Raw genomic sequence first — 55,818 nt, forward strand, 5'->3', positions numbered from 1 at the left:
CTGCTCGACGAAGCCTTGAACTGAACCTGCCTTTGAAGGGCGCCCCGCGGTCTGCGGGGCGCAAGTACAAGTCCATCGCGTTGATTGTCCGTCCCGCATCGCTTGCTCGCCGCAAGGCGATGGCGGACGGACTTTATGACCGCACGGGTTATTGAGGATAGAGACCATGACTGAAATTCGCGTTCCGACGCTGGGTGAATCCGTCACCGAAGCCACCATCGGCCGTTGGTTCAAGAAGGCCGGCGACGCAGTTGCGGTCGACGAGCCCCTCGTCGAGCTCGAGACCGACAAGGTGACGATCGAGGTGCCTGCGCCGTCAGCCGGCACTCTGGGCGAGATCATCGCCAAGGATGGTGAGACCGTTGCCGTCGGTGCGCTGCTCGGCCAGATCACCGATGGCGCTGCCGCTGCAAAGCCGGCGGCTGCTGCACCCGCCGCGGCTTCGGCGAAGCCTGCTGCTGCTCCGGCTGCCGCTCCCGCCCCGGCCAAGGCGCTGCCCGCCGACACCCCGCAGGCGCCGTCAGTGCGCAAGCTTTCGGCCGAGAGCGGCGTCGATGCCACCACTGTGCCCGGCTCGGGCAAGGACGGCCGCGTCACCAAGGGCGACATGCTGGCCGCGATCGAGCGCGCCGCCTCGGCGCCGACTCCCGTCAATCAGCCGGCCGCTTCCGTGCAGGTCCGTGCGCCGTCCCCAGCCGATGACGCGGCGCGCGAGGAGCGCGTGAAGATGACCCGGCTGCGCCAGACCATCGCGCGGCGCCTCAAGGACGTGCAGAACACCGCGGCGATGCTGACGACCTTCAACGAGGTCGACATGACCAACGTCATGGCGCTGCGCAGCCAGTACAAGGACGTGTTCGAGAAGAAGCACGGCTCCAAGCTCGGCTTCATGGGATTCTTCACCAAGGCGGTTGTGCAGGCGCTGAAAGACATCCCGGCTGTGAACGCCGAGATCGACGGCAGCGATCTCATCTACAAGAACTACTACCACATCGGCGTCGCCGTCGGCACCGACAAGGGCCTGGTCGTGCCGGTGGTGCGCGACTGCGACCACAAGTCGATCGCCGACATCGAGAAGGGCATCGCCGATTTCGGCCGCCGCGCTCGTGACGGCCAGCTCAAGATCGACGAAATGCAGGGCGGCACCTTCACGATCACCAATGGCGGCATCTACGGCTCGCTGATGTCGACCCCGATTCTTAACGCGCCGCAGTCCGGCATTCTCGGCATGCACAAGATCCAGGAGCGGCCGGTGGTGGTCGGCGGCAAGATCGAGGTCCGCCCGATGATGTATCTGGCACTGTCCTACGATCACCGCGTCATCGACGGCAAGGAAGCCGTGACCTTCCTGGTGCGCGTCAAGGAGAGCCTGGAAGATCCCGCGCGGCTCGTGCTGGATCTCTGATCGACCTCATAACCGATGCTCACGAGGCGCGCTGAGAGGCGCGCCTCAAACCTAACGGGGGCCATCATGACCGACAGGGTTGCAGTGATCACCGGCGGCAGCCGCGGCATCGGCCGCGCCACCGCAATCGCCGCCGCATCGCGCGGCTTCAAGATCGTCGTCGGCTACGCCTCGAACGAGGCCGCGGCTCAGAGCACCGTGGCCGCGATCGAGGCCAAGAACGGCAAGGCCATCGCGGTGAAATGCGACGTCGGCCGCGAGCACGACATCCTCGCTCTGTTCAAGGCCGCCGACAAGTTCGGCACCCTCGGCGCGCTGATCAACAATGCCGGCATCGTCGGCCCGACCACCCGCGTCGACGAGATGAGCGCGGAGCGCATCGAGCGCTTGATGGCGGTCAATGTCACCGGCAGCATCCTGTGCGCACGTGAAGCCGTGAAGCGGATGTCGACGCGGCATGGCGGTCAGGGCGGGGTGATCATCAACCTGTCGTCGGTTGCCGCCAAGCTCGGCTCGCCCAACACCTATGTCGACTACGCGGCCTCGAAGGGCGCGATCGATTCCTTCACCGTCGGCCTCGGCCACGAGGTCGCCAATGAAGGCATCCGCGTTGCCGCCATCAGGCCGGGCCTGATCGACACTGAAATTCACGCCTCCGGCGGCGAGCCCGATCGCGCTCATCGCCTCGCCCCGATGGTGCCGATGAAGCGGGTCGGCACCTCCGAGGAAATCGCCAATGCCATCGTCTGGCTGCTGTCGGACGAGGCCTCCTACGTCACTTCGGCCATTCTCGACGTGTCGGGCGGACGCTGACGACCGTCATCATCTCTGACTGCAAAAGCTTACGGAACATTCGATCATGGCATCCTACGATCTCGTCGTCATCGGCACCGGTCCCGGTGGTTATGTCTGCGCCATCCGCGCAGCGCAGCTCGGCATGAAGGTGGCGGTGGTCGAGAAGAACGCCACCCTCGGCGGCACCTGCCTCAATGTCGGCTGCATGCCCTCGAAGGCGCTGCTGCACGCCTCGGAGCTGTTCGAGGAGGCCGGGCACTCCTTCGCCAAGATGGGCATCAAGGTCCCCACGCCGGAAATCGATCTGCCGGCGATGATGAACTTCAAGCAGCAGGGCATCGACGGCAACGTCAAGGGCGTCGAATACCTGATGAAGAAGAACAAGATCGACGTGATCCAGGGCAAGGGCAAGATCCTCGGCACCGGCAAGGTTCAGGTCACGGCCAATGACGGCGCGACGCAGACCGTCGAAACCAAGAACATCGTCATCGCCACAGGCTCGGACATCGCGCGTCTGAAGGGCATCGAGATCGACGAGAAGCGCATCGTCTCCTCGACCGGTGCGCTGTCGCTGGACAAGGTGCCGTCGAGCCTGCTCGTGGTCGGCGCCGGCGTGATCGGACTCGAACTCGGCTCGGTGTGGCGCCGCCTCGGCGCAAAGGTCACCGTCGTCGAGTTCCTCGACCGCATCCTGCCCGGCATGGACGGCGAGATCGCCAAGCAGTTCCAGCGCATCCTCGAGAAGCAGGGCTTTGCGTTCAAGCTCGGTGCCAAGGTCACCGGCGTCGACACGTCGAGCGCAACGCTTTCCGCGACGATCGAGCCGGCCGCCGGTGGCGCTGCCGAGAAGATCGAGGCCGACGTCGTGCTCGTCGCCATCGGCCGCGTGCCCTACACCGACGGTCTCGGCCTGCAGGAGGCGGGCGTAGTGCTCGACAACCGCGGCCGCGTTCAGATCGATCATCATTTCGCAACCAGCGTGCCCGGCGTCTACGCCATCGGCGATGTCGTCGCGGGGCCGATGCTCGCGCACAAGGCCGAGGACGAAGGTGTCGCCGTCGCCGAGATCCTTGGCGGCCAGGCTGGCCACGTGAACTACGACGTCATCCCGGGCGTAGTCTACACCACCCCCGAGGTCGCCTCCGTCGGCAAGACCGAGGACGAGCTCAAGCAGGCCGGCACAGCCTATACCGTCGGCAAGTTTCCGTTTACCGCGAACGGCCGCTCCAAGGTCAACCAGACCACTGACGGCTTCGTGAAGATCCTTGCAGATGCGAAGACCGATCGCGTGCTCGGCGCGCACATCATCGGCCGCGAGGCCGGCGAAATGATCCACGAAGCCGCCGTATTGATGGAGTTCGGTGGCTCCGCCGAGGATCTGGCACGCACCTGCCACGCCCATCCGACCCGCTCGGAGGCCGTCAAGGAAGCCGCCCTTGCAGTGGGCAAGCGTGCCATCCACATGTGACATGTGTCCGGCGGCGTGATCGGCAGGTGCGACAATACGCCTGCCGGCCACGCTGAACCAATTGGCAAGAAGCAAGGTCGCATGGTCATGGCGGCCTCGATGCTGAGGCCGGGGCCGAGATGGAGTGCCATGCTGCGCCGCCTGCTTCAGCCGTTCTGGGTTCTGCTCGCGATCATCTTTCTGATCGAAGCGTGGCTGTGGGACCATCTCGAGCCGATCGTGGCTCGCATCGTCGCGGCGATCCCGCTGCGCAGCCTCAAGCACTGGCTGGCCGCGAGGATCGAGACGCTGTCGCCGATGCTGACCCTGGTCGTCTTCCTCGTGCCGGTCGTGCTGCTGTTTCCGCTCAAGCTGCTCGGCATGTGGCTACTGATGCACCACCAGTGGAAACTGGCTCTGGTGACGATCATCTTCGGCAAGATGGCCGGCGTCGGCATCACCGCCTTCATCTTCGACGTCACGCGCGCCAAGCTGCTGCAGATGGGCTGGTTCGCCTGGCTCTATGACGCCGTGCTGACGCTGCGTCGGAAGGCGGCCGAGCTGGTCGACCCGATCAAGCAGCGCATCCGCGATGTCATCAGTGACCTGTTTCGCGGCAACACCAACGGCTGGTCGTCCCGCGTCGTCCGCCAGATCCTCCGCTTCCGCCGCAGCGTGCAGGCGCGCTGAGGTCGGTTGTCGTTGCGAGGTTCGACGGCTTCACCACCGTGGTCATTCCGGGCAATCGTCAGTGCGCGCAGCGCACTGGCGATTGAACCCGGAATCTTGAGATTGTTGAAAAAGAACGCCGCGCCACATCGAGATTCCGGGTTCAAGGCCTTTCGGCCTTGCCCCGGAATGACGGTGTTTGTGGCTAGTGCAGATGCAACAGATGTGGCTGGAACAGCCCCAGCATCGTCATCGCGATGCCGACCAGCGCGAGCGCGCCGGAGGCCCAGGCCAGCACCAGCATGCCGGTGATGATCGTCGCCGACGCCAGCACGATGCCGATCTGGAAGGCCGCCGAGGCGAGCTCGTAATGGTGATATTTCGCCGTGGCGAGGTCGCGCTCCTCCTCGGCATGCTTGGCGCGGGCGGCGAGCTGCTCGCTGCCTTCGCCGGTCTCAGGCTCCGAGCGGTAGCGCGCGGCGTTCTTCTGCCAATCGTCGATCTGCTTCTGCAAGCTTGCCTTGGTGGCCTCGTCGGGCAGCGCCGGGAGGTTCAGCTTGCCCTGTTCGGCCGCGGTCTGCACCACCGTGCGGCGGACCGTCTTGGCCTGGAAGAACGCCCAGAGATTGGACGCCTCGACGTTCTTGCTGATCGATTCGGTCTGCGCGCCCTTGCCGAGCGTCTCCGACAGCGCCAGGAACAGCGCGATCACCGAGATCAGCAGCGCGATCTTCTTGTTCGAGCCCGATGCGTGCTCGGCATGCTCCGCATGCTCCATGCTTTCATGTGCGCCCATCTGTTCCCCTCCGGATCAAGCGACGGAACGATTGCCGGAACGGCGAAGGCGGCGCAAGGGAAACGATGTGACGAAACCGTGTCAGCGCCGCGGATGCGCCGATGCGTAGACCTGCAGCAGCCGTTCGGAATCGATGCCGGTATAGATCTGCGTGGTCGAGAGCGAGGCGTGGCCGAGCAGCTCCTGGATGGCGCGCAGGTCGCCGCCGCGTGACAGCAGATGCGTTGCGAAGGAGTGGCGCAGCGCGTGCGGCGTGGCGCTGTCGGGCAGGCCGAGCGCACCGCGCAGCCGCTCCATTGCGAGCTGGATGATGCGCGGGCTCAGCGGTCCGCCCTTGGCGCCGAGAAACATGGGCCCGTCAGCGGGCAGCGGGTAGGGGCACAGCCGGGCATACTCGTCGATCAGCGCAAGCACGTTCTGCAGCACCGGCACCATGCGCGTCTTGTTGCCCTTGCCGGTGACGATCAGCACGTCGCCTTCGCCCGGCCGCGGCACCTCGCGGCGCTTCAGGCCGAGCGCCTCGGAGATGCGCAGGCCGGAGCCGTAGAGCAGCGCCATCACGGAGGCGTCGCGCGCCAGCACCCAGGTCTCGCGAGCCTCGCCGGCGCGCTCGTCGGCATCGGCGAGCCGCTTGGCCGCATCCATCGGCAGCGGCTTCGGTAGGCTCTTGGCGATCTTTGGCGCACGCACCCCGGAGAGCGCGCCGACCTTGCCCTTGCCCTCGCGCTCCAGGAAGCGGCCGAACGAGCGCAGCCCGGCCAGCGTCCGCATCAGGGAGCGTCCGGCGATGTCGCCGGCGCGGCGCATTGCCAGGAAGGCTCTGACGTCGGCGGCCTCCAGCGCGGCGAAGCGGTCCAGCGTGACCGGCTCGCCCCAATGGGTGCAGAGAAATTGCAGGCATTGCCGGAGGTCGCGGGCATAGGCCTCCACCGTCTTCGGCGACAGCCGACGTTCGCTGCGCAGATGCGCCAGCCATTGCATCATGGCCTGGACGACGCTCTCGTCGGCACCGAGGAGGTCGGTTAGCTCAGGCTCCTTCTCGGAGAGTTCTGCCGTCTTTGCCATAGCGTCGCCGATGCCCTGCCGAACGATCGTGTTGACGGTGTCGAACGCAATCGGCGGCAACCTCGGTGCACCCTCTCCCCTTGTGGGAGAGGGTGGCTGAGATGCGCAGCATCGAAGCCGGGTGAGGGGTGTGCATCCGCGGAGACAGACCCCTCACCCGGCGCGAATTTCGCTCCGCTCATTCTCGCCGCCCTCTCCCACAAGGGGAGAGGGTGCACCGCAGACGCCGAAAGTGCTCGACCTCATCTCATGATGATCTCATATATCGCACCTCCTTCGTTTACCGTTCGCTAACTTTGCCGGGCGGCTTTCGCTTCTGTCCGCGCAAGGCTATCTCCGCCCTCATGGACCGTCCGACCGATCTCTTTCCAGGTGCCACCAGCACGGCCGGCGTGGTCGACGTGCTGGTTCCGGTCGCGCTCGATCACACTTATTCCTATCGCGTGCCGCGCGGCATGGCGCTGAAGCCGGGCGACGTCGTCGGCGTGCCGTTGGGATCGCGCGAGGTGCTGGCGGTGGTGTGGGCGGAGAACGCCAATCCCGATCCGCGGCTGCACAACCGGCTCAAGGATGTCAGCGAGAAGCTCGACGTGCCGCCGCTCAAGCCGGAGCTGCGATCGCTGGTCGACTGGGTCGCCAATTACACGCTGTCGCCGCGCGGCATGGTGCTGCGGATGTGTCTGCGCATGGGCGAGCATCTTGGCCCGGAGCGGGTCCGTCTCGGCGTCCGCCTGGTCGGCGAGCCGCCGAAGCGGCTGACGCCGGCGCGCAAGAGGGTCATTGAGGCGGTGTCGGATGGGCTGCTGCACGGCAAGTCCGACCTCGTTCGAGAGATCGGCGTGTCCAGCAGCGTGATCGACGGCCTGGTCGACGAGGGGACCCTGACGGTCGAGGCGATGCCGCGTGCGCTGCCGCCGCCGGCGCCGGACCCGTTGTTCGCGCAGCCCGAGTTCTTCGACGCGCAGCTGGCCGGCGTGAAGGCGATGCGTGAGCTGGCCGCCGATGGCGGCTTCCAGGTTGCGCTGCTCGACGGGGTCACCGGCTCCGGCAAGACCGAGGTGTATTTCGAGGCGATTGCCGAGACGGTGCGCCGTGGCCGGCAGTCGCTGATCCTGATGCCTGAGATTTCGCTCACCGGGCAGTTTCTCGACCGCTTCTCGCGCCGTTTCGGCGTCCGGCCGCTGGAATGGCATTCCGAGCTGACGCCGCGCACGCGCCAACGCAATTGGGCGGCGATTGCGGCCGGCGAGGCGCCGGTCGTCGTTGGCGCGCGCTCGGCGCTGTTTTTGCCCTATGCCGATCTCGGCCTTGTCGTCGTCGATGAGGAGCACGACCAGGCCTACAAACAGGATGAAGGCGCGCATTACCACGCCCGCGACATGGCGGTGGTGCGCGGCCACATCGCCAAATTCCCGGTGGTGTTGGCCTCCGCGACGCCGTCGGTCGAGACCGAGGTCAATGCGCGCAAGGGCCGCTACCAGCGCGTGGCGCTGCCGTCGCGCTTCGGCGGCCAGCACATGCCGCATATCGAGGCGATCGACCTCCGCCGTGAGCCGCCGCCGCGCGGCCGCTACGTCTCGCCGCGGCTGGCGGGCGAGATCCGGACCGCGATCGAGCGCGGCGAGCAGGCGCTGCTGTTCCTGAACCGGCGCGGCTACGCGCCGCTGACGCTGTGCCGCGCCTGCGGCCACCGCTTTGCCTGCACGATCTGCGACGCCTGGCTGGTCGACCATCGCTTCCGCCAGCGGCTCGTCTGCCACCATTGCGGGTTCTCGATGTCCAGGCCTCCGACATGTCCGCATTGCGCGGCGGAGGAATCGCTGGTCGCCGTCGGCCCCGGGGTCGAGCGGCTGCAGGAGGAGGCGGCGGCGCTGTTTCCCGACGCGCGCAGCATGGTGCTGTCGAGCGACCTCATCACCTCGATCGAGACCATGCGCGCCGAGCTGACCGAGATCGCGGAAGGCCGCGTCGATCTCATCATCGGCACCCAGCTGGTCGCCAAGGGCCACAACTTTCCGCGCCTCAATCTCGTCGGCGTGGTCGATGCCGATCTCGGCCTCGGCAATGGCGATCCGCGCGCCGCCGAGCGCACCTGGCAGCTCCTGAATCAGGTGATCGGCCGCGCCGGCCGCGAGCAGGGCCGCGGTCGCGGCTATCTGCAGACCCATCAGCCCGAGCATCCCGTGATGAAGGCGCTGATCGCCTGCGATCGCGAGGCCTTCTACAGCAGCGAGATCGAGGCGCGCGAGCGCACCGGCTATCCGCCGTTCGGACGGCTGGCGAGCTTGATCATTTCAGCCGGCGACCGGCCGACCGCGGAGGGCTTCGCCCGCCGGCTGGTGGCGTCAGCGCCGCGGGAGGAGGGCGTGCTGCTGCTCGGCCCGGCCGAGGCGCCGCTGGCCGTCATCAAGGGCCGCTACCGCTTCCGGCTGCTGCTCAAGTCGGCGCGCAATTTCGATCTGTCGGATTACTTGCGCCACTGGCTGGCGCATGCGGAGAAGCCCAAGGGCAATCTCAAGCTCGAGGTCGACGTCGACCCGCAGAGCTTTTTGTAGCGGTCGGCGCCGCTCTCTCCACCGTCATTGCGAGGAGCGCAGCGACGAAGCAATCCAGAGTCCCGACGAGGCTCCTGGATTGCTTCGCTGCGCTCGCAATGACGCGCGGTTAAAGGTCGCTTACGACACGACCTCTGCCGTGACGCGGCCGACGCCGGAGCGGGTCAGGCCGATGGCGCGGGCTGCGCCGGTCGAGAGGTCGAGCACGCGGCCACGGATGAACGGGCCGCGATCATTGACGGTGACGATGACGCTGTTGCCGCCATGGGTGACGCGCAGCTTGGTGCCGAACGGCAGCGAGCGATGGGCGCAGGTCATGGCATTGGCGTTCATGCGCTGACCGGAGGCGGTGCGGCTGCCGGACTCGTTGCCGTAATACGACGCCATGCCCGAGAAGGTGCGGCCGGTGCCGGACGTCGGCGCGACCGACGCGTTGGAATTCATCCAGGACGAGTTGTTCGACCAGCCGTTCGAAAAGGAGTCTGCTGCGGGCTGAGCCGCCTGGCGCGCGCTGTGATGATGATGGTGGCGCGCATGATGGTGGTGATGCCTGGACCGGGCCGAGGCTTCGGTGGCGGAGCCGCCGACGATCAGCGTGACGGCGACGGCGAGCGCGGTACGCGAGCCGGCGATCTTGCCAGCCGAGAGGTTTTTAAAATTCAGCATCTAGATCAGTCCCTCGAAACAGTATTGCTGCGTTCTGCAGCCAGTGGACCCCCGTCAGGTGTTGAGGCGGCCGCCGTTTGCTGGCGCAATGAGGCACGAATGGGGCAGTAGAAATTGTTCCGTTCGTCTCGCAATATCTTCAGGCCGGTGTCATTCATCACGGAAAATTCCGTAATCCGACAGTTTAACGTTCTGTTAACGAACTAATACTTTCTATTACTGTCGAGTTAAGTCCTCGTTGAGCTTGATGGCCTCTTGACAAGTAATCCTGACCGGAGCGGGCTGTCTGTGCCCGACCCTACCCCAGCACCAGGCAAGCCCAAACGGGCATAGCGGCCATGCAGCAACAGCTGGAACAAGGTTGCTGCGAACGGTATCGGGGTCGGACGCAACGCGCTGCAGGACGGGGGACTCGAATTGACCGCTGGCGCCGGTGCATCGCGCCGCGGCAACAAGGTGCCGAATAGCGGGCCGCCGCTTGTTGCGGCTGCGCGTACGCTATGTTAGCAAAGCGCCGCTTTTCGTGATCAAGCTGCTTCCGCGGCGATCGAAAATCAAAGTCCTGCTTGAATTCCAAGGGCTTAATCGGTTTGCGCTGCAGCGGCGCGCCGGTTTCCCTCTTGTGGGTTGGGCACTTATAAAAAGAGCACGTCTGTGGCTGCTGAAGATCCCTCCGTATCCGGTGTGTCCGGTCGTTACGCGACGGCCCTGTTTGAACTGGCCCGTGACGAAAAGTCCGTCGATGCGGTCAAGGCCGATCTCGACAAGTTCAAGGCCCTTCTCGATGACAGCGCCGATCTGAAGCGCCTCGTCCGCAGCCCCGTGTTCGGCGCGGATGTGCAGCTCAAGGCGCTCAACGCCGTGCTCGACAAGGCCGGCATCTCCGGCATTGCCGCCAACATCCTGCGGGTGCTGACCACCAACCGCCGTCTGTTCGCGGTGGCGGATGTGATCCGCGCGTTCAACGCGCTGGTCGCCAAATATAAGGGTGAAGCCACGGCCGACGTCACCGTCGCCGAGCCGCTCTCGGACAAAAATCTCGACGCCCTCAAGGCCTCACTGAAGACGGTGACCGGCAAGGACGTTGCGCTCAACGTGAAAGTGGATCCAGCGATCATCGGCGGGCTCGTCGTCAAGCTCGGCAGCCGGATGATCGATAGTTCGCTTCGCACCAAACTCAACTCGATCAAGCACGCGATGAAAGAGGCAGGCTGATGGACATCCGCGCCGCGGAAATTTCCGCGATCCTCAAGGACCAGATCAAGAATTTCGGGCAGGAAGCCGAAGTCACCGAAGTCGGGCAGGTGCTGTCCGTCGGTGACGGTATCGCCCGCGTCTACGGTCTCGACAACGTCCAGGCCGGTGAAATGGTCGAGTTCGAGAACGGCACCCGCGGCATGGCGCTGAACCTCGAGACCGACAACGTCGGCGTCGTCATCTTCGGCGCCGACCGCGAGATCAAGGAAGGCCAGACCGTCAAGCGCACCCGCGCCATCGTCGACGCTCCCGTCGGCAAGGGCCTGCTCGGCCGCGTGGTCGACGCGCTCGGCAACCCGATCGACGGCAAGGGGCCGATCCAGTTCACCGAGCGCAAGCGCGTGGACGTCAAGGCGCCCGGCATCATTCCGCGCAAGTCGGTCAACGAGCCGATGGCCACGGGCCTGAAGGCGATCGACGCCCTGATCCCGGTCGGCCGCGGCCAGCGCGAGCTGATCATCGGCGACCGCCAGACCGGCAAGACCGCAATCGCGCTCGACACCATCCTGAACCAGAAGCCGCTGAACGTCGCTGGCGCTCCCGAGAGCCAGAAGCTGTACTGCGTCTACGTCGCCGTCGGCCAGAAGCGTTCGACCGTCGCCCAGTTCGTCAAGGTGCTCGAGGAGCAGGGCGCTCTGGAATACTCGATCGTCGTTGCCGCGACCGCCTCCGATCCGGCGCCGATGCAGTATCTCGCCCCGTTCACGGGTTGCACCATGGGCGAGTACTTCCGCGACAACGGCATGCACGCCGTGATCATCTATGACGATCTGTCCAAGCAGGCCGTCGCCTATCGTCAGATGTCGCTGCTGCTGCGCCGCCCGCCGGGCCGCGAAGCCTATCCGGGCGACGTGTTCTATCTGCACTCCCGCCTGCTCGAGCGCGCCGCGAAGCTCGGCAAGGATCACGGTCTGGGCTCGCTGACCGCGCTGCCGGTCATCGAGACGCAGGCCAACGACGTGTCGGCCTACATCCCGACTAACGTCATCTCGATCACCGACGGCCAGATCTTCCTGGAGACGGACCTGTTCTTCCAGGGCATCCGTCCTGCGGTGAACGTCGGTCTGTCGGTGTCGCGCGTCGGCTCCTCGGCACAGACGAAGGCGATGAAGAAGGTCGCCGGCAAGATCAAGGGCGAGCTGGCGCAGTACCGCGAAATGGCGGCGTTCGCGCAGTTCGGCTCGGACTTGGACGCCTCGACCCAGCGCCTGCTGAACCGCGGTTCGCGCCTGACCGAGCTCCTGAAGCAGCCGCAGTTCTCGCCGCTGAAGATGGAAGAGCAGGTCTGCGTGATCTGGGCCGGCACCAACGGCTATCTCGACGCGCTGCCGCTGGGCAAGGTGCGCGCTTTCGAGGACGGCCTGCTGTCGCTGCTGCGCGGCAAGAACGCCGACCTCTTGAACGCGATCCGCGACAGCAAGGACCTGTCCGACGACAGCGCCGCCAAGCTCAAGGCGGTGGTCGAAGGCTTCGCCAAGACCTTCGCCTGATCGCGAAGGCGTGGCCGGCTCCAGCCGGCCATCCACGCCTTCGGGGTGGGACAACGTGACATCTCATGCCCGGCGCCAGGCCGGGCATGACCAATCTCAGGGTTGAGCGGTCGGGTCTCCAGGGGATCGGCCGCCGGGGTGAGCTAGACGAACAATGGCGTCACTGAAAGACATGCGGGTCCGCATCGCCTCGACCAAGGCGACGCAGAAGATCACCAAGGCGATGCAGATGGTCGCCGCCTCCAAGCTGCGCCGCGCGCAGCAGGCGGCTGAGGCGGCGCGTCCCTATGCCGAGAAGATGGACGCCGTGATCTCGAACATCGCGAGCGCCACCATCGCCACTGCCGGTGGGCCGACGCTGCTCGCGGGCACCGGTCGCGACCAGGTGCATCTGCTGCTGGTCTGCACCGGCGAGCGCGGCCTGTCTGGAGCGTTCAACTCCTCGATCGTGCGTCTGGCGCGCGAGCGGGCGCTGGCCCTGATGAACCAGGGCAAGGAAGTGAAGTTCTTCTGCGTCGGCCGCAAGGGCTACGAGCAGCTGCGCCGCCAGTTCGACAAGCAGATCGTCGAGCACATGGACCTGCGCTCGGTGCGCCAGATCGGCTTCGCCAATGCGGACGACATCGCCAAGAAGGTGATCGCGCGCTTCGAGGCCGGCGAGTTCGACGTCTGCACGCTGTTCTATTCGCGCTTCCGCTCGGTGATCGCGCAGATCCCGACGGCGCAGCAGATCATTCCCCTGGTGGTCGAGGCGCGCCCTGCCAATGCAGCGCCGCTCGCTCCTTACGAATACGAGCCGGAGGAGGACGAGATCCTCGCTTCGCTGCTGCCGCGCAATCTCGCCGTGCAGATCTTCCGCGCTTTGCTGGAGAACAACGCCTCGTTCTACGGTGCGCAGATGTCGGCGATGGACAACGCCACGCGCAACGCCGGCGAGATGATCCGCAAGCAGACGCTGATCTACAACCGCACGCGTCAGGCGATGATCACCAAGGAACTGATCGAAATCATTTCGGGCGCCGAGGCGGTCTAGTCGGATCGCGCAGCGCCCGTTGAAGCGCAACTTTAGGAACACATCCCGGTCGAGCCGACCGTGGTTTCGTATACGGATCGTAAGGAGAGACACTCAATGGCTACCGCAGCCAACCAGATCGGTCGCATCACCCAGGTCATCGGCGCCGTCGTCGACGTGCAGTTCGAAGGTCACCTGCCGGCCATTCTCAATTCGCTCGAAACCAAGAACGCCGGCAACCGCCTCGTGCTCGAGGTCGCCCAGCATCTCGGCGAATCCACCGTGCGCACGATCGCGATGGACACCACCGAAGGTCTGGTGCGCGGCCAGGAGGTGACCGACACCGGTTCGCCGATCCGGGTGCCGGTCGGCGAGGGCACGCTCGGCCGCATCATGAACGTCATCGGCGAGCCGATCGACGAAGCCGGCCCGGTGAAGGCCGAAGGCCTGCGCCCGATCCACGCGGACGCACCGAGCTACACCGACCAGTCGACGGAAGCCGAGATTCTCGTCACCGGCATCAAGGTCGTCGATCTTCTTGCTCCGTATGCGAAGGGTGGCAAGATCGGCCTGTTCGGCGGCGCCGGCGTCGGCAAGACCGTGCTGATTCAGGAGCTGATCAACAACGTCGCCAAGGCGCATGGTGGTTACTCGGTGTTCGCCGGCGTCGGCGAGCGCACCCGTGAAGGCAACGACCTCTATCACGAGTTCATCGAGTCCAAGGTCAACGCCGATCCGCACAATCCGGATCCGAGCGTCAAGTCGAAGTGTGCGCTGGTGTTCGGCCAGATGAACGAGCCGCCGGGCGCCCGCGCCCGCGTCGGCCTGACCGGCCTGACCGTCGCCGAGCACTTCCGCGACCAGGGCCAGGACGTGCTGTTCTTCGTCGACAACATCTTCCGCTTCACCCAGGCCGGCTCGGAAGTGTCGGCGCTGCTCGGCCGCATCCCGTCTGCGGTGGGCTATCAGCCGACCCTCGCCACCGACATGGGCGCGCTGCAGGAGCGCATCACCACCACCAACAAGGGCTCGATCACCTCGGTGCAGGCGATCTACGTGCCGGCCGACGACTTGACCGACCCGGCGCCGGCGACGTCGTTCGCCCACTTGGACGCCACCACCGTGCTCAACCGCGCGATCTCGGAAAAGGGCATCTACCCGGCGGTGGACCCGCTCGACTCGACCTCGCGCATGCTGTCCCCGCTGGTCGTCGGCGAGGAGCACTATCAGACCGCGCGCATGGTCCAGCAGATCCTCCAGCGCTACAAGTCGCTGCAGGACATCATCGCCATCCTGGGCATGGACGAGCTCTCGGAAGAGGACAAGCTGACGGTGGCCCGCGCCCGCAAGATCGAGCGCTTCCTGTCGCAGCCGTTCCACGTCGCCGAAATCTTCACGGGCTCGCCCGGCAAGTTCGTCGACCTCGCCGACACCATCAAGGGCTTCAAGGGCCTGTGCGAAGGCAAGTACGACCACCTGCCGGAGGCCGCCTTCTACATGGTCGGCAACATCGACGAGGCGGTCGAGAAGGGCAAGAAGCTGGCCGCTGAGGCGGCGTAAGAGGCGAATAGCGAACAGGGAGTAGCGAATAGTCGTTCGCTACTCCCTTCTTCCCTACTCGCCACTCGCCACTCGCTATTCGCAGGTTTTCTCATGGCTACTTTCCATTTCGATCTCGTCTCGCCGGAAAAGATCGCCTTCTCGGGCGAGGTCGACCAGGTCGACGTCCCCGGCCAGGAGGGTGATTTCGGTGTGCTCGCAGGCCACGCGCCGTTCGTCGCCACCTTGCGGCCGGGCATCCTGACCGTGACGGCAGGCGGATCGCAGCAGAAGATCATCGTGCTCGGCGGTCTCGCCGAGATCTCGGACAAGGGTCTGACCGTTCTCGCCGACGTCGCGACGTCGCTGAAGGAGCTGGACCACACCGCCTTCGCCGCCGAGATTTCGGGCATGGAAGCCAAGCTGAACGAGAAGCAGGGCAACGAGCTCGATCGCGCGATCGAGCGTCTGGATCACTTCAAGACCATCCAGCAGCAGCTCAACACGACGGCGCTGCACTGATCGAGGTAAGTCGTCGGAACACGCGTTCATGGCCGGGCTCTGCCCGGCCATTTTTCGTTTTCGGCCTCGAACATCCCGCGCCGGCGGATGACTACTTCAGGGATGCCGGTTGCGCGGTCGCCGATCTGACTGCATGCTCCCGGCCGATCGAACGAGCGTGGTGACATGGCAGGGCAGATCGTCTTGAAGCGCAAGATCGCGGCAATCTTCGCCGCCGATATTGCCGGCTATTCCCGCCTCGTCGCCGAGGATGAAGAGGAGACGCTGCGGCGTCTGGCGGCCTATCGTGAAGTCGTCGACGACTTCATCGCGCGCGCCGGCGGCCGCATCTTCAACACCGCGGGCGATGCTGTTCTCGCCGAGTTCCCGAGCGCGGTCGAAGCGGTGCGTTGCGCGATCGACATCCAGGAAAGCCTGCGCACGCGCAACATGGCGTTTCCGCCGACCCGGCAGATGAGCTACCGCATCGGCATCACCATCGGCGACGTCGTCGAGCGCGACGGGGATCTGCTCGGTGACGGCGTCAACATCGCTGCACGCCTCGAGGGCCTTGCCGACGTCGGCGGCATCTGCATCTCCCGCGCCGTGCACGAGCAGGTCGCCAACAAGCTGTCGGTGCAGTTCGCCGATATGGGCGCGCGCGAGGTCAAGAACATCCCGACCCCTGTGCACGCCTATCGTGTCGCGATGCGCCGGGAGGACGGGACCTACGCGCCGCCGCAAGACAAGACGACAAAGTCAGGAGGCGTGCGCCGCCTGATCGTGATGGCGGCCGCATCCGTTGTTGCGCTCGTGGCGATCGCTGCGGGGACCGCATTCTATCTCGATTCCTACGGACCACAGCCGGCGCGGCGTGACGCCGCCAAGGCCGCGGCCGAGGCGCTGGCCCGGCTGTCCGGCAAGCCCGCATCGCCGTCGCCGGGCCCGACGGCCGTCGCCGCAGCAGCCACGCCCGAACCCGCGGCCTCGCCGGTTGCCGCGCAGCCCGGTCCGGCGCCATCGACATCGTTGGCGTCGGCCGAGAGGTTCACACCCGAGGCCGTGCCCTTCGTCAGCGAGCGCACCCGCATCGCGCTGGCGCGGGACTATGTGCCGGCGCCGGCGCACAAGGCATTTGCGACGACGATCAATGGCGTCAGCGCCTATGTCACCGGGCAGTCGAGCGAGGACGCCGCGAAGGCGGCGGCATTGGAGCAGTGCCAGCAGCGCGCCGAGACGTCGAACGGCCCGCGCAAATGCGAGCTCTATGCCGTTGGAGACAGCGTGGTGTACGCGCACAGCAAGCCTCCTTTGCCGCCGCAGCCGTGGGTGCGCCACGACCCGGCCACCGAGCGCGCGTTCAGCGCAGCCGAGATGCCGCTGGTGCGTGACACCGGCCGCGCCCGGCTCGAGGCGAATTATGGCTCCGCGCGGCGAACCAAGGCGATCGCGCTCGGACCCGGCGGCCAGTTCTTCTACAGCGTCGGCGGCGACCTCGTCGACGACGTGGTCCGGCGCAATCTCGAGGCCTGTGGCGCCCAGGCCGGCACGGCGTGCCTGATCGTTGCCCTGGATGATGCCTTCGTGGTGCCGGTGCCGGCGGTCATGAAGGCAACCGGTTTCTTCCACGCGGCCAGTCACACCGCGATTGCCGCAGAGGCACGCGATGAGGTCGCGCGGCGCCTGGCCGGCGCGGCGTCCGGCTGGAATGCGATCGCCGTCGGGACGGCCGGCCATCCCGGCTACGGCCTCAACGGCGATCGCGAAGAGACCGCGATCGGCGGCGCCCTGGCCGATTGCTCAACGCGCGACCAGGACTGCCGCGTCATCGCAATCGGTCCGTTCACGGTCGAGGACAATTAGCCGGACTCTCTCCGCCGTCATTCCGGGGCATCGCGCAGCGATGAGCCCGGAATCCATAGCCACGAGCGGAAGTTGTCTCGACGACAAGCGCCACATCCGTCTCGCGCCTCATAACATCCTGTGGCGATGGATTCCGGGCTCGCGCTATGCGCGCCCCGGAATGACGAGAGGAGAGAGCCCCGTTCACGGCAGTCTAAGCACCAACTGCGGGCGGCAATGGATATTAGCCGATCAAGCGCCGGCGGCCGCCAGATGCGCGAACGCCTGGGCCACCGCGCGGTAAACCTCGCGACGGAACGGCACCACCAGCTCCGGCACGCGCGCCAGACGCTCCCAGCGCCAGGCATCGAACTCGGCGGGCTGGCCGTTGCGCGGCGTCACCGGATCGATGTCGTCCTCGCGTCCGGTGAAACGCATCGCGAACCATTTCTGGCGCTGGCCGCGGAAGCCGGCGAGCCGGTGGTTGGGATCCTCGAACGGCGGAAATTCGTAGGTCAGCCAGTCCGTCTCGGCGAGCATGTCGGCGTCGCGAATGCCGGTCTCCTCCCACAACTCGCGCCGCGCGGCCGCCTGCAGGTCTTCGCCCGGATCGACGCCGCCCTGCGGCATCTGCCATTCCAGGCCGGGCAGCACGATTTCCGGACCGTCGTCGCGGAAGCGGCGCCCGAGGAAGACGAGGCCGTCGGCATTGAGCAGCGCGATGCCGACATTGGGACGATAGGGTCTGGTTTCGGTCATGGCTCGCATCCGGGGCGCGTCGTCGCCGACAGCAACGCAAAGTGACGGCGTTGTCGCGACGGTTCTGCAGAGATTTTCTGCAGTGCAAGCGTATGACACGGTTTCGCCGGCCGCGTCGTGAATGATCTGCGGGGGCTGGCTCAGCCGCCCGCCAACGTCGCGAATTCCTTCACCACGCGCTCATAAACCGGCCGCTTGAACGGCACGATCAGCGTGGGCAAGTTCTGCATCGGCTCCCAGCGCCAGGTGATGAACTCGGCCTTGTGGTGGCCGCCACCGGGACGCTCGACGTCGATCTCGGCGTCCTTTCCGGTGAAGCGCAGCGCGAACCATTTTTGGCGCTGGCCGCGATAGCGGCCCTTCCAGGCCCGCCCCGCCACCGTGCGCGGGATGTCGTAGGTCAGCCAGTCGTCGATCTCGGCGAGCTTCTCGACCGAGCGGACGCTGGTCTCCTCATACAACTCGCGCTTGGCGGCTTCCCAGGCATCTTCGCCGGGATCGACGCCGCCCTGCGGCATCTGCCACACATGGGTGTCGTCGACATGCTCGATGCCGCCGGCGCGGCGGCCGATGAACACCAGCCCTTCCGCGTTGATCAGCGTGATGCCGACGCAGGTGCGGTAGGGCAGGTCCTCGTAGCGCGTCATTCCGTCTCGGCCTTCCTGCGTTGTGCTCTGCGCCTCGTCGCGCAGACCCCGCATTGCGTTGCCGCTGAGCGGCGTACGCCCGTTCAGTTCGATTTTGATTTCAGCATCGCGGTTGTCAATGGCACCAGCAGAATGCCCTTGCGGTCGAGGCCCTTGATCCAAGTACCGATGCGGTCGATCGAGACCGGCAGCGCCGATGCCGTGCCGACCGCGACGCCGCGCTCCTTGGCGAGGCTCTCGAGCTTGGTCAGCGCGTTGTCGATCTCGACCGGCGTCGGCACCGCATCGATGGCGACGTCGCCCTTGGCGAACGGCATCGCGCGCCCGGTGGCCAGCGAGGCCGCCACGCTGCGCGGCGCAGCGCCATCGTCGAACAGCGCAAGGCCGCGCTTGGCGGCCTCGTTCACGATCGGCTGCATCGCCGCCTCGGTCGCGACGAAGCGCGCGCCCATGAAATTGCCAATGCCGACATAACCCTGCAGCCGGCTCATGTGCCAGAACAGACGGTCGATGTTCTGGTCCGGCCCCAACGTGGCGAGCAGTGTCTGCGGGCCAGGATCGTTGTCGGGATAGTCGTAGGGCTCCATCGGCACCTGCAGCAGGATCTCGTGACGCTGCGCCCGGGCGCGCTCGGCGAGCTTGGTCGGATCGGCGCCATAGGGCGTGAAGGCCAGCGTCACCGCCGGCGGCAGCTTCATGATGGCGTCCACGGTCTTGGCCGCGCCGACGCCGAGGCCGCCGATGACGATCGCGACCGCCGGCATGCGCGCAGCCTTGGCGCGGTCGGCGTCGGCCGCATAGGCGGTGAACGGCTTCACGCCGTCGGCCATCACCGGGATCATGCCGTAGCGCGATTTCTCCAGCAGGCGCGGGTCGACGCCCGGCATCTGGCTTCCCGGAGCGGCGGCGCCCGGCTCGGCGGTGTCGCTCCCGGCCGGGCCGATCGCGACCTCCTGGCGGGCACCGCTGGAGCCGTCGATGATGGTGACCGTCTTGCGCTCGCCACCCTCGGACTTGGCGGCGGGCGCCGCGCCGTGGTCCGGCTTTGCCTCGGGCTTGGTCGCGGCCGGCTTGTCGTCGGGCTTGGCGCCCTCGTTGATCGCGACCCTGGCGACCGGCTCGCCGCCGAGCGGATTGTCGCTGAACATGGCAAAGCCTGCGAACACGACCAGGAACAGGCCGAGCAGCATGGCGAGGGCCTGCAACGCCGTGAAGGGAAGCCGAATGCGGCGCCTGCGACGCTTTTCCGTCTGTCCGAGCGGGGCGCTCAGCTCGTCGGCCGTCTCTGTCATCGAAATTCCCGAATCAATCGGGTCGACGATACCACGGCAGGGATTCGGGTGCAGGCGCAGTGTCCGCAAGCCCGTAGATCGGCGGAGCCTGGACCCGGGAAACCCGCGGAAACAAAAGGGCGGCCCGGAGGCCGCCCTTCAAACCGATCTTGAGATCAGCCGGCTGCTTAGTTGGCCGCCTTGGCCGGCTTGTCGGCCGCGGCCTTCTCGGTCGGCGCCGGCGTATTGGCGCTGTTCTTGATGCCGTGGAGCAGGTCGGCGGCGAGCTTGAGCGCCTTGTCGTCCTTGGCGTCCGGCGGCACGTAGGACTGCGAGCCGGTCTTCTCGTCACCATCGTTCTTGAGATGGCCGCGCAGCGAGGCCTCGCCCTTGGTGTCGGTGCGCGACTTCAGCTCCTCCGGCACGTCCTGCAGCACCTCGATGTCAGGCACGATACCCTTGGCCTGGATCGACTTGCCCGACGGCGTGTAGTAGCGCGCGGTGGTCAGACGCAACGCGCCATTGCCGGCGCCGAGCGGAATGATGGTCTGCACCGAGCCCTTGCCGAACGAGCGTGTGCCGACCAGGGTCGCACGCTTGTGGTCCTGCAGCGCGCCGGCCACGATCTCGGATGCCGACGCCGAGCCGCCATTGACCAGCACGATGACCGGCTTGCCCTTGGTGAGGTCGCCGGCATGCGCCGAGCGGCGCTGCGTTTCCTCGGCATTGCGGCCGCGGGTCGAGACGATCTCACCGCGCTCCAGGAACGCGTCGGAGACGGTGACGGCCTCTTCGAGCAGGCCGCCCGGGTTGTTGCGCAGGTCGATGATGTAGCCCTTCAGCTTGTCGCCGATCGAGCTTTGCAGGTCGGCGATGCTCTTCTTGAGGCCTTCGGTGGTCTGCTCGTTGAAGGTGGTGATGCGGATGTAGGCGATGTCGTCGCTCTCGGTGCGCGAACGCACCGAACGGACGCGGATGTTGTCGCGGGTCAGCGTCACGTCGAGCGGATTGTCGGCGCCCTTGCGCATCACCTTCAGCTTGATCTTGGTGCCGACCGGGCCGCGCATCTTCTCGACGGCCTGGTTGAGGGTCAGGCCCTGCACGGCTTCGTCGTCGAGATTGGTGATGATGTCGTTGGCCTGGATGCCTGCTTTCGAAGCCGGCGTATCGTCGATCGGCGAGACGACCTTGATCAGGCCGTCCTCCATCGTCACCTCGATGCCGAGGCCGCCGAACTCGCCGCGGGTCTGCACCTGCATGTCGCGGAAGCTCTTCGCATCCATGTAGCTCGAATGCGGATCGAGGCCCGACAGCATGCCGCTGATCGCGGACTCGACGAGCTTGGAATCGTCGGGCTTCTCGACGTAGTCGCTGCGCACCCGCTCGAACACGTCGCCGAACAAATTGAGCTGGCGATAGGTATCGGAGGTCGCGGCGCGCGCGGTCGATCCCATCAACACCGCGCGCGGTTGCGACACGAACAACGTCAGTGCCGCACCGGTGGCCGCGCTCAGCAGAATTACCGAAGTCTTACGCATCATCCGCGTACCTTTTCGCCTTCATTTGCGGCCCACCATGGGCCTGGATCGATTGGAGTGCCATCCTTGCGGAACTCGACATAGAGCACTGGTTGACTCGCAGTGGTGGCGAGAATGGAGGCGACCTGGGAGGTAATACCCATTGTCGCGACCGGCTCTCCCGTCTGAACAAACTGCCCGATGTTGACGGAAATGCGCTCCATCCCGGCGATCAGGACATGATACCCGCCACCGGCGTTGAGGATCAAGAGTTGTCCGTAGCTGCGGAAGGGGCCGGCATACACAACCCAGCCATCACACGGGGTTGTGACCTGGGCGCCCGGACGGGCTGCCAAAGAAATGCCTTTATCAGAGCCGCCGGCGCCGTCGGGTGCGCCGAATTCGCGAATCTTGCTGCCATTGACCGGATAGGTCAGCATGCCCTTGGTCGAGGCGAACGCAATCGCCGGCGCCTTGCGGGCGGGATTGCGGAGCGCGTTCGCGTCAGGCTTGGCATTCACCGGAACGCCCTGCAGGCTTGCCGTCGATGCGGCCTTGGCCGCGCTCTTGAGGTCCAGCTCCATCGTCGTGATCAGGCTTTGCAGCGAGTCGATCTGCTGCGCCAGCGCGGTGGCGCGCAGGCTCTCCGCTTCCATGTCCTTCTCGGCAGAGGCCTGCTTGCGCTGCCGTTCCTCGACGAGGGCGGCGAGACGGGTTTGATCGGTCCGCAGCCTGTCGCGGTCGGCGGCGACCTTGTCTCGCTCCGACGCGATGGTCCTGCGGATGGCGACGAGTTCGCCGAGATCGGTCGAGAGCTTCTCGGCACGAACGCGCATTTCCGGAATGACCGAGCCCAGCAGCATGGCGGTGCGCAGCGATTGGAGCGCGTCCTCGGGCCGGACCAGCAGGGCAGGCGGTGTACGGCGGCCTGCGCGCTGCAGTGCGGCCAGCACCTCGATGATTTCGGTCCGCCGCGCCTCCAGCGAGTTGCGCAGATCCTGCTCACGGCCGTCGAGCCCGCGCAGCCGTGTTTCGGCCTCGCCGACGCGGATCTCGACGCCGCGCACCTGGGCCGCGACATCGATCAGCTGCTGATTGAGCTTGCCGCGGTCCTCGCCGAGCGCGGCGATGTCGGCCTTCAGGCGCTCCTGCGCTTCGGCGGCGGCCTTCTGGGCCGCGCGGGCAGCCTCCAGCTCCTGTTCGCGCTGCTTCAGCTGCTCGGGTGTCGCCGGCGTCGGTGAGGCGGTCGCCGGTGAGGCAGTACCGGGGATCGACGGACGAAGGCCTGTCTGCGCCATCGCGGGTCCGGTGGGAAGGGCGATCAGCAGCGCGATCAGCGACGCGTGGCGCGCCCGGCCGCGGCGGACGGGAACAGGGGAGCGAAAAAGGGGCCGCGCGGCAAACATCGAGGTCCTTATTGTGCTCCCATCGTCCCTGTTTCAAGCGCGGTGATAGGGGTGACCGGCGAGGATCGTAGCAGTACGGTAAATCTGCTCGAGCAAAAGGACGCGGACGATCTGGTGCGGCCAGGTTGCAGCTCCGAACGCGATCCCAAGCTTGGCTCTGCGCCGCAATTCGGGCGAAAGTCCGTCTGCGCCGCCAATCACGAACGCGGCGGCCGGAATGCCCTCGTCACGCCAGCGTCCGAGGTGACCCGCAAAGGTTGTGCTGTCGATGTTCTGGCCACGCTCGTCGAGGCAGACCAGTACGGACTTGTCGGGGATGGCGGCGGAGATCGCCGCAGCCTCCTCGGCCATGCGCGTCGCGGCATCGCGCGTGCGGCTTTCCGGAAGCTCATGGATGTCGAGGCCGCGAAAGCCGAGCTTGCGGCCGATATCGTCGAAACGCTCGCGGTAGCGCTCCGCGAGCTCTCGCTCGGGACCCTGCTTCAACCGGCCGATGGCGACCACGATCAGGCGCATGCGCACGGCCTAGCACGTGCACGGCACGATTCGCATCCGCCGGCAGCGTCGTGCCGCCTAGACCGTCTTCGCCGGGTTCGGCCCTTGCGTCCACAACCGTTCGAGGTTGTAGAACTCGCGGACCTCGGGCCTGAAAACGTGCACGATCACGTCGCCGGAATCGATCAGCACCCAATCGCAATTGGGCAGGCCCTCGATATGGAGCTTCTTGGTCCCGGCTTCCTTCAGGCCCTTGGCGACGTTTTCCGCGATCGATCCGACGTGCCGGTTCGAGCGGCCCGTGGTGACGACCATGTAGTCGGAATACGCCGATTTGCCGTGAAGATCGATGGTGACCGTCTCCTCCGCCTTCATGTCCTCGAGGCGGGAGAGGATCGTGCGCAGGGTCTTGTCGGCGTCGGGTTGCGCCTGCAAGGCCGCATCTTGGGTCGAAGCGTTACGCGCAGACTTGGCAGAAGCCGATTTCGAACTCGTTGCCTTCGTCTTGGGTAAGGCCGACTTGGACAATACAGATGTGGTCAGGGACCATTCCTTTCACTGTATCGCAGGCCGAATCCATCACGGCCTGCTGACCATACTAGGCATGTGGGGTGCATGGTTTCAACAATCCAGTCCCCGCCACCCCGGTCCGGCGTCTTGCCTGCCGCCCCGCCTCGGACCCCGACGGGACGGTAAGTTCCATGCACATCCGATGCCGCAGGAGGTGCATGCGTCGATCTCAGAACGACTTCCAGCTGCCGTCCGGGTTCCTCAACCCGGTCGATGACAGGCTCATTTTCAGCCCGGTGAGATAGACCCAGGCCGGCGCCGCCCGCCCCGCCAGCCGGCTGGCCTCCGCTTCAGGAATGCGATACCGCGCCAGCGCGCGCGCGGCGGGGGCGTTCAGAGCGCGAAAGCTGCGGGGCGGACGATCGACCACGGCAATCGGAACCTGAGCCGCGATGTGCTGCCACTTCTGCCAGCGATGGAACTGCGCGAGGTTGTCGGCGCCCATGATCCACACGAAGCGCAGGCGGGAGGCACGCCGGCGCAGATAATCGATGGTGTCGGCAGTGTAGCGGGTCCCGATGACGGATTCGAGACAGCTGATCTCGATGCGCGGATCGGCGGCGACCTTGCGTGCCGCAGCCGCGCGCTCGGCAAGCGCATGCAGCCCGCCATTGTCCTTGAGCGGATTGCCGGGCGTGACCAGCCACCAGACACGATCGAGTTGCAGCCGCTTCAGCGCAAACAGGCTGATCGCGCGATGCGCCTGGTGCGGCGGATTGAAGGAGCCGCCGAGCAGGCCGATGCGCATGCCGTCGCTGGAGGGCGGCAGCGCCTGGCGGATCGCAGGGCGCACGGCATCGTCGTCCGTCACGGTCGCCCCCGCTCGCTGGCCGTCCAACTCAACCACAGGATGCGACGGTCATGGCCGCGTCTGTCCAGTGCCGTGGATCCGGTACTTGAAGCTGGTCAACTGCTCGACGCCGACGGGCCCACGTGCATGGAACTTGCCGGTCGCAATGCCGATCTCGGCGCCAAAACCGAACTCGCCGCCATCCGCGAATTGCGTCGAAGCATTGTGCAGCACGATCGCGGAGTCGACCTCGTTGAGGAATCTGTCGGCCGCGGCATTGTCCGCAGTGACGATCGCATCGGTGTGGTGCGAGCCATGCTCGTGAATGTGCGCGATCGCGCCATCCACGCCATCGACGACCTTGGCGGCTATGATGGCGTCGAGATATTCGGTGTCCCAATCCTCGTCGCCGGCGGGCTTCACGCGGGCATCGGCGGCGCGGATGGCGGCATCGCCCCGCACCTCGCAGCCGGCGCCGATCAGCATGTCGACGAGCGGCTCGATCTTGTCCTGCGCCGCACGATCGATCAGCAGCGTCTCGGCCGCGCCGCACACACCGGTGCGCCGCATCTTGGCGTTCAGCACGATGGACTTCGCCATCTCCAGATCGGCGGCGCCGTCGACATAGACGTGGTTGACGCCTTCGAGATGCGCGAACACCGGCACCCGCGCCTCGGACTCGACGCGGGCGACGAGGCTTTTTCCCCCGCGCGGTACGATGACGTCGACGCCGCCGTTCAGGCCGGACAGCAGCAGGCCCACGGCCGCGCGGTCGCGCGTCGGCACCAGCGTGATCGCTGCTTCCGGCAGGTCGGCCTCGCGGAGGCCTTCGACCAGGCATTCATGAATCGCGCGGCAGGAGCGGAACGAATCCGAGCCGCCGCGCAGGATCACGGCATTGCCGGACTTCAGGCACAGCACGCCGGCATCGGCCGCGACGTTGGGGCGGCTCTCGAAGATCACGGCGATGACGCCGAGCGGCACCCGGACGCGCTCGATGGTCATGCCGTTCGGCCGCTGCCAGCTCTCGGTGACCACACCGACCGGATCGGCCACACCACGCACCACGGCAATGCCGTCGGCCATGCCGGCGACGCGCGCCGGCGTCAACGTCAGACGATCGACGAACGACGCCGCCATGCCGCCGGCCTTGGCCTCGGCGACGTCCTCGGCGTTGGCGGCGATGATCGCGTCAGCGCGGGCGCGGACCAGGCGCTCCATCGCCTCCAGCGCACGGTTCTTCTGCTCGGCTGGCGCCAGCGACAGCACGCGTGCGGCCGCACGGGCGCGCTGGGCGAGGTCGTTCATCAGGACAGGCAGATCGGCGCTGCCGTCGATGGCTTTGAGAGGCGCGGTCATGAGCGTTCAACCTTGAAGTAAGGATCTCCAGTAGCACGGAATTCCGCCGTTTGCGAACGCCGGTGCCACGGTCTCAGGCGGGGCCGACCCCCGCGGGCCCGATCACCAGATCATCGCGGTGGATCATCTCGGCACGGCCGGACATGCCGAGGATGACGGCGACATCCGGCGAGGAGCGCCCCTTGATGCGCTCGGCGTCGTCGGCGTCGTAGGCGACGAGGCCGCGGCCGATCTCGTGGGTGTCCGGGCCGCGCACGACCACGGCGTCGCCGCGGGCGAACTGGCCGTCGACCCTGATCACGCCGGCCGGCAGCAGGCTCTTGCCGGCGCGCAGCGCGGTGACGGCACCGGCGTCGATCGTCAGCGTGCCCTTCGGCTCCAGCGAGCCTGCGATCCAGCGCTTGCGCGCCGTGACGGGGTTGGCGGGCGTGAGAAACCAGGTGCAGCGGCCGCCATTGGCGATCGCCGCCAGCGGATGCTCGATCTTGCCGGAGGCGATCAGCATGTGGGTGCCGCCGGTCGTGGCGATCTTGGCGGCCTCGATCTTGGTTTTCATGCCGCCGCGGGAGAATTCCGAAGCGGCGCTGCCGGCCATGCCCTCGATGTCGGCGGTGATGCTCTCGACCACCGGGATCAGGCGCGCGTTCGGGTCCTGGGCGGGCGGAGCAGTGTAGAGACCGTCGATGTCCGACAGCAGCACCAAGAGGTCCGCGCTCGCCATGGTCGCGACCCGCGCGGCGAGGCGGTCATTGTCGCCGTAACGAATTTCAGCAGTCGCCACCGTGTCGTTCTCGTTGATCACAGGCACCGCGCGCCAATCCAGCAGCTTGGCGATGGTCGAGCGCGCATTGAGATAGCGGCGGCGCTCTTCGGTGTCCTGCAGGGTCACCAGGATCTGGCCGGCGCCGATGCCGTGCGCGCCGAGTACCTCCGACCAGATCCGCGCCAGCGCGATCTGGCCGACCGCGGCGGCGGCCTGGCTCTCCTCCAGCTTCAGCGGTCCGCGCGGCAGCTTCAGCCGGCTGCGGCCGAGCGCGATCGAGCCCGACGACACCACCAAGAGCTCGCAGCCGCGGCCATGCAGCCGCGCGATGTCGGCGGCCAGCGCCGTCAGCCAGGAGGCGCGGACCTCGCCGGCCTCGGAATCGACCAGCAGCGACGAGCCGACCTTGACGACGATGCGGTGGAAATTTTCGAGACGGGGGGCCATGGCGTGAACGGGGTCGGTTCGAGCTCTCGTCGCGTGTCGAGCGGTTGCGTGACTGGCACGCGGTCCGCGCGGGACGGGGCAAGGAGTGATTGATCGCGGCGGAGTGTCGCAAGCCAGGGCCCGCGAGGCAAGGTTGAGCTTCAGCTCAACCTTGCGGTGGCGAGGGCGCCGCCCATGGCTCTTCGGTTGCCGCGCTCTCGGTCGTGCTCTTGGCCTTGGTGGACACCGGCTGCTCGCTGATCACATCGGCGAGCTTGCGCAGGGCTTCCTTGACGCCTTCGCCGGTCGCACCGGAAATCAGCATCGGCGTCTTCTTGGCGGCGCGCTTGAGCCGATCCTTCTGCTTCTTCAGCTCATCCGGATCGACGGCGTCGATCTTGTTCAGTGCGACGATCTCCACCTTGTCGGTCAGCTCGCCGCCATAGGCCTCGAGTTCGTGCCGCACCGTCTTGTAAGCCTTGCCGGCATGCTCGCAGGTCGCGTCGACCAGGTGCAGCAACACGCGGCAGCGCTCGACATGGCCGAGGAAGCGGTCGCCGAGGCCGGCGCCCTCGTGCGCGCCTTCGATCAGGCCGGGAATGTCCGCCAGCACGAACTCGCGGCCGTCGGCGTTCACGACGCCGAGTTGCGGGTGCAGCGTGGTGAACGGATAGTCGGCGATCTTCGGCTTGGCGGCGGAGACTTTCGACAGGAAGGTCGACTTGCCGGCGTTGGGCAGCCCGACCAGGCCGGCATCGGCGATCAGCTTCATGCGCAGCCAGATCCAGCGCTCCTCGCCGGGCTGGCCGGGATTGGCATGACGCGGCGCCCGGTTGGTCGGCGATTTGAAATGCGCGTTGCCGAAGCCGCCATTGCCGCCCTGGGAGAGCACGAAGCGCTCGCCGACGGTGGTAAAGTCGTGAATCAGCGTCTCGCGGTCCTCGTCGAAGATCTGGGTGCCGACGGGAACCTTGAGTACCACGGACTTGCCGCCAGCTCCGTGGCAGTCCTTGCCGGAGCCGTTTCCGCCCCGCTGCGCCTTGAAATGCTGCTGGTAGCGGTAGTCGATCAGGGTGTTGAGGCCGTCGACGGCCTCGATCACGACGTCACCGCCGCGGCCGCCATTGCCGCCGTTCGGACCGCCGAACTCGATGAACTTCTCGCGCCGGAACGCAACGCAACCGTTGCCGCCGTCGCCGGAGCGCACATAGACCTTGGCTTCATCGAGGAATTTCATGATGCGCCTTACGTAGGCGAGGCGGGCCGCCGCGGCAACCGTGGAATGGGTTTAATTCAGCCCGGAGCCTTAATTTCGAGCGGTAAGCCAGCTCTGCGCAAGGGCTGGACAAGCGTTGCGCTGGGGTTGCGGCAGGACTGCGTCACGCTTTCAGCGGAAGGGCTGGAGCGACAGCAGCCCGCCTGATAAGGCAGCCCGATCATGAGCGTGCTGACCCGAATCTCCACCCAGACCGACGAGCGCTCGGCGCGGCTGGCCGGCATCGGCCTGATGCTGCTGTCGATTGCGATGTTCTCGTTCGGCGACGCGCTGGGCAAGTTCCTGGTGTCGACCTATGCCGTCGGCCAGTTGCTGTGGCTGCGCGCCTGCGCGGCGCTGCTGCTGCTGGCGCCGTTCATCTGGCGCAACCGGGCGGCGTTCCTGCAGCTCGAGCGGCCCTGGCTGCAGCTGGTGCGCGTCATCCTGTCGACCTTGGAGGTCGCCGCGTTCTTCCTCGCCACCGTCTATCTGCCGCTCGCCGACGTCATCACCTATTATCTCGCCGGGCCGATTTTCGTCACCGCGCTGTCGGCGCTGGTGCTGCGCGAGCATGTCGGCTGGCGGCGCTGGACCGCGATCCTGATCGGCTTCTGCGGCGTGCTGATCGCGCTCAGGCCGTCGGCGCAGACCTTCAGCCTGCCGGCGCTGATCGCACTCGGCGGCAGCCTGTCGTTCGCGGTGCTGATGCTGATCACGCGCTCGCTGCGCGCGACGCCCGACATCGTGATGGCGTCCTCGCAATTCGTCGGCACCTTCCTGCTCGGCGCTGCGATGTCCACGTTCGGCTGGGTCACGCCGACACCCGGCAGCCTGGTGTTGTTCGCCGCCGCCGGCCTCATCTCGGTGACGGCACTGTTCTGCGTCAACCGCTCGCTGAAGCTCGCGCCCGCCTCGGTGGTCGTGCCCTATCAGTACACGATGATCGTCTGGGCCGTGCTGTTCGGCTTCGTCGTGTTCGGCGACGTGCCGCATCCGGCGACGATCATCGGCGCGATCATCATCATCGGCGCCGGGCTGTACATCTACCTGCGCGAACGCAGCCTGGGGCAGGGCCAGGGTGCGGTGAATCCGCCGGTGTAGCGGCACCCCCCGCCGTCGTCCCGGCCTTGAGCCGGGACCCAGACTCCGTGCAGCCCACGTCGGAGAAGGCTGGGGCTCCAGCGTGATCCATCACCAATTTCGGTGGCTATGGGTCCCGGCTCGATGCCGGGACGACAGTGAGTTTGGAGCGGCCGCCCCGGCTAACTCCGCCGCCCCGCATTCGCCCACGCCTTCAGCGAGGCCCACACGCCGCGCGTCAGGCGGAAGGCATCGACCGGGGCCGACGAGCCGAGCACCTCGAAGCGGTGCAGCTCGACGCCCGTCCATTGGAAACCGCACTTTTCGAGGATGTTGCGTGAGGCCGGGTTGCTGACCCGCGCATGCCCGATCAGGACATTGTCCTCGCTCGTCTCGAAGAAGTCGTCGATCGCGGCCCGCGCCGCCTCGGTGCCGAAGCCGCGGCCCCAATGATCGACGCCGAGCCAGTAGCCGAGCTCGGCCCGGCCGTTCGCCGGCCGGTTGATGCCGACCATGCCGATCGGTGCATCCAGATGTTCGATGACGAACGCCGTCTCGCCGCTGTGCTCCAGTGCACGCACGAACCGGGCGGCATCGACCTCTGAATAGGGATGCGGCAGGCGGCGGGTGTTCTCGGCGATGCGCCGGTCATTCGCCAGCCGGGCAATGGCGGAGATGTCCGAGAGCAGCGGCGGACGCAGGGTCAGCCGGGGTGTCTCGAGGACGCAAGGTCTCGCCTCGCGCAAGGTGGGAGTCGTGATGTCCTGCAGCATGTCGGGCTCCATCGACGCTTCGGGATCAATCGATCAGCGAAAATGAAAAGGGGAGGCCGGTTGTCCCGCCTCCCCTGGAGCCATCTGGCGCTCCGCCGGTTTGTCAGGACCCGGCGGACGCGAATTGTTCCACCGTATGTTACTCAGCAGCTTGGGCGGCTACCGGGCGTACCGAGATGAACGTGCGGTTGGCACGGTCATGGAACTCGACGACACCCTCGATTTTGGCGAACAAAGTGTGGTCCGTGCCCATGCCGACGTTGAGGCCGGGATGCCAGGTCGTGCCGCGCTGACGCGCAATGATGTTGCCGGGAATCACGCGCTCGCCGCCGAACGCCTTGATGCCGAGGCGCTTGCCCTTGGAGTCGCGTCCGTTGCGGGATGAACCGCCTGCCTTTTTGTGAGCCATCGCTCGTCTCCGATCTCTTGCGATCACCTTTAGCGCGATTCCGCTAAGGGATCATTCACAATTGCAACCTGCGCGGACGAAAAATCCGCGCGCGATGAGGATCAAGCCAATGCGGCGCGCGCCACGCGCGCCGGCACGCTTACTCCGCGGCGTCGGCCGCGGGGGCTTCCGCCTTGGCCTTCTTCGGGCGCGGGCCCTTGGTCGGCTTGGCGTTGTCGGTCAGGATCTCCGAGACGCGGATCAGGGTCAGCTCGTCCCGGTAGCCGCGCTTGCGGCGCGAATTCTTGCGGCGGCGCTTCTTGAACGCGATGACCTTGGGGCCGCGCTTGTGGTCCAGCACCTCGACGGCCACCGACGCGCCGGCCACGGCCGGAATGCCCAGCACCGGGGTGTCGCCACCGACCACCAGCACCTCGTTCAGCTGCACGATCGTGCCGGGCTCACCGTCGATCTTGCCAATCTCGAGCACATCATCCGGGGCGACGCGGTATTGCTTGCCGCCGGTCTTGATGACTGCGAACATCGTTCTCATCCTTCGTGTTCGATCCCGGCCTCAGAGCGCGATGGCCCTGGGTCGGCTTCTTGTTCAGTCGTTATGGTTCATGTGGTCCGGCCCGATTGGAGCCGGCAGTCGCGCCCGGGGCTTTGAGGCCTCGAGAAAGGGCGCAACGACAAACGGCGCAGGAACGCCCGCGCCGGTCGATCGGGTGCTTATAGCGGCCGGGGGCGGGGAGTCAAGGACAAGGGCGAGTGACGAATAGGGAGTGGCGCAGAGGGAAGGGCGCCAGCCGAAGCCCCAATTCGCCATCCGCTCCTCGCTATTCGCTGCCTCCCCCCGAACCATCCGTTCCGTCCGCCGTTAGCGCGGGACACACGGAGCATCACATGGCCGACGACGTCATGACCAAGACCACGGGCATCGCCCGCCACGGCGCCGCCCGGCTGCCGTCGGTCGAGATCGACAGCTTCAACATCGAGCTGAAGGATGAGGACGGTTTCCTCGGTGACCGCGCCTCAAAGGGCGCCTTTCGTAAGATCCTGGAGCGCTGGCGCAAGCCGCTGCGCAAATCCGGCGAGGACCCGTTCGGCGACGAGGACAGCGAGACCATCAGCAAGAAGGCGCTGGATGAGATCCTGGTCGGCGACGACACCGAGGCCTCGGCGGTCGTCCATTCCGCGATCGAGGAGTTCGCCCAGGAACTCGCCCATGTCACCCGGCGCTTCCTGCGCACCAAGGCCTGGGCCAAGACCGAATGCATCGTGGTCGGGGGCGGCTTTCGCGATTCCCGCCTCGGCGAGTTGGCGATCGCCCGCACCGAGATCATCCTCAAGGATGAGGGCTTTGGCGTCGAGCTGGAGCCGATCCGCTACCACCCGGACGACGCCGGGCTGATCGGCGCGCTGCATCTGGCGCCGTCCTGGATCTTCGAGGCCCACGACAGCATCCTTGCCGTCGACATCGGCGGCACCAACATCCGCTGCGGCGTGGTCGAGACCTGCTGGAAGAAGACGCCGGACCTGTCGAAGGCGTCGGTGTGGAAGTCCGATCTCTGGCGCCATGCCGATGACGAGCCGACCCGCGAGGGCGCGGTGAAGCGGCTGGCCAAGATGCTCAAGGGCCTGATCGAGGAAGCCGACACCGAAGGCCTGCGGCTCGCGCCGTTCATCGGCATCGCCTGTCCCGGCGTCATCAACGAGGACGGCTCGATCGAGAAGGGCGCGCAGAACCTGCCGGGCAATTGGGAGAGCAGCAAGTTCAATCTGCCGGCCAGCCTGGTCGAGGCGATCCCGATGATCGGCGATCACGACACCGCGGTGCTGATGCACAATGACGGCGTCGTCCAGGGCCTCTCCGAGGTGCCGTTCATGCAGGAGTTCGATCGCTGGGGCGTGCTGACCATCGGCACCGGCCTGGGCAATGCCCGCTTCACCAACCGACGCAAGGAGAACGGCCGCAAGGACAAGGACGACAAGGCCAAGGAGGACAAGACCGACGACAAGAAGGCGGCCAAGAAGAAGAAGGATTGAACGGGCATCTGCCTCCGGCCGGCCGCATCGGGTGCAACATGTTGCGCAGCATGGATGCCGCCGCAGCCGCCGCGGCGGTTCATTGCGTGCGAAAAAGTACCGTGCCACCAATCGGATAGATCGGCAGCCCCGGTAACCTTGACCAGTTAGGTTAAGGACCGGTTTGCGTTGCGGTGCACGCATGGATGGCCCAGGGTCCGCCGTGTCGCTCAGGCCGGCCGGATTGACCCCCGTCTCTTCCGTCGGTTTCCCCAAGATGTAGCGGCACGGGACCGCCGGCATGTGTCAGCGTACGGCGGTCCCACCTGTCTGGGGCCGACGCCCGGCCCGCCTCGAAGCGCAGGCGCAGCGCGCGCTGCCGATTTCGGTTGGAATATCGCAAACCCCGCCTTGTCACCCCCGCCGCCGTGCCCTAGAACGGCGCCCGACCCGGGGGCACCGCCCCTGATTTGCGCCTGGAGAGGTGGCAGAGTGGTTGAATGCACCGCACTCGAAATGCGGCATAGGTGCAAGCCTATCGGGGGTTCGAATCCCTCCCTCTCCGCCAGCCCAGCGTTCGCATCTGTTCGCTGCCGTCCGCCAACCTTCTGAAAAGTCGCCGCAACTTGAGCGTCTGACGCCGTTTGGCGTCCGCGCGGGTTCGCCCCAGAATGTGGGGAAGCGCTTGCAGGATGTGAGTAGCATCGTGGGTAAGGCTGCGAGGCAAAGATGGCGCATCTGGTGGGGCGCCTGACAGCAGTGAAGGTGGCAAAGGTCAAAAAGCCAGGCATGTACGCCGACGACGCGGGCCTCTATCTGCAGGTCACAGACCCTGGATTTTCCGCTTCACCCTTCGCGGTCGCTCCCGCGAAATGGGTCTTGGCTCCTTCTCTATCTTTGGCTTGGGCGAAGCGCGGGCGAAGGCAGCCGAGTATCGACGGCAGGTCTGATCCCGGCTGCGCGGGCGAATAGAAGCGGTGCTCGATTGGGCGACGGTGCGCGCTTTCGCCAGGTGAGAAATCCAGCTCGGTGGCGGAGCCATCTCGACGAGTGGCTGCCTGCGCGTGCCACCCCGTCGACGTAGGAAACTGAGCCGCAAGTAGTCCTGCCGTCCCCATCGCGCTCCAAGACTTGCCGCCGAAGCGCGCCGGCAATTCACCAGTCTTTCAAGCCAAATAGGAGGGGCGATCCCTTCACCTGCTATCCAGCGGGCCCCTTGAAGTGGATGAAAAAGCGCACCGTCAAACGGACTGACACACAGACATATCGACCTTGTAAATATCTCAGATCAAAACGATCAATTTTACGAATACTCGGGGATCGCTCATCAATGACGTGATCGGCCGGGCGCGGGCGCGTCGCCATGAAGGTCGGTCGGGGGCAAGCTCGTTTCGTAGAAAACGCGCCGCCAAGGGGGGATTTATGACAAGAGGACTGAAGCGGTCCGCTTCCGCAGCGCTGATTTTAGCCGGGATGATCCAGGGTGCGTGTGCCGCCGAGAATGCGGCGACGAACTATCCAGCGGGCTCGCCCGGCGTGTTCATCGCGTCGTTCCCGCCGATCCCCGGCCTGTTCGCGATCAGCCAGACCAGCTACACCAGCGCAAGTGGCCTGTATGACGGGCACGGCAACAAGCTGCCGATCAACTTCAAGCTCTCCGCCGTATCGGAGACGATGCGGTTTCTCGCCAGCTATCCCGGCGACTTTTTCGGGGCTCACGTCTATTCGCAGCTCGTGGTGCCGTTCGTCCACCTCGAAAGCACCAATCCCGGCGGATCGTTCCAGGCCAATGGCCTTGCAAACATCACCTTCTCGCCGATCATCCTGAGCTGGGCGTTGTCGCCCGTGCAGACCTTCACGGTCGGCCTCGACCTCATGCCCAACACGGGCACCTATTCGGCGCGGCAGCCGCTCAATGTCGGCACGAACTACACCACGATCTCGCCCGTTCTCGCCTATCGCTATGCCGATCCGAAGGGCTTCGAATTCGCCGTCTCGCCTCGTCTGCTGCTCAATGGCACCAACAACGACTCGGTCAACGCCTTCACGCAGCTGACCCAGCAGTACCGCAGCGGCGACGCGCTGATGGTCGACTTCAACGCCGGCTACAATATCGGCGCCTGGAAGCTCGGCATCGTCGGTGGCTATACGCATCAGTATCAGGACGACAAGGTCAACGGCGTCAAGGCCTTCAATTTCGCCGGGGTGCAGGACGGCAACCGGTTGCGCTCGCTCAACGCCGGCCCGTCGCTGACCTATAATGCGGGACCTTTTCAGATCAACGTGAACTACCAGCACACGTTCTACGTCGAGAACGGCAGCCGTGGCGATACGGTCTGGGCCAACCTGGCATTCCCGCTCTGGGTACCCGCGCCGCCGGCGGGGGCCGGACCGGTCAAGCGCTGATCGGCGCAGCCCGCGCGCGAACGACGAGCGGCCGGCGTCCTGCGCCGGCCGTTTTCATGCGCACTCGCTGGCGGCGATCACGGCAGCTCGGCCACGACCTCGTGCATCAGTTTGCGCAACCACAGCAGGCCGGCATCGTTGGAGCGATAGCGGTGCCACTGCACGCGCTGGCGCAGCACCGGCAGCGCGATCGGCAGCTCGATGATGCGGATCGGCAGGCTGCGCTGCGCCGCGATGGCGAGCCGCCGGTGCACGGTGGCAAGCCGGTTCGTCCCGGCGATGAGATGCGGGATGGCAGTGAACGCGTACACCGACACGTCCTCGCTGCGGCTGGTGTTGCGCTGCTCCAGGTAATAGGTTTCGAGCGATTGCGCCGCGATCGCCGGCCGCATCACGACGTGGGAGGCGTTCGCGAACTCCTGCCGTGACAGCTTGCCCCTGCCATATTTTCCCTTGCTCCAGGCGATGACGCAGAAATCGTCCTCGAAGATGACTTCGGACGGGTGCAGCTTGGAGCTGAATTCCTCCGGAATGATCAGCAGGTCGACATCGCCGCGCTCGAGCGCGCGCTCCGGCCGCTGCACCTGCTGTATGAAGTCGAAGCGGATCCCGGGCGCAAGGGCCTCGCTGCGCGCGAGCAGCCGAGGGATCAGCGTCACCAGCGTGTAGTCCGACGCGAGGATCTTGAAGCAGCGATCGGATTGAGCCGGATCGAATTGGGCAGACGACGCGATGGCCCAATCGACCCGCACCAGAAGGTCCCTGATCGAGTCCTTCAGCACCTCCGCCCGGGGCGTCAGCTCCATCTTGCGGCCGATCTTCACCAGCAACTCGTCGTCGAAATAGGTTCGCAGACGCAGCAAGGCGTTGCTCATCGCCGACTGCGTCATGTTCATGCGCGCGGCGGCGCCGCTGACGCTGCGCAGGTGCAGCAGATGGTCGAGCGCGACCAGCAGATTGAGGTCGAACTTGTTGTTGAAGCGCATCGGCAGCCTCGCTTGAGGTATTCAAGAGATCAATGCGATCGATCTTGATAATCAATTTTTCGAAATGGTCAAACGGGACTATGCCGGACCCCGGGAAGAAACGTCGAGGGGACGCGTGGCCGGTCCGCGTGTCGTGAGTGCAATCATGTTCAAGTATTTTCCGACCAATTACGTCTGGAATCTCTCGGTCGATCTCGCGATCGAGATGGGGGCACGGATCGGCGAGATCGAGGAGATGTGCGCGCCTCTGCAGGAGGCGGCGCGGCAGCCCGATGCCAGCGGCACGCAAGCGTTTCGCGAGACCTGGGCGCGGATGGCGGACAAGCTCTGTGCGCTCGCCGCCGAGGACGAGGCGAAGGGACGGCTGCTGTCGGCCGGAGAGAAATATGGCCGCGCGGCGAGCTATCTGATCACCTGCGAACGTCTGCAGGCCCACGATGCGCCGGGACGTCTGGCGCTGTATCGCAAGTGTCTCGATGTCTTCGCCAAGGGCATCGCGCTGGCGCGAGAGAACTGCGAGCGCGTCGAGATTCCCTATGAAGGCACCCACATCGCCGGCCTCCTGGTCCGCGCGGAAGGACATGACGGGCCGGCGCCGCTGCTGGTGCAAGTCAATGGTCTGGATTCGACCAAGGAGATGAAATACCGCGTCGGCCTGCCGGCGTGGCTTGCCAAACGCGGCGTGTCGTCGCTGGTGATCGACCAGCCCGGATCGGGCGAGGCGCTGCGGCTGCAGGGGCTCACGGCACGCTACGACAGCGAGCACTGGGCCTCCCGCGTCGTCGACTGGTTGGAGACCCGCAGCGACGTCGATCCGAAGCGCATCGGTCTCGAGGGCGTCTCGCTCGGCGGCTACTACTGCCCACGCGCCGTCGCGTTCGAGCCGCGTTTTGCCTGCGGCGTCGCCTGGGGCGCCAATCACGATTGGCGCGACGTGCAGAAGAAGCGGCTGCAGAAGGAAGGCAACTTCCCCGTTCCACATTATTGGGCGCATGTGCGCTGGGTGTGGGGCGCGCGGGACCAGGGCGACTTCATGCGCATCGCCGAGCAGGTTCACCTCGACGGCATCCTCGACCGCATCAAGGTGCCGTTCCTGGTGACCCATGGCGAGAAGGACTCGCAAATCCCGCTGCATTGGGCGGAGCGCACCTATGAGCAGCTGGTCAATTCGCCCAAGCGCGAGCTGAAGATCTTCACCGCGCGTGAAGGCGGTGCCCAGCATGCGAGCTTCGACAACAGCATCAATGCCGGCCACTACATCGCGGACTGGGTCGCAGAAGTGTTGAACGGACACGTCGCCTGAAGCAGCAGGTGGAGAGGAGAGCCATGAAAATTGTCGGTCTGGAGAGCCTGATATTTGGTGTCGACGACGTCAGAGGCGCGGCGCGCTTCCTCGTCGATTACGGGCTGACCCCCGTCGACGTCTCCGATCGCAGCGGCCGCTTCGAGGCGATCGACGGCACCGCCGTGGTGATCGCGCGGCAGGACGATCCGGCGCTGCCGCCCGGGCCCGTACCGGGCTGCCGTCTGCGCAAGACGGTGATGGGCGTCGCCGACGAGGCGACGCTGGGGGCGATCGCCGCCGAGCTGCGGCGTGACCGCGAGGTCCGGCGGCTACCCGATGGCTCGATCGAATCGATCGATGATTCCGGCTTCGTGATCGGCTTTCAGCTGACGGCACGCCGGCCTGTCGTGCTGCCGGGCGAGATCTCGAATGCGCCGGGCGGCGTGGTGTTCAGGCCGATCAACAGTCTCGGCGTGCCGCCGCCGGGCAGCGTCATCCGTCCGCGATCACTGTCGCATGTGGTCTATTTCGTGCCCGACGTGGCGAAGGCCGAGGCGTTCTACGTCAATCGCCTTGGCTTTCGCTGCACCGACCGTTTCACCGGGACGGGGCCGTTCCTGCAGCCGGGCGGCTCGCTCGACCATCACACCCATTTCCTGATCGGCGCGCCGCCGCACATGCATGGCGTGGAGCACTTCACGTTCCATTTCGGTGGTCCTTCCGAAATGATCACGAACGGCTATCGCTTCGTCGAAAAGGGCTATCAGGCATTCTGGGGGCCCGGCCGTCATATCCTGGGCTCGAACTGGTTCTGGTACTTCAACAGCCCGTTCGGCTGTCACATCGAGATGGATGCTGACATGGACCAGCACGATGCAAGCTGGCAGCCGCGCGAAGCGACCGCCTCGGCCGACAATTCGCAGGCCTTCCTGCTGAAGATGCGTAGGAAATGGTACCCCGGCCCCGGAATCCCCGAGAATGGCGACTACGCGTGAGGCCCGGTCGCCGCGATGGCTCCGGCTTTGCCGCGCCGACGAGATCGGCGAGGCGCAGTCGCGCGGCTTTGATCCCGACGATGAGGGACAGGACAGCCTGTTCGTCGTGCGATGGCAGGGACAGCTGCATGGCTGGCGCAATGCCTGTCCGCATGTCGGCGGCGCGCCGATGGCCTGGCGCAGGGATGCGTATCTCAACGCCGAGCGCACGCGGATCGTCTGTCACGCGCACGGCGCCGAGTTCATGCCCGACACCGGGCTGTGCGTGCAGGGGCCGTGCCGCGGCGAGCGGCTGATCGATATCGAGCTCGTCGTCGATGCCGACGGCGAGTTGTTCGCCAAGAAATAACACGCCAGCAACGGCGGTTCGAAACAAGGAGGAGGGCGCCATGGCTGTGGTGAGCAGGGTGCTTACGATCGGCGGCGGGTTTTCTGGCATGGCGGCGTCGATCCAGATGCGCAAGGCGGGCATCGCGGTGGATCTCGTCGAGGTTGATGCGAGCTGGCGGCCGGAGGGCGCCGGCATCACGGTGAGCGGGCCGACCTTGCGTGCACTCGAAACGATCGGCGTGTTCGCGGCGTTCACGGAGCGCGGCTACACCGCTGACGGTGTCGATCTGTTCACCCCATCGGGGCATCGGATCGGCGAGATCCCGACACCGAAGGCCGCAGGATCGGATGTGCCCGGCGGCGGCGGCATCATGCGGCCCGAACTCGGCCGCATCCTCGCCGAGGCGACGCGCGCCTCGGGTGTCGGCGTGCGTGTCGGCTGCACCTACACGCGGATCACGCAGCACGACGGCGATGTCGAGGTCGCATTCACCGATGGCACGACGGGCCGTTATGATCTCGTGGTGGCCGCCGATGGCGTGCATTCGAAGACGCGGGCGCTGCTGTTTCCCGAGGTCAAGCCGCCGCAATACATCGGCCAAGTGGTCTGGCGCGCCGTGCTGCCGCGGCCAGCAGACATCGTACGCCCGCGGATGTGGCTGGGAGGTACGGTCAAGGCCGGCGTCAATCCGGTGTCGCCAAGCCACATGTACATGTTCGTGACTGAGGCGCGGCCGGAAAAGCTCCAGGCTGAGCGCGCGTCCTGGCCGCAACTGGTCGCGGACATGCTGGCGCCGTTCAGCGATCCCGTGCTGGTGGCGCTGCGGGCGCATCTGTTCGCTCCCGACGCCGCGATCGATTGCCGGCCGCTCGCCAACCTGCTGGTGCCGGCGCCTTGGAATCGGGGCCGCGTCATCCTGATCGGCGACACGGTGGCGGCGACCACGCCGCATCTCGCCTCCGGCGCCGGCATCGGCATCGAGAGCGGCATCGTGCTGGCGGAGGAGCTGGCACGGGCGACGACCCTGCAAGAGGCGTTCGACCGCTTCCATGCGCGCCGCTGGGAGCGCTGCCGCATGGTGATCGAGAACTCCGCGCAGCTCTGCCGGATCGAGATGGAGAACGGCGACAAGGCCGAGCACGCCAGGATCATGCGCGAGTCGATCGTCGGACTGACGCAGCCGATCTGAACAAGAACAACAAATATCAAGGGGAGGAAGCAATGACGGTGACAACGGAAACTTGGCGCGGACGCATCGCCCTGATGGTCGCGCATTGCGCCGGGATGGTCGATCTCGTGGCGCTCCCGGTCTGGGTGGGCGCGCTGATCGAGCGCTACAGGTTCAGTCCGCAGCAGGCGGGACTGCTGGCCACGCTGTTTCTGCTGGGCGCCGTGCTCAGCAGCCTGGTGTTCGCACCGCGCTTCAACCGGATGAACGCCCGGCTGGCGGCGGCTGCGGGATACGCCGCAGCCGCGCTGGTGTTCCTGGCCGCGAGCCGGACGTCGGAGTTTTCGCTGCTGGCGATCCTGCACGCGCTGGGCGGCGCAACGGCCGCCTGCGGGCTGAGTTTCACCCACGGCACCATTGCACGCAGCGCCAACCCGCACCGGCTGTTCGCCATCGTCGGAATGGCGCTCGGGATGTTTGCAATTCTGTTCCTCGGGGTGACGCCCAATCTCGTGGCGAGCTTCGGCGGATCCGCGCTGTTCGTGGTGTTCGCCGGCGTGATGGCGGTCGCGGCGCTGGCGGCGGCGCTGTCCTTTCCCAACGGCGTCGTGCGCAGCGACGAGGATCTCATCGCCGAGGTCAGTCATCTTCCCCGCGCCGTCTGGTTCGGCATCGCCGGCATCAGCTGCATGGCGCTGACCCAGGCGATGCTGTTCAGCTTCATCGAGCGCATCGGCGCTGACCGCGGCTTCGGCGCGGAGGCGGTCACGGGCGTGCTGATCGCGCTCGGCTTCGTCAACCTGCTGCCGGCGCCGCTCGCCGCCTTTCTGGAGCAGCGGCTGCCCGCGCGCCACGTGCTGCTGGCGGGCCCGGTCTGCCAGGCGCTGATCGCCGTGACGGTCACCTTCGGCTCCGGCTTCGTCGCCTATGCCGTTCCGACTGCGGTCTTTGCCGCGGTGATGATCTTCACCCACACCTTCGCGTTCGGGCTGCTGTCGCGCCTTGACCCTACCGCACGGGCGCTCGCCGGCACGCCGGCGATGCTGATGATCGGGGCCGCGGTCGGCCCCATCCTCGGCGGCACGTTGGTGCAGCTGTTCGGCTATCCCGCGCTCGGGCTCGGCGCTGTCATCATCTCCTCCATCGCCGTCCTGTTGTTCTCGCGCGTGTTCGTCGCGCGCGGCGCGGCGCCGACCGCCTCGCTCGAAATCGCCTGACCAGGAGACCTCCGACATGACCCTTCCGCAGATTCGCCGCGTCGTCACCGGACACGACGCGCAGGGCGCCGCCGTGATCGCGTCCGACGGCGCCTTGCCGACCGTCACCGAGCTGGCGGCGATCCCCGGCACCTTCTTCCACGAGGTCTGGAGCACGCAGGCGACCCCGGCGCCGATCGACAACGGTCCCGATCCGACGATCGGGCCGCTGCGGCTGCCGCCGCCGACGCATGGCAGCCGTATCCGGTTCGTCGATATCCCGCCGGACACCGAGGATTTTCTCCGCAACGGCGCGACGCGAATGAAAACTGCGTTCAATGAGATCGGCGACCCGCATGCCTCGACCGTGACGACGGAATCGCCGCATCCGCTGATGCATCGCACCGAGACGATCGACTACGGCATCGTCATCTCAGGCGAGATCACGCTGGTGCTCGACAAGGGCGCCGCGGACCTCAAGGCCGGTGATGTTGTCATCCAGCGCGGCACCAACCACGCCTGGGCCAATCGCAGCGACAAGCCGTGCCGGATGCTGTTCATCCTGGTCGACGGCAAGTTCGGTCCCGAAGCCAACCCGACCAAGGCCAGCTGATGAGACTCGCAACCTATCGGAACGGCAGCCCCGACGGCGGCCTGATCGTCGTCGCGAGGGATCAGGCGCGTGCGCGCGATGCGAGCGCGATCGCGCCGGATCTGTTGACGGCGCTGCGGAACTGGCCGCAGGCCGAGCCGGCGCTACGGCGGCTTGCCGAGAGCCTCGAGGATGGATCGGCCGTCGATACGATGGCGTTCGATCCCGCGCGATGCCTCGCACCACTGCCGCGCGCGCCGCAATGGTTGGATGGCTCGGCCTTCCTCAATCATGGACGGCTGATGGACGTTGCCTTCAACAAGCCGCCGATCCCCGATTTCGACACCATCCCGGTGATGTACCAGGGCGCCAGCGACGATTTCCTCGGGCCGCATGCCGACGTTCCGTTCGTGACGGAGGCGGATGGCATCGACTTCGAGGGCGAATTCGGCGTGATCGTCGACGACGTGCCGATGGCCGTCTCCGCCGAGGACGCCGCACGGCATATCCGGCTGCTGGTGCAGATCAACGACTGGAGCCTGCGCGCGGTCGGCGCGCGCGAGGTTCGCACCGGCTTCGGCTTCCTGCAGGCAAAGCCGTCGACGAGCTTCGCGCCGATCGCGGTGACGCCCGACGAGCTTGGAGACGCCTGGCGCGACGGCCGCTTCGACATGGCCCTGCACATCCAGCGCAATGGCGAACGGATCGGCGCAGCCTCGGGCCGCGAGATGGCGTTCTCGTTTCCGCAACTGATCGCCCATGCCGCGCGGACGCGCCGGTTGACGGCCGGCACGATCATCGGCTCGGGCACGGTCTCGAATGCCGATCGCGCCGCCGGATCGAGCTGCCTGGCCGAGGTCAGGGCGATCGAGATGATCGCACACGGCGAGCCACGGACGCCGTTCCTGCGCTTCGGTGACGAGGTGGCGATGCAGGCCAGCTTCGCCGACGGCCGGCCGGGTCCGTTTGGACGCATCGTTCAGCGCGTGGTTCGCGCGCCCCGCCCCGGCCGCCCGGATTGAACGATGCGTATTCTGGTGACCGGTGCCGCAGGCTTTATCGGCAGCGCCCTGCTGTGTCGGTTGCTGAGTGATGTGGGCAGTGGCGACGTCACCGGGCTCGATCTCGGCGATGCGCCGCCCGCGGCGTCCGGTCGTCGCCTGTCCTGGATCAGAGGCGGCCTCGACGACCGGGCGGTGCTCGAGCAGCTCGGCGCCACGCCGTTCGACCTCGTGTTTCATCTCGCCAGCGTTCCCGGCGGCCGCGCCGAGGCCGAGCCTGCGCTCGGCCGGCGCGTCAATCTCGATGCATCGCTCGACCTGTTCCAGTTGCTGGCGCAGAGCCGAAATCGGCCGCGCGTGGTCTACGCCAGCAGCGTCGCCGTCTACGGTACGCTCTCCGAGGCGCCAGTCGGTGCGCGGACGGAGGCGCGGCCCGCGATCACCTATGGCGCGCACAAGCGGATGGTGGAGATCGCACTTGCCGATCACACGCGGCGCGGAGACCTGTCGGGGATCGCGCTGCGGCTGCCCGGGATCGTTGCGCGACCGCGACCCGTGAGCGGCTTCGGCTCCGCCTTCATGAGCGAGCTGCTGCACGCGCTCGCGTCGGGCGAGCGCTATGTCTGTCCGGTCTCGCCGGCCGCAACTGCGTGGTGGCTGTCGGCGCAGGCCGTCGTCGACAATCTGATGCTGGCCGGTCGGATCGATTGCTGCGGTACGTTACAGCTTCCCGCGCTTCGTCTCTCGATCGCCGAAGTCGTCGCAGGCTTGGCGCGGCTCTACGGTGCAGAGCGGTCCGCGCTCGTGACGTTCGATCCCGACAAAGGTATCGAGGCCGTGTTCGGTCGTTATCCTATGTTGGACGTCAGAGCCGAATTGGCGCTGGGTTTCTCCCACGATGGATCGGTGGTGGAGCTGATTAAGAATGCACTTCGAACCTGAACGCGTGGGGAGAACAGCCAGAATCGTCGCAGTTGCCTTGCTTGCGGGAACTGAGCCGTATCAAGGATCTCAACGAGGGCCCGCACATTCCTCGAGAGGCCTCTGCCTCGATCTGGAAGGTGAAGGAAGCGGCTCGCAATTGCGCGTCCCGATGGAGCCGGAGGGGCGCTGCCGGAGCCAGTGCCTCGCCGGAGAGTGCAGGGCTGATCGTCGACCGCATTTTGAGAGCTCGCTGAAGCTCATTCCAAAAGCAGATGATGGGTCAGCGTACGCTGAGAAAGCGGATCACCTGATCACTGAGGCTATAGGGCTTGGAGGCTCCGGCCACCACACTCGCCTCAGCGATCCGGCCTTTCACATTTTGCCGTAATTGTTCGCCGTTTTCCGCTACAATCCGGTGGTCCGATGCGGGTGGCACACTCGGTAGCTGGCGCGAAAATGTATCTAAGCATCTCAATAATAATGAGAACTTCATTCATGTGCGGGGACTCCCTCTCCGCCAGTTCCACCCGTCCGCGGCATGCCGGTCGGGCCTCCTTGGGCCGTGACCGGTGACCCAGACGTTCGATTCCCTCGCCTCCGATCCTGTCGCGCTCGACAAGCTGAAGTCGCGCATCCAGGCGCTGCGCGCCAAGACCATCGCCAATGGCTGCACCGAGGACGAGGCGCTGTCGGCGGCTGCCAAGGTGGCGGAGCTGCTCGACCGTCATGATCTGTCGCTGTCGGATCTCGAGCTGCGGGCGTCGGCCTGCGCGCGCAAGGTCTACGAGACCCGTCGCAAGAAGCGCATCCCGCTCGACGACTGCATCGGCGCCATCGCGCTGTTCTGCGATTGCCGGGTCTGGCGCGAGAAGAGCGCGAGCGGCGACAACAGCTATGTGTTCTTCGGCCTCTCCGCCGATGTCGAGGTGGCGCATTATCTGGCCGAGTTGATCGACGGCGCGGTGCGCGCCGAGCTCGGCCGCTTCAAGACCTCGGCCGACTACCGCCGCTTCCGCCACCAGGACCGGCATCTCGCCAACGCCTCCTTCGCCCTCGGCATGGTCGCCTCGATCGGAGACCGCCTGGTGGCGATGAAGAAGAGCCGCGATCAGGTGAACGAAAGCACCGGCCGCGGCCTGGTCGTGCTCAAGACGTCGGTCGTGGATGCGGAGTTCGACAAGCTGGATCTCAATCTGCGGACATCGCGCTCGACGAGCCGGATGGTGTCGATGGCGGCCTACGAAGCCGGCGGCGCCGCCGGCGCCACGCTCGCCATCAACACCGGCATCAGCGGCGCGCAGCGGACCGATTCGAAGGTCGGTGGGTAGGACACCCCGGCGGTTGGCCGGTTTCCATATGGGTCGGGTGCGCGAGCGGCGCCTTGCGTTACTTGTGCGCGGCCAGAGCGACGTCGCCGCGAAAGCGCAGAATTGAGCTGGTCTGTAGTGTGCGAGGTGCCGATCCGCTAAGCTGCCTACATGAGCTACTGCGTCTTCATGCATCGGACTGATTCGATCTACGACGACAGTCCGGCGGATCAGTACCAATTCCCTAGGCAGTATCTTGGTCGAGCCCAGGGGAGTATCGGAGATTGGATCGTCTATCTCGAACCCACGAAGGTGCTGGGCACGCGCGGCTATTTCGCGATCGCGCGGGTAGAGCGGATCATCCCTGATCCCAAGTCGCACGACATGTATCTGGCGCTCATTCAGCCCGGCTCGTATCTTGAGTTCGTCAGTCCGGTTCCGTTCAGCGAATTGAACGGTCCGATCGAGCGAGGCCTTCTCAATGAGGAAGGCAAACTCTCAGGAAGAGCGCAGGCGGCCGTCCGCCCGATTTCGCCGGCAGATTTCCAGCGCATCATCGAGCGCGGTTTGGATGAGCGAGACGCGGTGCTGCCGCGTGTCCCCGAGACGGCCCATCCCGCTGCCGGGCTTGAAGAAGGCCAGACGCCTTTCGTGTCGGAACAGCTACGCGATCGCATACAACGTCTCACGTCACGGATCGTGCGCGATCGCCTGTTTAGGAAGATCGTGCTGCGGGCCTATCGCGAGCGCTGCGCGATCACCGGGCTGAAGCTGATTAACGGCGGCGGGCGCGCCGAAGTTAACGCGGCCCACATCCGTCCCGTCGAGGCGAATGGACCCGATCTGGTGACTAACGGCCTGGCGCTTTCAGGGACGGTCCACTGGATGTTCGACCGCGGATTGATCAGTCTGGGTGATGATCTTGCCATCCTGATCTCGCGCCACGTCAATGACGTGGATCGGATCCGCGGCTTCATCAATTCCTCGGGGTTTGCCCTTGCTCCGGATCGTGCGGGTGATCGGCCGCATCCGCACTTTCTTCAGTGGCACCGCGAGCATTGCTTCAAAAAATGAGCTGGGCCGCCAGCTCAGCCAAAGCGAACCCGTCATTTCACCCGAAGGCCGAACTCGGCGTTGAGGTTGTCGGGCTGGTCCTTGGAACATCGAGACGCCGTGCACGTCAGTTTCGAAGATCTGCAGCTGGCGGATTATCGGTCGCGCCGCGATTTTCAGTCCCCGGCCGCATCGCTGATGCCCCGTCCGGCGAGACCGGTCGGGGCTGCCGCGCGGTTTCACGCAGGCTCGGGGCATTTCCGGCAGAATGGTCTCGTCGCCCCTCAGCTCTTCGGGCCACTCCCCCTCAACGCATTCCAGGCGGCCTGATTGGCCGCGTCGAACGCCTTGCGGGATTCGCTCAAGGCGGCGCTGAACACGGACCAGGATTGAGAGCCGGTCTGTTTCAGCGTCTCGAGATGAGCCCCGGCCTGGGCCGCATCGGATTTGAGCTGCGTGAGCACGGCGTCGAGATCGGTGGTGCCGGCGGTCGTCACCTTGGTGGCCGCCTCGCGAAACCGGTCGGCGGACTCGCGCCACGCCTTGGCCTGCGCCGCCGCTATGTCCTTGAAGGTCGCCTGCTGCTGCTCCGCCTGCTTGCCGGCTGTGTCGAAGAAGCTCTTCATCTGGGTTTCGAAGCCGGCCCAATGCTGGTCCAGCTCGATCTTCGCGCCGGCCAGCGCGGCCTCGCCGGCTTCTGCTTGCGTCTTGAGCAGGGCTTCGAGATCGCTGCGGCGCTTCTTCAGGTCCGCGATGATCTCTTGCGCCTTGACCTTGGACGCCGCCTCGGCCTCGGCGGCCTTAACGTCAAGCGAGGCGAGCGCGGCATCCATCTCATGGAGGCGCTCCCTGGCCCAGTTCAGGTAGACGCTCATGCTGCTCTGCTCTGACATCGTCGATCTCCTTTGATATGCTCGGCGGTCAACATATGAAAACAGCACCGTTTAGTTATGACATGGGTCAAGCTTGGCGATGCCGGGCTTTCACGTTCCCGTGCACGATCTGCAGCCGACTGCGCCCGCCGCAGGCGACTCCGCACCGCATCGCAACCCGCATCCGATGGATGCTATCCATGGCGCTGCACACACGAGAGTCAGCCGAATGACCTGTGACGAATTCCGCGCCCTCGCCCTGTCGTTCGCGGGAACGACGCAAGCGCCGCATTTCGACCGCACGGCGTTCAAGGCCAAGCGCATCTTCGCGACCCTGGCGGCGGATGGACGATCCGCCAACCTGCTGCTCACGCCGGAGGAGCAGGAGTTCTACAGCGGCGTCGATCCGGCCGGCTTCCGCCGGCTGCCCAACAAATGGGGCGACCAGGGCTGGACCTGCGCCACCCTCGCGGACGTCGACGCCGGCCTGATGCGCGACGTGCTCGCCAAGGCCTGGCAGCTGGCAAGCTCGGCGAAGCCGGCGCGATCCCGCCGCAAATGAGCTCGGCTGCCGATCCGTCGCGGCCGTCGGCGCTTGCCGGGCGCTGACGCCCTCACACCCGCCGTCCCACCATCAGCAGGATGCCGCCGATCTGCGGCAGCAGCGCCAGCAGGATCAAACGCAGCATGACGAAATCGTCGGCCGACGGCTTCACCGCGCCGCGCGACACCCATGCCACCAGCTTGATCGCGGCCTCGGTCTGTGGATCGGCGGTCTGGCTCACCGTGGCCATCGCCGCGTCCAGCGCCTGCCGCCGCTCGGCGACCGCCGCCTCGCGCTCCCGACAGAACTTGCCGACGCCGCCCTTGCACTCGCGGTCGCGCGCGATCATCGCGTCGCTCAGCGCGGTCTGTGCCGCCTGCACCGCCGGCGTCACCCGCGAGGCGCGCGCCAGCGTGACGTCGCTGATGTTGGTCGAGGCGAAGCCGATGCCGGCGGTCACCGCGAACACGAAGGTCATCAGCCACACCAGCCATCCCGTCAGCGCCGAGGCGCGGTGCCGTCCCTGCCACAGCCGGGCCGCGCAGGTCGGCATGACCAGCGCGACCAGGTCGGCAGTGACGCCGACTGCGAGAAACATCCAGCCCGCGGTGCTGTTCGAGCCCAGCGAATGCGCGAACCAGCCGTTCATGGCCATGCCGACGGCAGCGAGCGCCAGCGCGGCCAGCTGCAGCAGCACCGAGGAGGCGGTGATGCCGACGCGCGCAGGCTTCGCCGGCGTGACCGGCGCGGCGGCCGGGACGACCTCGCCCGCGATCGCGACCGGCGCGTCGCGCGGCGGTGTCGAGGCCGGCGGCGCTGCGGCCGGAATCGCCGCGGCCGCCGCGCTGGCAGCCGCCTCCGTGCGCGACGCCTCGGCAATGGCCGGAGCTTTCGCCGGATCGTTCACGTAGTCCAGGAAGTCCGGCATGATCAGCGTCTCGGACGCCAGCATCTCGTCGTCGAGTGCCGCCGCCTTGGTCTTCTCGGACCGCTCGGATTTGGGCCGCGGGCGCGGCTTGACGACCTTGGCGCGCTTCGGGCGCGGCTTGGCCGTCTTCGGCTGCTGCCAGGGAATGATCGAGGCGACTACGGACTCATCAGCCATCGGGGCTGCTCCAATCGGTGGTGATGGGCGCGCGGCTGCGTTTGCACGCAGCGCTGATCGCGCCGGCATCGGGGTGCACGTCTGATCGGGAGGTGAGCAGCGGCCCGCATCGAGGGCGGGCTTGAGGTTTCTTGCGGCCTGGCTGGCGTCGCGCGAAGAAATCGTTGGCATCTCACGCGCCCTGAACCGCCGATGATGCGGTGGGCTGCGGTCACAGACGCCACGTAATGAGGCGGCGCCCGGAAGGTTCTGGTCCGCGCGGGGCCGGGCCGGTCAGCAATCTGCCCAACACCCTTGTTCTTAACCAATGGTTAACACGGATTCGCCGGTTTCGAAACCGCGCGGCGCGTGTAGCGGGACGTTGCGAGCTGAAGAGTGGCGAGCTGCGGCTTTGGAGTCACAACTCGCGCGTGAGCGGAGACGCGACGCGCGTGGGCCGGCGCGCAAGCCGTTCGGATGATGTGCGATAGTCGAACGTTGTTCGCCGAGCCGCAGGCGAGACGGATGCATGCCGTGCAAGACGAACGGTCGACCTAGCGCTGCACCAGCAGCGGCGGGCTGCCACTCAGAGAGGAGCGCCGGTTCGCGCTCGTCAGCACCAGCACCAGATTGGGGATGTCGAAGCTGACCGCGACGTCACCGATGTCCTTGAAGGGCGGACTTGGGATTTGCCGGACCGCATCGCCGCGGCTGATCTGGTACAGGCCGTCATGGCCCGCGGCGAGCAGATCGTCGCCCGTCCGCATAAGTCCGAAGAATGCGGTCGTATGCTCCGGGATTTCTCCAATTCGCCCGTTCGCGTCCGTCACGATCTCCTTGGGTACATGTTGCTCGTAGAGCAGGCGGACCGAACGATCGCAGACCTCCACGATCCGCCCTGACGCGACCATGTGAATGAGGCCGACTGCGACGGCGACGCAGTCCGGCTTCCACGGGATGCTTACGATGCCATGGATCGGCTCGTCATCGCCGATATCGGAGACGACGCCCGTTGCCCGGTCGATCCGCTGCAGGCCGCCACCGAACTCGCCGGCGTTGTAGCCAATGAAGATGTGCCGTGACGTCATCAGCGCGGCTTTGACCGGCCAACTCTTCGTCCGCGTCGAATTCAACCGCGTCGACGACATCGATCTGGTCCCGTACAAATAGGTGAGCGGAAACGGGAAGGATGTGGCGGCCTGCTGCTGCTCCAGAGGTTTTGACGGATCGAACATGTCGTGTGACGGCTGGGCAAGAGCCGTCTCGGTGTGCCGGCCGCCGAGGTCAATGATCCGGTGCGTTGTCAAAAGCGTGATCGTCCCCTCAGCCGCGATGGTGGCGATCAGACTTTCGCCGCGACTGGCAATTTCGCCTATTGTCGTCCAGTCCTGGCCAACTCGCCGACGCACCGTCCATCGCCCATAGGGCATCTCTGGCGGACACGATGTGAGCGGACACGTCACGATCGCAATACGCCCATCCGCAACGAAGAGCTCGAGCACCTGATCTGGCGTCGCCACGTCGATCCGTTCGCCGCTGTCCGCAAGGCGCGACAGCCGGCCTCCACCGTCGAGCAGCCAGAGCTGTTCTTCGGCAAAGACGGCCCTCTGGATCAGCGGATCCTGATCGGCGAGGGCTTGCTGGGTTCGCGGCGCGAGACCAGCCAGCAGCGCAAGCGCCATCAGAACGCATCTCCTCACGCGCATGATCACGTCGCAATCCCTCGGCGGTTGGGTGTGGTAGCGTCAGATCGATACGATCAATTCGCGGCAGCGGGAAGCCGCTTTGGCATCTCGGCGCGAGCTGGCGCGGGATGCCGGACCGTCCACCTGCGATTTCCTCGGGTCCGCATCGATGCTAGAGCATGATCCGGAAAAGTGGAAACCGGCTTACCGAAAAGATCATGCTCAAACAAAGGGATAGGATCATGATGCGATTCCGTGGAATCGCATCATGATCTAGACGTCACCTCATGCCATGTCCCTGCGGCTCAGGCCTTCCCTTCGACAGCTGCTGCGGTCCCTATCTCAGTGGCGATGCGCTGCCGCCGACCGCCGAGGCTTTGATGCGCTCGCGCTACACAGCCTATACGCGCGGCGACATCGGCTACATCGCAGCGACGCTCGCGGCCGACCAGCGTCGCGCGTTCGATGCCGTCGCGGCAAAGAACTGGGCGACGCGCGCGACCTGGCTTTCCCTGCGCATCGTCTCGACGACGCGCGGCGGGGCTGACGACGCCGACGGCGTCGTCAGGTTCGTCGCCACCTATCGCGAGGCCGGCAGGACGATCGAGCACCACGAGGTCTCGCAATTCCGCCGCGACGACGACGGCGCCTGGCGCTTCGTCTCGGGCGACACGCGGGCCGTGGTCACGGAGCAGAAGCGGACGGCCGGCGCGGCCAAGGTCGGCCGCAACGATCCCTGCCCCTGCGGCAGCGGCAAGAAATTCAAGTTCTGCTGCGGGCGGTGAGCCGTTCGGAATGAACGAAATTTCTGTTGCTATTTTTCAGAAATCATGGTTTGATCCGCGCATCCCGTCCTCATGCAGAGGGACGTACGCGTCGTCACGATACGTAGAGGCGGGGAGCGGTGGCCGCGGGCCTGTCAGGTGCTTTTGGCGCTGGACGATTGGCAGCTCGCGGACGTTCAAGCCGTGTGGTCCTGGCGCCCCGACGCTGGCGCCAAGTCGGTGTGACATGACGTGTCGTACTGACGACGGGGGCAAACAAGCCGGTCCCCGGGGAGAGCTCGGAGCAGACGTTAAACCCATCGCGCAGGGAGGGCCGGGTCTGTCCGGCTGAACCTGTGGTACCTGCCGCCTGCATTTTTTTGAGCAGGCGGGCCACGGGCCTCAGTCGAGGTCCGGCCTTCCCTGCGCCCTCGCATCTGAGAGCGCGAACGACTCGCAAAGCTCGGGCGCGAATGCGCCGCGTGGACGATTGCGGCCGCCTCGTTCTCGCTTCGCCGCCGCAGCGACCATGCCGCCGAAATGTAACGCGGGCACCGCATCTCCGCCTGGCCTTGACTCCGCCCCACCCGGCTGGCCTTAGAGGGCGGGGATTCCAAACGAGGATGGTATCAGGTGACGGAGTTGGACGGTCAGGTCCTGCAGGACGAGCACGAGCGGCCGGCGGCTGCAGCCAGCGAAACGCCGCCGACGCCAGCGCCCAAGGCTCTGTCGCCGCGCAAGATCGCCATCCTCGATCATGCCAACCGCTTTGCCGACGCCCGTGCCGGCTGGCGCGACAGGGCCGCGTTCTTCCATGGCGAGGATGCGTGCTATCTGCGCTTCCTGATTCCGCCCGGCAGCCGCGTGCTGGAGATCGGCTGCGGCCTCGGCGATACCTTGGCATCGCTCCAGCCCTCCTATGGCGTCGGCATCGACTTCAGCGAAGCGCAGATCGCGCTCGCCCGCAGCCGCCATCCCGATCTCACCTTCGTCGCCGGAGACGCCGAGGATCCGGCGACGCTCGCCGCCGTCACCGGCCCGTTCGATGCGATTCTGGTGCTGGACACGATCGGCTCGCTCGACGATTGCCAGCAGTTCATCGACCAGTTGCACCCCTTGTGCACGCGCGAGACCCGGCTCGTGATCGGCTATTTCTCGCATCTCTGGTATCCGCTGCTGAAGGCGGCCGAGGCGATGGGCCTGCGCATGCCGCAGCCCGAGCAGAACGTGCTGTCGCCGGCCGACCTGCGCAACCTCGCGCAGCTTGCGGATTTCGATCCGGTGAAATCCGAGCAGCGCGTGCTGTCGCCGCTGCGGCTCTATGGCCTGGGCCGCTTCGCCAACCGCTTCCTCAGCGTGCTGCCGGGCCTGCGCGCGTTGTCGCTGCGGCATTACCTGGTGGCGCGGTCGATGCGCTGCGTCTCCGACGACGTCCGCTCGGCCACGGTCGTCATCCCCGCCCGCAACGAGCGCGGCAACATCGAGCCGGCGGTGCAGCGCATCGCCGAGTTCTGCAACGACATCGAGATCATCTTCATCGAGGGCCACAGCAGGGACGGCACCTATGAGGAGATGGAGCGGGTCCGTGCAGCCTTCCCGGATCACGACATCAAGCTGATGCGCCAGCCCGGCAAGGGCAAGGCCGACGCGGTGTTCACCGCCTTCGACGCCGCCCGCGGCGACGTGCTGATGATCCTCGACGCCGACCTCACCATGCCGCCGGAGCAGCTGCCGAAGTTCTTCGAGGCGCTGCGCTCGGGCAAGGGCGAGTTCATCAACGGCTCGCGCCTGGTCTATCCGATGGACGAGGGCGCGATGCGCTTCCTCAATCTGATCGCCAACAAGACCTTCTCCTATCTGTTCTCCTGGCTGCTCAACCAGCGCTACACGGATACGCTGTGCGGCACCAAGGTGCTCCGGCGCAGCGACTATCTCAGGCTCAAGGCCGGCAAGGCCTATTTCGGCGATTTCGATCCGTTCGGCGATTTCGACCTGATCTTCGGCGCCTCCAAATTGAACCTGAAGACCATCGACCTGCCGATCCGCTACGCCGCGCGCAGCTATGGCGAAACCCAGATCTCCCGCTTCCGCCACGGCTGGATGCTGCTGAAGATGGTCGTGTTCGCGTTCTTCAAGATCAAGGCGATCTGAGGATGGCGGATGCTGAACGGACGGGGCCATCGAAGTTGAGCGCGCGACCGCCTCTGACGAATGGCGCCATCGCGGTACGAGCGTCTGCGAGTGCCTTGCTCCGTCATGCCCGGGCTTGTCCCGGGCATCCACGTCGTTCCGCGGGCGCAGGACAACGTGGATGGCCGGGACAAGCCCGGCCATGACGACGTGGAAACGGGCCGGCGCGATACGTAGAGCGCCCTGTGCGGTTGCGCTGCCGCAAGCGGGGCGAGAGGGCAGCCGCACGATTGGCGGGACTCCCGCGTGACCAGGGATGGCGACCCGCTCGATCGTCTGACGCCGTTCGGCTGGCGCGGCGGAATTGCAGTCGCGCTGCTGCTGTCGCTCGTCTCGTTCATCGCCGCCGGCTATTTCACCGTCTATTGGCGCAACGCCGACATGGACTTCATGGTGATCTACAACGCGCTCGCCATGAACGACGGCGGCACGCAGCTGTTCTTCGATCATCCGGCCTATCTCACCATCCTTTCGGTCAAGGCCTGGTTCGCGCAGCTGCACCGCGCAGGCCTGCTCGACGCCTGGACGCTGTCGGCGATCCCGGCGGCCTCGGATCGCGCCGCGTTCGACACCGCGATGACGTCAGCGGTTCATGCCGGGCGTGTCGCCGCGCTGCTCACCGCGTCCGGCGTCATCCTCGCTTTCGCCTTGCTGGCGCGCCGGCTGGTGTCCGACTGGCGGATCGCCATGCTGGCCGTCACCGCCTTCGCGTTTTCCGGTGGCGTGCAGATGCATCTGCGCATCCTGCGCAGCGAGATGATCGCGGCGTCGTTCTGCATCCTCGCCTTGATGCTTCTGATCGTCGCGGCGCGCCGCGCCAGCCCCGCGCGTCCGCTCGCGATCGGACTGGCGGCGCTGCTCTGCATGCTCGGGCTCACGAACAAGGTCCACGCGATCCTGCTGATCGCCGCGATCCCGGTGCTGGTGCTGCCATTCGGAACGGAGGCGAGCGCAAGCGTGGCGTTCTGGCGAGGCTCGCGTGCGTGGGCGGCCGTCCTGGTGGCAGCTATCGCCGCGCTGGTTGCGGCGATCACCGCCTGGCCGCTGCTCGCCGCCGGCTTCGACCCCGCCAACGCGGCGGCCGCAGGTCTCAAGCCGCTGCTGCTCGGACGCTTCGGGGTCTATCAGCTGACGCTGCTTGGCGTCATCGCCGCCTGCATGGCCGCTTTCGCGACACTGTGGCGGGTCAGCGCGGTCGAGACGGCCGCTGCGCTACTGGCCGCCATCTCCGGCGCTGCCCTGGGCCTGCTCGCCCTCGATCTGAGCTACGACATCAACGACGTCGTGGTCGTGCTCAATCCGCTGGAGAAGATGATCACCTATGTCGACGCGCCACAGGAGGCCGGCAGTCTCGGGGGCGCCGTCGGCCTGCTGCTGTCGGGCGTGGTCGGAGTGATCAGACGCTACACGTTCATCCTGCAATCGTCGGCGCGGCCGACCGTGTTCCTGACCTGGTTGATCATCCCCGGCATCGTCGTCGCCGTCAGGCGCGGCGAGCGGCAGGCCGCCGTTCAGGCCACGCTGCTGCTGCTGGCCGCCATCGGCATCGACGCGCTCGGCGTCCGCCGCGGCCTGAAGGTCGAGTACTTCGTCTTCACCGATCCGCTGATCATCATGGCCGGCATGATCCTGCTGGAGCGCCTCGCAGACCTCAGCCTCGCCCGCTTCGCCTATCCGATCGGCGTCACGCTGCTGGTGCTGCATGTCGGCATCAGCCAGGCCGAGCCGGTCAAGATGGCGCTGAAGCGCAAGGGGCCCGAGGAGATCTGCGAGTGGAACGGCTACTACATGCCGCGGCTGCCGCTGCCCTGGTGCGCGCCGCCGAACAGCCCGCCGAGGACATGATCGAGCGACAGCCTGCCACCGCCATACGCAATCAGCGTCAGCGCCATCGCCGCCCAGGTCAGATGGATCGGCCAGCCGTCGGGCACGGTGAGCTCGACGATGCAGGTCATGACCAACAGACCGAGCGCCGCGAAGCGGGTGCCGAGGCCGAGAACGAGGAGGACCGGCAAGGCGACCTCGCCGCAGCCCGACAGGAATGCCATCACCGTCGGCATGGGGAAGTGATACGGCCCGCCGGGCAGATGCAGCATGAACTCGTCGCTGAACAGCGTCACCGCGGTGTCGCTCAGCTTGAGAAAGCTATCCCACTTGAGGATGCCGGAACGCCAGAACGGCACCGCGAGCGCGACGCGGGTGACGAGCTGGACGAAGCTCAGCGGCGTCGCCGCCTGCAGCAGCCGCACCGCCCTGTCGGCCAGGGCAGGCAGCGACGGCGCCGGGCTCGGCGCCATGGATTGATCCGTCGTCATCATGAGTCCTCGAAACCGATGTCCGTGAAGGCGCCGGCCTCGATCAGGCCGGCAATGTTGGTGGCGAGATCGAAATCGGGTGCCGCCTCGAACGCGGCCTCTGCGGCTGCGCCGAGCGGATGCTGGGTGATCAGCAGAGTTGCGAACACCGCGCCGCCGGGCGGCAGGTGGCGCACGGCGACGTCGAACGCCGGCCGCGTGATCAGTGCGTCCTCCGGGACCGAGCCGTCGATACGCGGCACCGGGGCATCGCTGCGATTGGCCGAGAAGATCGTCGCCGCCGCGAAATCCGAGCGCACGATGCGGGCGGCGGGATGAGCGGCGAAGCGCAGCCCGGGCAGCCGCTCGGGCGGCACCGCCGCCAGCGCGGCGCCGTCCAGCGGCACGGCGTCCGCCGCGTGATAGGCATCGAGCCAGGCCCGCTCGATCCGCGCCACGTCGGGGAGGAACGGCATCGCCTCGGCGTGCTCGTAACGCCCGATGAAGCAGGGGAAATCGCGACCATAGTCGAACAGCAGCGGCGATGTCGGCGGCGTCTCGCGCACATGCGCTCG

53 protein-coding genes and 1 tRNA gene (2 of these 54 running past the window's edge) are annotated in these 55,818 nt (G+C 66.3%); 31 read left to right on the forward strand and 23 right to left on the reverse strand.

Annotated features, from left to right (window positions below; translation table 11 throughout):
* The 5 genes from HL666_RS25920 to HL666_RS25940 all read left to right on the forward strand — a co-directional run.
* Positions 1 to 24, forward strand: partial view of a 2-oxoglutarate dehydrogenase E1 component gene (locus tag HL666_RS25920; RefSeq protein ID WP_172184321.1) — the final stretch only. It extends 2,934 nt beyond the left edge of the window; only the last 24 of its 2,958 coding nucleotides appear in the window; its start codon lies beyond the left edge, outside the window; the stop codon is at positions 22 to 24.
* Between the two features lie 142 nt (positions 25 to 166).
* Positions 167 to 1,405: a 2-oxoglutarate dehydrogenase complex dihydrolipoyllysine-residue succinyltransferase gene (odhB, locus tag HL666_RS25925; RefSeq protein ID WP_172112913.1), complete on the forward strand. Its 1,239-nt coding sequence runs from the start codon at positions 167 to 169 to the stop codon at positions 1,403 to 1,405.
* A 66-nt stretch (positions 1,406 to 1,471) separates the two neighbouring features.
* Positions 1,472 to 2,218 carry an SDR family oxidoreductase gene (locus HL666_RS25930; protein WP_172112912.1) on the forward strand — a complete coding sequence of 249 codons (747 nt, stop codon included), beginning with the start codon at positions 1,472 to 1,474 and terminating at the stop codon, positions 2,216 to 2,218.
* A 46-nt stretch (positions 2,219 to 2,264) separates the two neighbouring features.
* A complete protein-coding gene (gene lpdA, locus HL666_RS25935) occupies positions 2,265 to 3,668 on the forward strand; it encodes a dihydrolipoyl dehydrogenase (RefSeq protein ID WP_172112911.1) in 1,404 nt (467 codons plus the stop codon).
* 129 nt (positions 3,669 to 3,797) lie between these two features.
* Positions 3,798 to 4,337: a hypothetical protein gene (locus HL666_RS25940; protein ID WP_172184324.1), complete on the forward strand. Its 540-nt coding sequence runs from the start codon at positions 3,798 to 3,800 to the stop codon at positions 4,335 to 4,337.
* Positions 4,338 to 4,521: 184 nt separating this feature from the next.
* Here the strand turns inward: HL666_RS25940 and HL666_RS25945 are convergent, their stop codons facing one another.
* Positions 4,522 to 5,112 (reverse strand): DUF4337 domain-containing protein, encoded by a 591-nt coding sequence (locus tag HL666_RS25945; protein WP_172184327.1) that lies wholly within the window; start codon positions 5,110 to 5,112, stop codon positions 4,522 to 4,524.
* An 81-nt stretch (positions 5,113 to 5,193) separates the two neighbouring features.
* Positions 5,194 to 6,177, reverse strand: a complete 984-nt coding sequence (locus tag HL666_RS25950) for a tyrosine recombinase XerC (protein WP_172184420.1) — start codon at positions 6,175 to 6,177, stop codon at positions 5,194 to 5,196.
* 344 nt (positions 6,178 to 6,521) lie between these two features.
* Here HL666_RS25950 and HL666_RS25955 point away from each other — a divergent pair, with 344 nt between their 5' ends.
* Positions 6,522 to 8,732, forward strand: coding sequence for a primosomal protein N' (locus tag HL666_RS25955; protein WP_172184329.1), 2,211 nt, complete (start codon positions 6,522 to 6,524; stop codon positions 8,730 to 8,732).
* 120 nt (positions 8,733 to 8,852) lie between these two features.
* Here the strand turns inward: HL666_RS25955 and HL666_RS25960 are convergent, their stop codons facing one another.
* Positions 8,853 to 9,398, reverse strand: coding sequence for a septal ring lytic transglycosylase RlpA family protein (locus HL666_RS25960; RefSeq protein ID WP_172112907.1), 546 nt, complete (start codon positions 9,396 to 9,398; stop codon positions 8,853 to 8,855).
* A 654-nt stretch (positions 9,399 to 10,052) separates the two neighbouring features.
* Here HL666_RS25960 and HL666_RS25965 point away from each other — a divergent pair.
* The 6 genes from HL666_RS25965 (at position 10,053) to HL666_RS25990 (ending at position 17,060) form a co-directional block, all read left to right on the forward strand.
* Positions 10,053 to 10,613, forward strand: a complete 561-nt coding sequence (locus HL666_RS25965; RefSeq protein ID WP_172133724.1) for a F0F1 ATP synthase subunit delta — start codon at positions 10,053 to 10,055, stop codon at positions 10,611 to 10,613.
* The gene (gene atpA / locus HL666_RS25970) at positions 10,613 to 12,145 is read left to right on the forward strand and encodes a F0F1 ATP synthase subunit alpha (protein ID WP_172112905.1); all 1,533 of its coding nucleotides are present in this window, start codon (positions 10,613 to 10,615) and stop codon (positions 12,143 to 12,145) included. Before HL666_RS25965 ends, atpA begins: the two co-directional genes overlap by 1 nt.
* 154 nt (positions 12,146 to 12,299) lie before the next feature.
* The gene (locus HL666_RS25975; protein ID WP_172112904.1) at positions 12,300 to 13,178 is read left to right on the forward strand and encodes a F0F1 ATP synthase subunit gamma; all 879 of its coding nucleotides are present in this window, start codon (positions 12,300 to 12,302) and stop codon (positions 13,176 to 13,178) included.
* Positions 13,179 to 13,274: 96 nt separating this feature from the next.
* Positions 13,275 to 14,717 (forward strand): F0F1 ATP synthase subunit beta, encoded by a 1,443-nt coding sequence (gene atpD, locus HL666_RS25980; protein WP_172112903.1) that lies wholly within the window; start codon positions 13,275 to 13,277, stop codon positions 14,715 to 14,717.
* Between the two features lie 93 nt (positions 14,718 to 14,810).
* On the forward strand, positions 14,811 to 15,218 hold the full coding sequence (locus tag HL666_RS25985; protein ID WP_172112902.1) for a F0F1 ATP synthase subunit epsilon: 408 nt from the start codon (positions 14,811 to 14,813) through the stop codon (positions 15,216 to 15,218).
* Positions 15,219 to 15,383: 165 nt separating this feature from the next.
* Complete coding sequence (locus HL666_RS25990) at positions 15,384 to 17,060, forward strand: adenylate/guanylate cyclase domain-containing protein (RefSeq protein WP_172184332.1); 1,677 nt, start codon at positions 15,384 to 15,386, stop codon at positions 17,058 to 17,060.
* 231 nt (positions 17,061 to 17,291) lie between these two features.
* Here HL666_RS25990 and HL666_RS25995 read toward each other — a convergent pair whose 3' ends face one another.
* The 11 genes from HL666_RS25995 to obgE all read right to left on the reverse strand — a co-directional run bounded on the left by HL666_RS25995 (position 17,292) and on the right by obgE (position 28,279).
* Positions 17,292 to 17,798, reverse strand: coding sequence for an RNA pyrophosphohydrolase (locus HL666_RS25995; protein ID WP_172184334.1), 507 nt, complete (start codon positions 17,796 to 17,798; stop codon positions 17,292 to 17,294).
* A 140-nt stretch (positions 17,799 to 17,938) separates the two neighbouring features.
* Positions 17,939 to 18,445, reverse strand: a complete 507-nt coding sequence (locus tag HL666_RS26000; RefSeq protein ID WP_172184337.1) for an RNA pyrophosphohydrolase — start codon at positions 18,443 to 18,445, stop codon at positions 17,939 to 17,941.
* An 83-nt stretch (positions 18,446 to 18,528) separates the two neighbouring features.
* Positions 18,529 to 19,737, reverse strand: coding sequence for a divergent polysaccharide deacetylase family protein (locus tag HL666_RS26005; RefSeq protein ID WP_172184340.1), 1,209 nt, complete (start codon positions 19,735 to 19,737; stop codon positions 18,529 to 18,531).
* 167 nt (positions 19,738 to 19,904) lie between these two features.
* On the reverse strand, positions 19,905 to 21,257 hold the full coding sequence (locus HL666_RS26010; RefSeq protein ID WP_172112897.1) for a S41 family peptidase: 1,353 nt from the start codon (positions 21,255 to 21,257) through the stop codon (positions 19,905 to 19,907).
* On the reverse strand, positions 21,254 to 22,639 hold the full coding sequence (locus HL666_RS26015) for a murein hydrolase activator EnvC family protein (protein ID WP_172112896.1): 1,386 nt from the start codon (positions 22,637 to 22,639) through the stop codon (positions 21,254 to 21,256). Before HL666_RS26015 ends, HL666_RS26010 begins: the two co-directional genes overlap by 4 nt.
* Before the next feature lie 33 nt (positions 22,640 to 22,672).
* Positions 22,673 to 23,155, reverse strand: coding sequence for a 23S rRNA (pseudouridine(1915)-N(3))-methyltransferase RlmH (gene rlmH, locus HL666_RS26020; protein ID WP_172112895.1), 483 nt, complete (start codon positions 23,153 to 23,155; stop codon positions 22,673 to 22,675).
* Positions 23,156 to 23,212: 57 nt separating this feature from the next.
* The gene (rsfS, locus tag HL666_RS26025; RefSeq protein ID WP_172112894.1) at positions 23,213 to 23,569 is read right to left on the reverse strand and encodes a ribosome silencing factor; all 357 of its coding nucleotides are present in this window, start codon (positions 23,567 to 23,569) and stop codon (positions 23,213 to 23,215) included.
* Between the two features lie 304 nt (positions 23,570 to 23,873).
* Complete coding sequence (locus HL666_RS26030; protein ID WP_311976384.1) at positions 23,874 to 24,485, reverse strand: nicotinate-nucleotide adenylyltransferase; 612 nt, start codon at positions 24,483 to 24,485, stop codon at positions 23,874 to 23,876.
* Between the two features lie 78 nt (positions 24,486 to 24,563).
* A complete protein-coding gene (locus tag HL666_RS26035) occupies positions 24,564 to 25,853 on the reverse strand; it encodes a glutamate-5-semialdehyde dehydrogenase (RefSeq protein WP_172133640.1) in 1,290 nt (429 codons plus the stop codon).
* 73 nt (positions 25,854 to 25,926) lie between these two features.
* Positions 25,927 to 27,063, reverse strand: a complete 1,137-nt coding sequence (gene proB / locus HL666_RS26040; protein WP_172112891.1) for a glutamate 5-kinase — start codon at positions 27,061 to 27,063, stop codon at positions 25,927 to 25,929.
* A gap of 145 nt (positions 27,064 to 27,208) precedes the next feature.
* A complete protein-coding gene (obgE, locus tag HL666_RS26045) occupies positions 27,209 to 28,279 on the reverse strand; it encodes a GTPase ObgE (protein ID WP_172112890.1) in 1,071 nt (356 codons plus the stop codon).
* A gap of 201 nt (positions 28,280 to 28,480) precedes the next feature.
* Here obgE and HL666_RS26050 point away from each other — a divergent pair, with 201 nt between their 5' ends.
* Complete coding sequence (locus HL666_RS26050) at positions 28,481 to 29,398, forward strand: DMT family transporter (protein ID WP_172184342.1); 918 nt, start codon at positions 28,481 to 28,483, stop codon at positions 29,396 to 29,398.
* Positions 29,399 to 29,559: 161 nt separating this feature from the next.
* Here HL666_RS26050 and HL666_RS26055 read toward each other — a convergent pair whose 3' ends face one another.
* The 3 genes from HL666_RS26055 to rplU form a co-directional block, all read right to left on the reverse strand.
* Positions 29,560 to 30,150: a GNAT family N-acetyltransferase gene (locus HL666_RS26055; RefSeq protein ID WP_172184344.1), complete on the reverse strand. Its 591-nt coding sequence runs from the start codon at positions 30,148 to 30,150 to the stop codon at positions 29,560 to 29,562.
* Between the two features lie 139 nt (positions 30,151 to 30,289).
* Positions 30,290 to 30,559 carry a 50S ribosomal protein L27 gene (gene rpmA / locus HL666_RS26060; RefSeq protein ID WP_008961804.1) on the reverse strand — a complete coding sequence of 90 codons (270 nt, stop codon included), beginning with the start codon at positions 30,557 to 30,559 and terminating at the stop codon, positions 30,290 to 30,292.
* A 139-nt stretch (positions 30,560 to 30,698) separates the two neighbouring features.
* On the reverse strand, positions 30,699 to 31,082 hold the full coding sequence (gene rplU, locus HL666_RS26065) for a 50S ribosomal protein L21 (RefSeq protein ID WP_035648644.1): 384 nt from the start codon (positions 31,080 to 31,082) through the stop codon (positions 30,699 to 30,701).
* A 362-nt stretch (positions 31,083 to 31,444) separates the two neighbouring features.
* On the opposite strand from rplU, the gene HL666_RS26070 reads away from it, so the two are divergent.
* From HL666_RS26070 to HL666_RS26085, 4 genes are all read left to right on the forward strand, one after another.
* Positions 31,445 to 32,587, forward strand: coding sequence for an ROK family protein (locus HL666_RS26070; RefSeq protein ID WP_172184346.1), 1,143 nt, complete (start codon positions 31,445 to 31,447; stop codon positions 32,585 to 32,587).
* 457 nt (positions 32,588 to 33,044) lie between these two features.
* Positions 33,045 to 33,134 (forward strand) — tRNA-Ser (locus HL666_RS26075).
* 304 nt (positions 33,135 to 33,438) lie between these two features.
* Complete coding sequence (locus tag HL666_RS34645) at positions 33,439 to 33,516, forward strand: hypothetical protein (protein WP_347339712.1); 78 nt, start codon at positions 33,439 to 33,441, stop codon at positions 33,514 to 33,516.
* Between the two features lie 472 nt (positions 33,517 to 33,988).
* Positions 33,989 to 34,972 carry a SphA family protein gene (locus tag HL666_RS26085; protein WP_172112886.1) on the forward strand — a complete coding sequence of 328 codons (984 nt, stop codon included), beginning with the start codon at positions 33,989 to 33,991 and terminating at the stop codon, positions 34,970 to 34,972.
* Between the two features lie 77 nt (positions 34,973 to 35,049).
* Here HL666_RS26085 and HL666_RS26090 read toward each other — a convergent pair whose 3' ends face one another.
* On the reverse strand, positions 35,050 to 35,958 hold the full coding sequence (locus HL666_RS26090; RefSeq protein ID WP_172112885.1) for a LysR family transcriptional regulator: 909 nt from the start codon (positions 35,956 to 35,958) through the stop codon (positions 35,050 to 35,052).
* 145 nt (positions 35,959 to 36,103) lie between these two features.
* Between HL666_RS26090 and HL666_RS26095 the strand changes: the two genes are divergently transcribed.
* From HL666_RS26095 to HL666_RS26140, 10 genes are all read left to right on the forward strand, one after another.
* Complete coding sequence (locus HL666_RS26095) at positions 36,104 to 37,261, forward strand: alpha/beta hydrolase family protein (RefSeq protein WP_172112884.1); 1,158 nt, start codon at positions 36,104 to 36,106, stop codon at positions 37,259 to 37,261.
* 23 nt (positions 37,262 to 37,284) lie between these two features.
* Positions 37,285 to 38,238: a VOC family protein gene (locus tag HL666_RS26100; protein WP_172184348.1), complete on the forward strand. Its 954-nt coding sequence runs from the start codon at positions 37,285 to 37,287 to the stop codon at positions 38,236 to 38,238.
* Positions 38,222 to 38,587, forward strand: coding sequence for a Rieske (2Fe-2S) protein (locus HL666_RS26105; protein WP_172184358.1), 366 nt, complete (start codon positions 38,222 to 38,224; stop codon positions 38,585 to 38,587). The genes HL666_RS26100 and HL666_RS26105 overlap by 17 nt, the downstream gene beginning before the upstream one ends.
* Before the next feature lie 40 nt (positions 38,588 to 38,627).
* Positions 38,628 to 39,758 (forward strand): FAD-dependent oxidoreductase, encoded by a 1,131-nt coding sequence (locus HL666_RS26110; RefSeq protein WP_172112881.1) that lies wholly within the window; start codon positions 38,628 to 38,630, stop codon positions 39,756 to 39,758.
* A gap of 38 nt (positions 39,759 to 39,796) precedes the next feature.
* On the forward strand, positions 39,797 to 40,954 hold the full coding sequence (locus tag HL666_RS26115) for an MFS transporter (protein WP_172184422.1): 1,158 nt from the start codon (positions 39,797 to 39,799) through the stop codon (positions 40,952 to 40,954).
* A gap of 16 nt (positions 40,955 to 40,970) precedes the next feature.
* Positions 40,971 to 41,546: a cupin domain-containing protein gene (locus tag HL666_RS26120; protein WP_172133636.1), complete on the forward strand. Its 576-nt coding sequence runs from the start codon at positions 40,971 to 40,973 to the stop codon at positions 41,544 to 41,546.
* Positions 41,546 to 42,547 (forward strand): fumarylacetoacetate hydrolase family protein, encoded by a 1,002-nt coding sequence (locus HL666_RS26125; RefSeq protein ID WP_172184360.1) that lies wholly within the window; start codon positions 41,546 to 41,548, stop codon positions 42,545 to 42,547. Before HL666_RS26120 ends, HL666_RS26125 begins: the two co-directional genes overlap by 1 nt.
* A 3-nt stretch (positions 42,548 to 42,550) precedes the next feature.
* On the forward strand, positions 42,551 to 43,468 hold the full coding sequence (locus tag HL666_RS26130) for an NAD-dependent epimerase/dehydratase family protein (protein WP_172184362.1): 918 nt from the start codon (positions 42,551 to 42,553) through the stop codon (positions 43,466 to 43,468).
* A gap of 551 nt (positions 43,469 to 44,019) precedes the next feature.
* Positions 44,020 to 44,778 carry a DUF7168 domain-containing protein gene (locus HL666_RS26135; protein WP_172112877.1) on the forward strand — a complete coding sequence of 253 codons (759 nt, stop codon included), beginning with the start codon at positions 44,020 to 44,022 and terminating at the stop codon, positions 44,776 to 44,778.
* A gap of 150 nt (positions 44,779 to 44,928) precedes the next feature.
* Entirely contained in the window at positions 44,929 to 45,831 is a 903-nt protein-coding gene (locus tag HL666_RS26140; protein WP_172112876.1) for an HNH endonuclease, read from the forward strand.
* A 263-nt stretch (positions 45,832 to 46,094) separates the two neighbouring features.
* On the opposite strand, the gene HL666_RS26145 is transcribed toward HL666_RS26140, so the two are convergent.
* Complete coding sequence (locus HL666_RS26145; RefSeq protein WP_172112875.1) at positions 46,095 to 46,703, reverse strand: sll1863 family stress response protein; 609 nt, start codon at positions 46,701 to 46,703, stop codon at positions 46,095 to 46,097.
* Positions 46,704 to 46,911: 208 nt separating this feature from the next.
* On the opposite strand from HL666_RS26145, the gene HL666_RS26150 reads away from it, so the two are divergent.
* Positions 46,912 to 47,244 carry an MmcQ/YjbR family DNA-binding protein gene (locus tag HL666_RS26150; RefSeq protein WP_172112874.1) on the forward strand — a complete coding sequence of 111 codons (333 nt, stop codon included), beginning with the start codon at positions 46,912 to 46,914 and terminating at the stop codon, positions 47,242 to 47,244.
* 52 nt (positions 47,245 to 47,296) lie between these two features.
* Here HL666_RS26150 and HL666_RS26155 read toward each other — a convergent pair whose 3' ends face one another.
* Both HL666_RS26155 and HL666_RS26160 read right to left on the reverse strand, forming a co-directional pair.
* A complete protein-coding gene (locus HL666_RS26155; RefSeq protein ID WP_172112873.1) occupies positions 47,297 to 48,331 on the reverse strand; it encodes a hypothetical protein in 1,035 nt (344 codons plus the stop codon).
* Positions 48,332 to 48,864: 533 nt separating this feature from the next.
* Positions 48,865 to 49,992: a polysaccharide deacetylase family protein gene (locus HL666_RS26160; RefSeq protein ID WP_246739997.1), complete on the reverse strand. Its 1,128-nt coding sequence runs from the start codon at positions 49,990 to 49,992 to the stop codon at positions 48,865 to 48,867.
* Positions 49,993 to 50,282: 290 nt separating this feature from the next.
* On the opposite strand from HL666_RS26160, the gene HL666_RS26165 reads away from it, so the two are divergent.
* From HL666_RS26165 to HL666_RS26175, 3 genes are all read left to right on the forward strand, one after another.
* Entirely contained in the window at positions 50,283 to 50,780 is a 498-nt protein-coding gene (locus HL666_RS26165) for a YchJ family protein (protein WP_172184364.1), read from the forward strand.
* A 612-nt stretch (positions 50,781 to 51,392) separates the two neighbouring features.
* A complete protein-coding gene (locus HL666_RS26170) occupies positions 51,393 to 52,910 on the forward strand; it encodes a glycosyltransferase (RefSeq protein ID WP_172184366.1) in 1,518 nt (505 codons plus the stop codon).
* A gap of 285 nt (positions 52,911 to 53,195) precedes the next feature.
* Complete coding sequence (locus tag HL666_RS26175) at positions 53,196 to 54,794, forward strand: glycosyltransferase family protein (RefSeq protein WP_172184368.1); 1,599 nt, start codon at positions 53,196 to 53,198, stop codon at positions 54,792 to 54,794.
* Here HL666_RS26175 and HL666_RS26180 read toward each other — a convergent pair.
* On the reverse strand, positions 54,734 to 55,264 hold the full coding sequence (locus tag HL666_RS26180; RefSeq protein ID WP_172184424.1) for a DoxX family protein: 531 nt from the start codon (positions 55,262 to 55,264) through the stop codon (positions 54,734 to 54,736). The genes HL666_RS26175 and HL666_RS26180 overlap by 61 nt on opposite strands.
* Positions 55,264 to 55,818, reverse strand: the 3' portion of a protein-coding gene (locus HL666_RS26185) for an HvfC/BufC N-terminal domain-containing protein (protein WP_172184370.1). Its footprint extends 228 nt past the window's final position; 555 of the gene's 783 nt are visible here — the last part of the coding sequence; the start codon falls outside the window, past its right edge; its stop codon occupies positions 55,264 to 55,266. Before HL666_RS26185 ends, HL666_RS26180 begins: the two co-directional genes overlap by 1 nt.

Origin of the sequence: Bradyrhizobium aeschynomenes (assembly GCF_013178945.1) — a bacterium.
GTDB classification, from domain to species: Bacteria; Pseudomonadota; Alphaproteobacteria; order Rhizobiales; family Xanthobacteraceae; genus Bradyrhizobium; species Bradyrhizobium aeschynomenes.

What these genes read in the sequence shown, in the direction of transcription:
- lpdA (WP_172112911.1), top strand. Translation starts at nt 2,265, where the DNA reads ATGGCATCCTACGATCTCGTCGTCATCGGCACCGGTCCCGGTGGTTAT.
- rlmH (WP_172112895.1), bottom strand. Translation starts at nt 23,155, where the DNA reads ATGCGCCTGATCGTGGTCGCCATCGGCCGGTTGAAGCAGGGTCCCGAG.
- HL666_RS25990 (WP_172184332.1), top strand. Translation starts at nt 15,384, where the DNA reads ATGGCAGGGCAGATCGTCTTGAAGCGCAAGATCGCGGCAATCTTCGCC.
- HL666_RS25945 (WP_172184327.1), bottom strand. Translation starts at nt 5,112, where the DNA reads ATGGGCGCACATGAAAGCATGGAGCATGCGGAGCATGCCGAGCACGCA.
- HL666_RS26005 (WP_172184340.1), bottom strand. Translation starts at nt 19,737, where the DNA reads ATGACAGAGACGGCCGACGAGCTGAGCGCCCCGCTCGGACAGACGGAA.
- obgE (WP_172112890.1), bottom strand. Translation starts at nt 28,279, where the DNA reads ATGAAATTCCTCGATGAAGCCAAGGTCTATGTGCGCTCCGGCGACGGC.
- HL666_RS26120 (WP_172133636.1), top strand. Translation starts at nt 40,971, where the DNA reads ATGACCCTTCCGCAGATTCGCCGCGTCGTCACCGGACACGACGCGCAG.
- HL666_RS26010 (WP_172112897.1), bottom strand. Translation starts at nt 21,257, where the DNA reads ATGATGCGTAAGACTTCGGTAATTCTGCTGAGCGCGGCCACCGGTGCG.
- HL666_RS26155 (WP_172112873.1), bottom strand. Translation starts at nt 48,331, where the DNA reads ATGGCTGATGAGTCCGTAGTCGCCTCGATCATTCCCTGGCAGCAGCCG.
- HL666_RS25940 (WP_172184324.1), top strand. Translation starts at nt 3,798, where the DNA reads ATGCTGCGCCGCCTGCTTCAGCCGTTCTGGGTTCTGCTCGCGATCATC.
- HL666_RS26150 (WP_172112874.1), top strand. Translation starts at nt 46,912, where the DNA reads ATGACCTGTGACGAATTCCGCGCCCTCGCCCTGTCGTTCGCGGGAACG.
- HL666_RS25975 (WP_172112904.1), top strand. Translation starts at nt 12,300, where the DNA reads ATGGCGTCACTGAAAGACATGCGGGTCCGCATCGCCTCGACCAAGGCG.
- HL666_RS26160 (WP_246739997.1), bottom strand. Translation starts at nt 49,992, where the DNA reads ATGGCGCTTGCGCTGCTGGCTGGTCTCGCGCCGCGAACCCAGCAAGCC.
- HL666_RS26015 (WP_172112896.1), bottom strand. Translation starts at nt 22,639, where the DNA reads ATGTTTGCCGCGCGGCCCCTTTTTCGCTCCCCTGTTCCCGTCCGCCGC.
- HL666_RS25995 (WP_172184334.1), bottom strand. Translation starts at nt 17,798, where the DNA reads ATGACCGAAACCAGACCCTATCGTCCCAATGTCGGCATCGCGCTGCTC.
- atpA (WP_172112905.1), top strand. Translation starts at nt 10,613, where the DNA reads ATGGACATCCGCGCCGCGGAAATTTCCGCGATCCTCAAGGACCAGATC.
- HL666_RS25930 (WP_172112912.1), top strand. Translation starts at nt 1,472, where the DNA reads ATGACCGACAGGGTTGCAGTGATCACCGGCGGCAGCCGCGGCATCGGC.
- HL666_RS26000 (WP_172184337.1), bottom strand. Translation starts at nt 18,445, where the DNA reads ATGACGCGCTACGAGGACCTGCCCTACCGCACCTGCGTCGGCATCACG.
- HL666_RS26035 (WP_172133640.1), bottom strand. Translation starts at nt 25,853, where the DNA reads ATGACCGCGCCTCTCAAAGCCATCGACGGCAGCGCCGATCTGCCTGTC.
- HL666_RS26130 (WP_172184362.1), top strand. Translation starts at nt 42,551, where the DNA reads ATGCGTATTCTGGTGACCGGTGCCGCAGGCTTTATCGGCAGCGCCCTG.
- HL666_RS26140 (WP_172112876.1), top strand. Translation starts at nt 44,929, where the DNA reads ATGAGCTACTGCGTCTTCATGCATCGGACTGATTCGATCTACGACGAC.
- HL666_RS26085 (WP_172112886.1), top strand. Translation starts at nt 33,989, where the DNA reads ATGACAAGAGGACTGAAGCGGTCCGCTTCCGCAGCGCTGATTTTAGCC.
- HL666_RS26125 (WP_172184360.1), top strand. Translation starts at nt 41,546, where the DNA reads ATGAGACTCGCAACCTATCGGAACGGCAGCCCCGACGGCGGCCTGATC.
- HL666_RS26110 (WP_172112881.1), top strand. Translation starts at nt 38,628, where the DNA reads ATGGCTGTGGTGAGCAGGGTGCTTACGATCGGCGGCGGGTTTTCTGGC.
- HL666_RS26050 (WP_172184342.1), top strand. Translation starts at nt 28,481, where the DNA reads ATGAGCGTGCTGACCCGAATCTCCACCCAGACCGACGAGCGCTCGGCG.
- HL666_RS26095 (WP_172112884.1), top strand. Translation starts at nt 36,104, where the DNA reads ATGTTCAAGTATTTTCCGACCAATTACGTCTGGAATCTCTCGGTCGAT.
- HL666_RS25985 (WP_172112902.1), top strand. Translation starts at nt 14,811, where the DNA reads ATGGCTACTTTCCATTTCGATCTCGTCTCGCCGGAAAAGATCGCCTTC.
- HL666_RS25950 (WP_172184420.1), bottom strand. Translation starts at nt 6,177, where the DNA reads ATGGCAAAGACGGCAGAACTCTCCGAGAAGGAGCCTGAGCTAACCGAC.
- HL666_RS25955 (WP_172184329.1), top strand. Translation starts at nt 6,522, where the DNA reads ATGGACCGTCCGACCGATCTCTTTCCAGGTGCCACCAGCACGGCCGGC.
- rpmA (WP_008961804.1), bottom strand. Translation starts at nt 30,559, where the DNA reads ATGGCTCACAAAAAGGCAGGCGGTTCATCCCGCAACGGACGCGACTCC.
- HL666_RS26090 (WP_172112885.1), bottom strand. Translation starts at nt 35,958, where the DNA reads ATGCGCTTCAACAACAAGTTCGACCTCAATCTGCTGGTCGCGCTCGAC.
- HL666_RS26145 (WP_172112875.1), bottom strand. Translation starts at nt 46,703, where the DNA reads ATGTCAGAGCAGAGCAGCATGAGCGTCTACCTGAACTGGGCCAGGGAG.
- atpD (WP_172112903.1), top strand. Translation starts at nt 13,275, where the DNA reads ATGGCTACCGCAGCCAACCAGATCGGTCGCATCACCCAGGTCATCGGC.
- proB (WP_172112891.1), bottom strand. Translation starts at nt 27,063, where the DNA reads ATGGCCCCCCGTCTCGAAAATTTCCACCGCATCGTCGTCAAGGTCGGC.
- HL666_RS26165 (WP_172184364.1), top strand. Translation starts at nt 50,283, where the DNA reads ATGCCATGTCCCTGCGGCTCAGGCCTTCCCTTCGACAGCTGCTGCGGT.
- HL666_RS26100 (WP_172184348.1), top strand. Translation starts at nt 37,285, where the DNA reads ATGAAAATTGTCGGTCTGGAGAGCCTGATATTTGGTGTCGACGACGTC.
- HL666_RS26105 (WP_172184358.1), top strand. Translation starts at nt 38,222, where the DNA reads ATGGCGACTACGCGTGAGGCCCGGTCGCCGCGATGGCTCCGGCTTTGC.
- HL666_RS26055 (WP_172184344.1), bottom strand. Translation starts at nt 30,150, where the DNA reads ATGCTGCAGGACATCACGACTCCCACCTTGCGCGAGGCGAGACCTTGC.
- HL666_RS25960 (WP_172112907.1), bottom strand. Translation starts at nt 9,398, where the DNA reads ATGCTGAATTTTAAAAACCTCTCGGCTGGCAAGATCGCCGGCTCGCGT.
- HL666_RS26180 (WP_172184424.1), bottom strand. Translation starts at nt 55,264, where the DNA reads ATGACGACGGATCAATCCATGGCGCCGAGCCCGGCGCCGTCGCTGCCT.
- HL666_RS34645 (WP_347339712.1), top strand. Translation starts at nt 33,439, where the DNA reads ATGGGTCTTGGCTCCTTCTCTATCTTTGGCTTGGGCGAAGCGCGGGCG.
- rplU (WP_035648644.1), bottom strand. Translation starts at nt 31,082, where the DNA reads ATGTTCGCAGTCATCAAGACCGGCGGCAAGCAATACCGCGTCGCCCCG.
- odhB (WP_172112913.1), top strand. Translation starts at nt 167, where the DNA reads ATGACTGAAATTCGCGTTCCGACGCTGGGTGAATCCGTCACCGAAGCC.
- HL666_RS26070 (WP_172184346.1), top strand. Translation starts at nt 31,445, where the DNA reads ATGGCCGACGACGTCATGACCAAGACCACGGGCATCGCCCGCCACGGC.